Below are 57671 nucleotides of genomic sequence, written 5' to 3'. Positions count from 1 at the left end.
CTCTGTCCTTCGTTGATGGACGATGAAGCCGGGTCTTCGAACGTGATGGGCACACGGTTGATGCCCTTGCTCCTGGCCGATGCCGCGACCGGTGTCGAGGATCGCGGCGATCTAGGGCCGCCGTCGGTCGACGGCGGTGGCGAAAGTGCGGACTTCGGGGATGCCTGTGTCCGCACGCCAAGTCAGGAACTTCCATCGGGCGTGGCCTGTTCGAAGACCCAGGAACCCTCAGCTGGTCACCTTTACGTCCACCGTCCTGCCGCGGTACTTCCCGTCGTCCGTCAGCGGCAGCGTTGGTCAGCCAGACGAGAAGGTAGCGGGTCTTGAGTGATTTGCCGGGCTTGAGAGTCACGTTTGTACCAGAGTCCTCGGCGACCTTGGTGTAACCGGTGAAGGACTGAGGCTCTGAACCCGCACCACCTGAGGGGGCGCGAAGCTCCACGGAGGTGTCCCCCACGAAGGAGACGGACACTTTCCCCACCTGCTGGACCTTGCCGAGATCGAGGATGACTCCAAGGCCCTGTTTCAGTCGCCCGAAGTCGGCGCTCTCGTAGAAGTCTGTCTGCCAGTACGTGCCGGCAGTCCTGTCGTAGACCTTGTCCACGTCCGACGGCTTCTCGGATCCGTCCCCAAAGGGGTCGAAATCACGGGCACTGCTGATGGCGACCGGCTTGCCGGTCGCCTTCTTGGAGCTCTTGTCGTTCCCGTCCGTCGGCTGCGTCTGGTTCGTGTCGTCGGACTTGCCGCCACGCTCTATGAGCGCGTCGGCCAACTGCCAGCTGCCGAGTCCGAGCGCGGCGATCAGAAGGGCGGACACCGCCCACTTGAGTGCCTTGCCGGTACGGGTCTGCAGCGGAGGCAGGGGAGTCGGTACTGGTTGGGTGGCCCCCGGGTGGGACGAGGGGCGGCCGTAGTTGCCCTGCTGGTACGTCGTGCGCTGGTAGTCCGGCGGCGCCGTGAACGCGGGCTCCGGCGGCCGGATGCGAGGCATCTCGCCGACCGCCTTCACCAGCTCCTCCGGCGTGGTGCACGGAGGCTCCTGGCGGGAAGCGGTCGCGCCGTCGTTGACGAGCGCGCGCATCGCGAGCTCCGAAAGGCCCCGGTGCACACCTGCGCGTACCTGGTCGGGGGCGATGAGGCCCACGCCCTTGGGCAGTCCGGAGAGGCCGTAGGCGTCGTCCTCGTACGGCCACCGCTGGGTGAGCGTGGCGTACAGCAGCGCGCCGATCGCCTCCGTGTCGGTGCGTTGGGGGGTGTCGGAGCTGATGCCGCGCAGCGCCGCGTTCACAGCGAGACCGCGAATGCGCCACTGCCCGGACGAGGTGCGCAGCACGGCGCCAGGGGTCAGCTTCAGATGCGCCAGCCCCTCACGGTGTGCGGCGGCCATCGCCTGGGACACCTGGCTGACCATCTGGTACGCCTCGTGCACCTCCAGGGGGCCGGCGGCCAGAAGAGCCGTCAGCTCCGTGGCATCCGGCAGCCACTCGTGCACCACATAGACGAGGTCGTTCTCCTCGACCGCGTCCAGGACCTGGACGAACCGGGGATCGCCCAGGAGAGCCGAGGAACGGGCCGCCGCCAGGACGGAGCGCGCTCGTGGATGGTCGGCGGGCAGCAAGTGCACACCGACGGCGCGGCGGAGTTTCTCGTCCACCGCACGCCAACTGCTGAAACCGTCCACACGGGTGACGCACTCTTCCAGACGGTAGCGTCTGGCGAGTTTGTGACCGCTGTGCAGCTCGGGCGGCGAGGTCCTGCCAGGGCTCTCGTTCCCCCCGCTCCCCTGTTCCTCTTCGCTCTCCGAGCTGTCCGTGTCCCGCTCCCGGTTCTGGGCCACCCCGTCGGCCGTGGACTGGTCCGCCTTCGCGGTCAGCGGCTCGTCGCCGCTGTTGTCTGCCACGTCGACGGCAGCCGTGCTCCGTTCCACCACCGTCGTTCCTGCCTCCCCATCCATTGCGCGCTGTCCGACGCCAAAGCCAATTGTGCCCACAGTCCGCCCCTATGCACGACACGCGGTCGCGCACGATGGTTGTGCGCCTATCCCCGTCTCAGCGCCCAAGGCGCCCGCGGACCATGCCGACCATTCCGTTCAGCTCCTCGATGCGCATCCGCCGCGCCGCGACGTAGAAGACACCGAGCAGTACGACACCACCGCCGAGCAGGGAGGCGAACGAGCCGCCGACGCCCTGTCCCAGTGTGTGGCCGATTCCGTAGCAGGCCGCACCGCTGAGCAGTGCGGCCGGCACCGACGCGATACCGAGCCGTGCGTATGTGCGCAGGACCCGGCCACCGTCCAGGTCGCCGCCCAGCCGCTTGCGCAGCCGGCTCCACGCGACTCCCACGCCGATCGCGTAGGCAAGACCGTACGACGCGGCCATGCCCGCCACCGCCCAGCGCGGGGGAAGCAGGAAGAAACAGAGCGCCGAGGCTCCGGCGTTGACGGCGGCCACGATGACCGTGTTGTAGAAGGGGGTCCGGGTGTCCTCGTACGCGTAGAAGGCGCGCAGCACGACGTACTGCACGGAGTACGGGATCAGGCCCAGGCCGAAGGCCATCAGCATGTAGCCCATGTTCGTCGCCTCGCTGGTCCCGGAGGAGCCGAACATCAGCGTGCACATCGGGATGCCGAGCGCGACGAAGCCGAAGGAGATCGGCACGATGGCCACGGCGGTCGTACGCAGGCCCTGGGAGATGTCGTCGCGGACCGCACCGCTGTCGCCCTCATGGGCCGAACGCGAGAGCCGCGGCAGCAGGGCGGCCATCAGGGAGACCGTGATGATGGCCTGTGGGAGGCCCCAGATGAGCTGGGCGTTGGCGTAGGCCGCGAAGCCGGTGCCGTCGACCGGTGAGTCCTTGCCCGCCGCGGTGGACAGCTGGGTCACGACGATCGCGCCGGCCTGGTTGGCGAGGACGAAGAGCACGGTCCACTTGGCGAGCATCGCGGCCTTGCCGAGCCCGTGGCCCTTCCAGTCGAAGCGCAGCCGCAGCCGGAATCCCGTCTCCCGGAGGTACGGGATCATCGCGAGGGCCTGGACGACGAGACCGAGCAGGACGCCGATGCCGAGCAGCCGCTCGCCCTCAGGCGGAATCGTCGAGGCCTTCATGCCGGAGTTCTCCGCGGTGCCGTACACCCAGATGAACAGGCCGAGCGTCACGATGATGACGACGTTGTTGAGGACCGGCGTCCACATCATCGCGCCGAACTTTCCGCGCGCGTTCAGGATCTGGCCCATCACCACGTGGATGCCCATGAAGAAGATGGTGGGCAGGAAGTAGCGGGCGAAGGTGACAGCCGACGTCGTTGGCGGCCGCGTCTCTGGCGACCGGCGTCGACAGCACGCGGACCAGGAACGGTGCGGCGAGCACCGCGAGCGCGGTGAGCGTGCCGAGAACCACGACGACGAGGGTCAGCAGCCGGTTGGCGAATGCCTCACCCCCGTCCTCGTCGTCCTTCATGGCACGCACCAGCTGCGGTACGAAGACGGAGTTGAGGCCGCCGCCGACGGTCAGGATGTAGATCATCGTCGGCAGCTGGTAGGCGACCTGGAAGGTGTCGCCGAGGAGGCCGACGCCCAGCGCCGCGACGATCAGCGCGGAGCGGATGAAGCCGGTGAGGCGGGACACCATGGTGCCCGCCGCCATGACCGCACTGGACTTCAGCAGACCGGACGCACGGCCACCGGACTTCTTCCCGGCCGCCGGCGCGGGTGCGGGCGGGGGCGTCGAAGGCGGCTCGGCAGCCGGAGCCGGTTCCGGAGTCGGAGAGGGCACGCTGGGCGGGCCACCCGCGGGCGGGGTATGCGCCGCCCTGCTGCTGGTCCCGGAAGAGATGAGCGAAGGCGTCCGGCTCGTGGCGCTGCTCGCCGGCCTGGGTCACCAGGTCGTCGACACCCACGAACTGGGTCGTACGGGGGTCGTCGCCGTACGGCAGGTACTGGGTGGGACCCTCCGGCTCGGGGGCAGGAGTCTGGGCCCACACGCGCGGGTCGGGGGCGTACGGGGACTGGGGCGGCTGAGCGTAGAGCGGGGGCTGCGGCTGGTAGGTGCCGGGCGGCGGCGGGGGACGCGCGGCGCGGTCGTAGAGGGCCTCGGTGACAGGGTCCTGGGCGGCGAGATCCTGCGCCCGGTAGGGATCCTGGGCGTAGGCATCCTGGAGGTACACGTCAGGTGCGGGCTGCGGAGGCACCTCGCCGGGCTCCGGCGGGCCCTGCGGCGGGTCGTCGGGGTGGCCGGAGCCGCCCGCGCCCTGACCGCGGTCACCGTCGTACGGCGCGTTCATGGTTACCCCACCTCATCGTCCCCGGGCCCACCGGCCGCGACATCGCTCAACGGTCCACTCTCTCACCAGTGCCGGACGGGTCCGTGATTTCCGATGCGGTGTCCGGTGAACGGTCACTCGGGTGCTCCGGCTCGTGTGCCCCCGACTCGGCTTCGGATGCTTCGGGAGCGTCCTCGTCCTCGCCGTCCGCCTGGGCGTTCTTGGACTCCTGCGTGGCCTGGCGGGCGGCCGCGCGCTTGCGCTGCGTGTACATCCGGAACCCGGCGAGTACGAGCAGCAGGACACCACCGGCGATGACCAGCATCACCGTGGCGGTGATCTCGGTGACCTTCACGTCGAAGGGGACCTCGGGACCGTACGGCCGACCGTCCTCCGTGAACAGCTGGGCGACGACTCCCACACGGCCGTTGGCGTGGGCGTTGGTGGTGAACTTCACCGACTGGCTGTGCCCGCCCGAGACCGCGACCGGCTGTTCGTCGTAGGCGCCGTCGCCGATGCTGAGGCGGCTCGGCTGGGTCGAGGTCAGGCGCAGCGTCAGGTGGTCGACACCCTGGACGAGGTTGTTCTGCACCGTCACGGGGATCGTGGCGCTACGGCCCGACAGCTTCGCGTCGGACTTCTTGATCAGTGCGACGCTCTCGGTGAGTCGGGCGAGATACGCCTCCACCCCGTCGCGGTAGAGCGTCGCATCGGTGCTACGGCCGCGCCAGGACGTGGACATCGACCGGTCCATGGCCCGTCCGAAGGGGGTGACCACGCGGGACTTGTCCGCGAGGATCACCTGGAAGCTGTCGAGGTCGTCCTGCGTGCGCTCGATCTGATCGAAGGCCGTCTGCGGCAGCCCCTGCTCGCGCAGCGACGGGGGGTACGACTTCGCCGACGGGACCCGTGTGGTGGCGCCCGCATCCGGCTTGGCCTTGGTGGCCGCGGAGAGGTCCGCCGACTGCGACCAGTTTCCGTCCTGGAGCGCCGTCAGCGCCTGCGCCATCGTCTGGGCCTGACTGGCGGTCGGCATGCGCTGTGGTGCGACCACGACGCTGCGCTGCTTGGCCGGGACCTGGAGCGAGAACATCAGGCTCTGGGCGAGGAACTTCTGCACGGCGAGTGTGGAGTTGCCCGCCACCGTCATGTCGCCCTGGAACGCCGTCGACAGACGGGCGTCCGTGACCACCGCGGTGGTGCCGCCGCCGATCGGACGCGCCGCGGAAGGCGTGTACGGCAGGCTTCCGGCCTCCTTGAGGCTGTCGCTGCGGGCGATCACCGTGTCGGCCCCGGCGGAGGTGGCGACCTTGACGATCGAGGGGTCGATCGCGCCGTTCGCGGGCCAGGCGTACTCCGTGCTGGGCGTCACGTGGAGGATCGACTCCACGGTCGTCGCGGCCACGGTGGTGGCGTCCTTGAGATGGCTGAGCGACCCGGTGGCGGTCTTTCCGTTGTGGGCCAGCGACGCCAGATCCGGGTCGGCAAAGGGAAGAGCGACTACTTCCTCGTTCTCGACCGTGTTCTCCAGCTCGGAGAGCCACTGCTTGGCCACCGCCTGGTGCGTGCCCGGCGTGGTCGTCGTGCTGGAGCCGTTCACCTGGACGCGGTAGCTGCGGGTCATCGCGTCGACGGACGCCAGCAGATCCGGGTCGACGACCCATGTGACGTCGAGGTTCTTGCCGAGCGCGAGGAGCTGCTGCAGGCGCCCGCCTGGGGCGATCTCCGCGGCCAGGTCGTCGTCCTTGAAGACGGGGGTCTGCTGTTCGTTCGAACCCGTCTCGGCCGTCATGTGCGAGGTGGAGATGAGCGGCCAGAGGTATGTGGTCCGGGTCTTCGTGTCCGCCGCGTCGGGTTGCCACGGCAGGAAGGTCCGCTCGATGCCGAGGATCTGGTCGTACGCCGCGGCGGCGGTCCGGCCGGTGAGTGTGACACCGAGCTGGTAGACGCCGTCGGAGCTGAGGGGCAGCTTGTCGACGGGGACGGAGATGCTGAAGGTCTGCGGGACACCCGGCGCCAGCTTGGAGAACTTCGCGACGTACTTGCCGCCGACGTCCGTACCCGCGTACGGGTTGCTCCGTGAGGCGTCGTCGATCGCCGAGCGGCCGTTCATCGTCGGGCCCACCCGGAGGCCGACGTGCGCGTCAGTGATCGTCTGCTTGCCCTTGTTGACGATCCTGCCGGAGACGGTGAGCGTGTCCCCGTCGGAGGGCACGCGAGGGCTGAGCGTGTCCAGAGAGACATCGACCGTGCGGGAACCGGAGACCTCCGCTGCGGCGCTGCGCTCGGCTGCGTACGCGGACGGGGCTACGGGCAGCTGACAGAGTCCGGCCACCAGGGGAGCCGCGGCCAGCAGCGCCCCGGTGCGCCGCAGCCAGCGGCGGGCAGGTGAGGGACTCGTCCCCTGGAAGTCTGCCGCCTCGGCCACGCGCTCGCCCGTCCCTCGTCGTCGTCAGTGGTCGTCGGAATGTGCGTCCACGCATGGTAACGATGCGCGCTGAGGGTAAGTGCCGCGGTCCGGTCCACAAGATCGGAGACGAGACCACGCTGTCCCACTATGTCCGCCTATCAGTGGTGAGGTCTCCGCAGGGGCGGGGAAGCTGTCGGTGCACGTTTAATGGAGGCGCCCGCGGGGGTCCGGGCCACGTACCCTTTTCTGTTGTGCCGAACGCCAACGAAGACAATCCCAGTGCCCTGAATCAGGTGCAGAGCCGCGCGGTGAGCGAACTGCTGCGGGTGTCCCCCGTCGCCGATGAGCTCGCCCGCCGTTTCCAGGAGGCCGGGTTCTCCCTTGCCCTGGTCGGCGGCTCGGTCCGGGACGCCCTCCTCGGCCGGCTCGGCAACGACCTGGACTTCACGACCGACGCCCGGCCTGAGGACGTATTGAAGATCATGCGGCCCTGGGCGGACGCCGTGTGGGAGGTCGGGATCGCCTTCGGCACGGTCGGTGGGCAGAAGGACGCCCGCGTCGGAGACGTCAACCAGAGCTTTCAGATCGAGGTGACGACCTACCGTTCGGAGGCGTACGACCGGACCTCGCGCAAGCCCGAGGTCTCATACGGCGACTCCATCGAGGAAGACCTGGTGCGCCGTGACTTCACGGTGAACGCGATGGCCGTTGCGCTCCCCGAGAAGGAGTTCATCGATCCGCACGGTGGGCTGGACGATCTTGCCGCGCACGTTCTGCGGACTCCGAGCACACCCGAGGCCTCCTTCTCCGACGACCCGCTGCGGATGATGCGGGCCGCGCGGTTCGCGGCGCAGCTCGACTTCGAGGTGGCGCCGGACGTCGTCGCGGCGATGAAAGCCATGGCCGAGCGAATTGAGATCGTCTCCGCCGAGCGCGTACGTGACGAGCTGAACAAGCTGGTCCTGTCCGCCCACCCGCGGAAGGGACTGACGCTGCTCGTCGACACCGGGCTCGCCGACCGGGTGCTGCCCGAGCTGCCCGCTCTGCGCCTGGAGCGGGATGAGCACCATCGGCACAAGGACGTCTACGACCACACGCTGATCGTTCTGGAGCAGGCGATGGCGCTGGAGGAGAACGGTCCCGACCTCACCCTGCGCCTGGCCGCCCTGCTGCATGACATCGGCAAGCCGCGGACGCGTCGCTTCGAGACGGACGGGCGGGTCTCCTTCCACCACCACGAGGTGGTGGGCGCCAAGATGACCAAGAAGCGGATGACCGAGCTCAAGTACTCCAATGAACTCGTGAAGGACGTCTCGCGTCTGGTCGAGCTGCACCTGCGCTTCCACGGCTACGGGACCGGGGAGTGGACGGACTCCGCGGTGCGCCGATACGTGCGTGATGCGGGCCCGCTCCTCGACCGTCTCCACAAGCTGACCCGCTCGGACTGCACGACGCGCAACAAGCGCAAGGCCGCTGCACTCTCTCGTGCGTACGACGGTCTGGAGGAGCGCATCGCCCAGCTTCAGGAGCAGGAGGAGCTGGACGCGATCCGGCCCGACCTCGACGGCAACCAGATCATGGAGGTCCTGGGTGTCGCGCCCGGCCCGGTCATCGGGCAGGCCTACAAGTTCCTGCTGGAACTGCGTCTGGAGAACGGGCCGATGGAGTACGACGCGGCGGTGTCGGCGCTCAAGGAGTGGTGGGCCGCACAGAACTGAGGACGTGCGGCGTCATGTTTCACGTGAAACATGACTCGCTCTCCTGGAGCCGGACATGCCGAGGGGCGTTGTTTCACGTGAAACACCGCCCCTCGCGTCCGCGCCGCTCCTACTTGTTGTCTGCCAGGCAGAGCACGAAGGAGTCGGACCCTTCCTTCCAGGAGAGAGCGGCGGTGGTGCCCTGGACGGACTGGCAAGCGAGCTGGGCCAGGCTGGAGCCGTCCTTCTTCGCCAGAACCTTGTGAGTGGCCTTCGAGTCGCCGCAGTCGAGCTTCTCGACCGTGGCGTTGGAGTCGGAGCCCGTGTTGCGCAGGCAGTCGCCGGCCTGGAGCTTCGTGGCGTCGTCGCCACCGAAGAAGTAGGTTCCGGCGGCTATGGACAGCACGGCCACGGGGATGATGAACCGCAGGTACTTCTTGAAGCCGCTACGCGCCGGAGCCGGCGGCGGAACCGGCGCACCCTGGTTGAAGTACGGGGACTGCTGGGGGTCTCCGGGCTGCGGCTGGCCGTACGGGTTTCCGCTCGGGGGCTGCCCGTAGGGGTTCTGGCCCTGGGGCGGCTGCCCCTGCGCGAACGGGTTCTGGCCTTGAGGCGGCGGAGTGGTCACTTTGGGGGTCCCCCTAGAGCGTAGGAGCGCGTGGCGCGAAATAAGACGCACGTAAGCTACCGGCCGCCACTGACAACTCTGTAGCCCACAGTGGCTCTGTGTCATTGATGTGACACTCACTGCCGTGCAAAGCGGGCCATAGCCACAGCAACTGCCCCGTAGATAACGGCCACCGTGATCACGAGCGCGACCGAGCGGCCGTCAGGGGGCAGCATCAGGGCGGCCACCGCGGCGGCGCCGACGAAGGCAACGTTGAACAGAACGTCGTAGACGGCGAAGATCCGGCCACGGAAGCCGTCGTCGACGGACGACTGGACCATGGTGTCCGTGGCGATCTTCGCGCCCTGGGTGGTCAGACCGAGGACGAAGGCCGCGACCAGTATGGGGACTTCGGCGAACGGCAGCCCGAGCGCCGGCTCAAGTACCGCGGCGGATCCGGCACAGGCGATGATCCAGCCGCTGGGCCCGAGCCGTCCCACGGCCACCGGGGTCAGCACCGCCGCGGCGAAGAAGCCCGCTCCGGAGATCCCCACGGCCAGGCCCAGAAGGGCGAGCCCGTCGTCGTCCGAGCCCGACGACCAGGCATACCGGCAGAGCATCAGCACCATGACCGTCAGGGCGCCGTAGCAGAACCGCATCAGCGTCATCGCGGCCAGGGCCCGGGCGGCCTCCCGTCGTGCCGGCTCGGCCAGATGGCGTACGCCTGATGTAAGGCCGCGTGCCGTGCCGACCAGTGCCTCCTTCAACCGTGGATGCACCAACTCCCGGTCGGGGCCAAGAAGTTCCGGTGCCAGGCGCAGCGAGGCGAGCGCGGAACACACGTAGAGGGCTGCTCCGACGAGGACGACCGCCGCATCGGAGTCCGAGGCGACCAGCCGGACGACGAAGGCGAGACCTCCGCCGACGGTCGCGGCGAGCGTTCCTGCCGTGGGCGACAGGGAGTTGGCCATCACCAGGCGCTCGGAGTCGACAACGCGGGGCAGCGCGGCGGACAGGCCCGCCAGGACGAACCGGTTGACCGCGGTCACGCACAGAGCGGACACGTAGAAGAGCCAGTCCGGCACGCCGCTCAGCATGAGGACGCCCGTCAGGGCGGCCAGCGCCGCCCGCAGCAGGTTCCCGTACAGGAAGACCTGGCGGCGTCGCCAGCGGTCCAGCAGGACGCCGGCGAAGGGGCCCACGAGGGAGTACGGGAGCAGCAGGACCGCCATTGCCGAGGCGATCGCCGCCGCCGAGGTCTGCTTCTCAGGTGAGAAGACGACATACGTGGCGAGCGCGACCTGATAGACGCCGTCGGCACCCTGCGACAACAGCCGGACGGCGAGCAGACGCCGGAAGTTCCCGAAGCGCAGGAGGACGCGCAGGTCACGCACGACAGCCATGGGGCACAGCTTCACATACGAGGAGGGTCCCCGGGCTTGCGACCCGGGGACCCTCAACAGAGCGGCACATCAAGCGTTTTAGCGCTCGACCTCGCCCTTGATGAACTTCTCGACGTTGTCGTAGGCCTCGTCGTCGAAGTACTGGACCGGCGGCGACTTCATGAAGTAGCTCGACGCGGAGAGGATCGGGCCGCCGATGCCACGGTCCTTGGCGATCTTCGCGGCACGCAGGGCGTCGATGATGACACCCGCGGAGTTCGGGGAGTCCCAGACCTCGAGCTTGTACTCCAGGTTCAGCGGGACGTCACCGAAGGCACGGCCCTCGAGGCGGACGTACGCCCACTTGCGGTCGTCGAGCCAGGCCACGTAGTCCGAGGGACCGATGTGGACGTTCTTCGCGCCCATGTCGCGGTCGGGGATCTGCGAGGTGACGGCCTGCGTCTTCGAGATCTTCTTGGACTCGAGGCGGTCGCGCTCCAGCATGTTCTTGAAGTCCATGTTGCCGCCGACGTTGAGCTGCATCGTGCGCTCAAGGCGGACACCGCGGTCCTCGAACAGCTTCGCCATCACACGGTGCGTGATGGTGGCGCCGACCTGCGACTTGATGTCGTCGCCGACGATTGGGACGCCCGCCTCGATGAACTTGTCCGCCCACTCCTTGGTGCCGGCGATGAAGACCGGAAGGGCGTTGACGAAGGCGACCTTGGCGTCGATGGCGGCCTGGGCGTAGAACTTCGCCGCGTCCTCGGAACCGACGGGCAGGTAGCAGACGAGAACGTCGACCTGCTTGTCCTTGAGGATCTGGACGATGTCGACCGGGGCCTCTGCGGACTCCTCGATGGTCTCGCGGTAGTACTTGCCGAGACCGTCGTACGTGTGGCCGCGCTGGACCGTGACGCCCTTGTTCGGGACGTCGCAGATCTTGATGGTGTTGTTCTCGCTGGCGCCGATGGCGTCCGAGAGGTCGAGGCCGACCTTCTTCGCGTCGACGTCGAAGGCGGCGACGAACTCGACGTCACCCACGTGGTAGTCGCCGAACTGGACGTGCATCAGGCCGGGCACCTTGGACGCCGGATCGGCATCCTTGTAGTACTCGACGCCCTGTACCAGCGAGGCGGCGCAGTTGCCCACGCCGACGATGGCTACGCGAACCGAACCCATTCCGGTTGCTCCCTGTGTGTACTCGGTGAAGCCCTGAGGGGACTTCACGTGGCAGTGTCATCGGACGGATCCGGCCCGGGAGTGTCCCCGGGCCGGGGCAGGCCGCCCGACTCCCCAGATGTGCTGTCCTGCTGAGCGGAGCCGTCCGATCCGGGACGCTGCTGGTCCCGTCCGGCCCGCTCGCTCTCGATGAGCTCGTTCAGCCAGCGCACTTCGCGCTCCACGGACTCCATTCCGTGGCGCTGGAGCTCAAGGGTGTAGTCGTCGAGTCGCTCCCGGGTGCGCGCCAGAGAGGCACGCATCTTCTCCAGGCGCTCCTCGAGACGGCTGCGGCGGCCTTCGAGGACCCGCATCCGTACGTCCCGTGACGTCTGGCCGAAGAAGGCGAAGCGAGCGGCGAAGTGCTCGTCCTCGTACGCATCGGGACCCGTCTGTGAGAGCAGGTCCTCGAAATGCTCCTTACCTTCAGCCGTCAACCGATAGACGATCTTGGCGCGGCGCCCTGAGAGTGGCGCCGCGAGCGCGTCCTCGGGGGTGTTCCCCGGCTCCTCGATCAACCAGCCGCTGGCGACCAGCGTCTTGAGGCAGGGGTAGAGCGTCCCGTAGCTGAACGCACGGAACACACCCAGTGACGTATTGAGGCGTTTGCGCAGCTCATAGCCGTGCATCGGGGACTCGCGGAGCAGGCCGAGGACGGCGAACTCAAGGATCCCGGAACGCCGGCTCATCGTCGCCTCCTCTCTGCCGCGGTCTTGCCGTGACGGTCTTTATGCCGAGCTGATGTATCGACTCGATACATCAGAACGATAGATCGGTCTGCAACATGCGACAAGAGGGGACGTCGTGAACGGGGTCACATCACCGATTCGTAGGAAGCAAGTTGCCTGATTTGGGGTGAACTTCGGTGCTAGGCAGGTTTTGACGGTGCGTAGTCTGTGCGCCATGCAAACCACCGGGAACCGAGTGACGCATGGGGACGTCCTCGTCCTCGGTGCAGTACGGATGAATGTAAGAACGACCGCATCCGTACTTCGGGGGGACCGGAAACCAGCCGCCGTTTCCAGGCGCGCTCAGGTGCGCCTGCCCGAGGAGTAATCGTTCGATGAGCGAGCACCGTCGCAAACCGCCGCAGCCGCAAGGCGGCGGACGTGCCGCGGCCCGACGCGGCCAGACCGGGTCGTCCTCCGGCCGCCGTGCGGCGCCGCGGAGCGCCACCGGGTCTCCTTCCGACTCCTATGACTCGGGAGGTGAGGAGCGCCCGTTCGGTAGCCGTGCCGAGGCCCGACGGGCGGCACAGAGAAGCAGCACCAGCGGTGGCAGGCGCAGAGCCGCCGACGGTGCGGGGCACGGTGGCCACGGTGGTGGCGGCCGGCGTGGTGGTCCCGGCGGGCCGAACGGCCCTGGGCGGGGCAGAGGGCGCGGGCCCGATCCCTACAAGAAGCGGATCATCGACTATCCGCGCGCGGGCAAATACGGATGGGCACGTTGGGTGCCCTCGTGGAAGCTCGTGACGGGTACGTTCATCGGCTTCTGCGGCAGCCTGATGGCCGTGGCGGGCATCGCGTACGCCATGGTGGGCGTGCCGGACGTCGCAGCGGCCGCGAAGGCGCAGAACAACGTCTACTACTGGGCCAACAACAAGCCGATGGTGTCCACGGGCGGTGAGACCAACCGCCAGAACATCAAGTACGAGCAGATCCCCAAGGCGATGCGGTACGCCGTCATGTCGGCCGAGAACAAGAAGTTCGAGACCGACAAGGGCATCGACCCCGTGGGTATCGGCCGCGCGCTCTTCAACATGGCCAAGGGCGGCGAGACGCAGGGCGGCTCGACCATCACCCAGCAGTACGTGAAGAACGCGATGCTGAACGACCAGTCGCAGACGGTGTCCCGGAAGTTCAAGGAACTGCTCGTCTCCATCAAGGTGGGCCAGCGTGAGCCCAAGGAGAAGGTCATGGCGGGGTACCTGAACACCGCCTACTACGGCCGTACCTCCTATGGCCTCCAGGCGGCCGCTCGTTCGTACTTCGGCAAGGACGCGACAGAAATGGACGCCAGTGAGTGCGCCCTCCTTGCCGCTGTTCTGAAGGGCGCCACGTACTACGACCCCGCGGGAGCGACGGCGATCGACCCGGGGGCCACACAAGAGGCCAACACCAGGCGGGCCACGGAACGCTGGAGCTGGATCCTCGACGAGATGGTCAAGGACGGGCACCTGTCGGCCACGGAACGAGCCAAGTACACGGAGCTCCCCAAGCTCCAGAACCCGCGGTCCAGCTCCGAGCTGGGCGGTCAGATCGGCTATCTCGTCGATCTCGCCAAGGGCTACGTCATCAACAACACCGACATCACCGAGGAACAGCTCCGGCAGGGCGGCTACGAGATCCACACGACCTTCGACAAGAAGAAGGTCGACGATCTCGAGAAGGCCGTGAAGAAGGTCCGCAAGGAGAACCTCGACGTAAAGCGCCGCCCGAAGACCGACACGCACGTCCAGTTCGGCGGGGCTTCCGTGGATCCAAAGGATGGTGCCATCGTCGCCATCTACGGCGGTGAGTCCGCGACCAAGCACTTCACCAACAATGCCGACGAGACCGGTGCCGCGGTCGGTTCGACGTTCAAACCGTTCGTCCTGGCGGCCGCCATGCAGGACGGCAAGCGCGACCCGGAACTCGGGGAGTCCCAGGCACAGGACGAACGCACCAAGGTCTCGCCGGACAGCTTCTACAGCGGCAAGAACAAACTCAAGATCAAGACCTACGACGGCAGTATCTGGAAGAACGACAAGGGTAAGGAGTGGCTCCAGACCAACGACGACGACGCGTCGTACGGCGCTCCGCCGAACTACCGGATCGACCTGCGTGAAGCCATGCGGGTGTCGGCGAACTCCGCCTTCGTGCAGCTCGGTATGGATGTCGGTCTGGACAAGGTGAAGAAGGCGGCGGAAAACGCCGGCCTCAGGCCGAACAGCCTGACGGGTACCACCTTCCCGTCCTTCTCCATCGGCATCTCCGACCCCAGCGCGATCCGTATGGCCGGTTCGTACGCGACGTTCGCGACCAGCGGGAAGCAGAACGACCCGTTCTCGGTCAAGGAGGTCGAGTACGAAGGGGGCAGCGTGTGGAAGCACAAGTCCTTGGCCAAGGAGGCCTTCACCGAGCAGGTCGCCGACAACGTCACCGACGTTCTGAAGACCGTCGTCGAGGACGGAACCGGTACCTCGGCCCAGCTCGACGGCCGCGAGGTGGCCGGTAAGACCGGTACGACGGACGGCAACAAGTCCGCCTGGTTCGTCGGATACACGCCGCAGCTGTCGACCGCGGTCAGCATGTACCGCATGGACGACGACGAGACCAAGAAGAGTCGACCGTTCCTGGAGATGTACGGCACGGGTGGCCAGGAGACCATCCACGGTGCCTCGTTCCCGGCCGAGGTCTGGCACGACTACATGGAGCAGGCGCTCAAGGGCACGATGCCCGAGGACTTCCCGGAGGCCGAGCCCATCGGTGAGGTCGTCAACGACCTTCCGACCCCGAGCGTGACCCCCTCGCCCACCGAGTCCGAAGAGGAGCAGCCCGAGCCCAGTGCGGAGCCCAGCGAGACGGAAACCTCTCCTTCGCCCTCCACGAGTGAGACCTGTGGCCCCTTCGGTAACTTCCCGTGCGAGGACACCGGCGGAACAGAAACGGGCGGAAACGAGACTGGCGGTACGGACGGAGGAGTGTCGTCATCGCCCACGGAATCCGAGGATCCAGGCAACACCAGAGGCAATGGCAATGGCGGCATCTTCGGATGATCAACCGGATAGCTGCCTCCGCGGGGTGTTTCACGTGAAACATCCGTAGTGAGGTGTTTCACGTGAAACGAGGGCCGTCGCACCGACTCGGTGCGACGGCCCTCGGCGTATTCCTAGGCGCGTACGGCAGGATGTGCGGCATGCCCAGTGCAGAAACGACGCGCGCGAGCGTGCACGAGCCAGATCTGGTCCGGCCGACCAAGGAGGACCCGGTCGCCGCGACCGGCAGTGAACTCTTCGGTGGTCCTCTCGGGCGGCGCGCGCTGCTCGGGACGTCCTGGTGGACTCCCGTGCGGGTCATCGCGCTCGTCGCGATCGGCATGTTCGCCCTCGGCATGGTGCAGAAGCTGCCCTGCTACGACGGTGCCTGGTTCTTCGGGGCCAGTTCGCAGTACACGCATGCCTGCTACTCGGACATCCCGCACCTCTACCAGGGGCGGGGCTTCGCCGACGGGCTGGTGCCGTACTTCGACAAGCTCGAAGGCGACATGGAGTACCTCGAATACCCGGTGCTGACCGGAGTGTTCATGGAGGTCGCCTCGTGGCTGACGCCGGGCAGCGGCAGCATCCAGGACCAGGAGCAGGTCTACTGGATGGTCAACGCCGGGATGCTGATGGCGTGCACGGCCGTCATCGCCGTCTGCGTGACCCGCACCCACCGGCGGCGCCCCTGGGACGGCCTGCTGGTCGCTCTGGCGCCTGCTTTCGCGCTGACCGCCACCATCAACTGGGACCTGCTGGCCGTCGCTCTGACAGCCGCCGCGATGCTGATGTGGGCACGGAGCCGTCCCCTTGCCTTCGGAGTCCTGCTGGGGCTCGCCACGGCTGCCAAGCTCTATCCCGCGCTGCTGCTCGGGCCACTGCTCGTACTGTGCTGGCGCGCGGGCAGGTGGCGGGAGTTCGGTACGGCGCTGCTCGGTGCCGCCGGCTCCTGGCTGGTCGTGAACCTTCCGGTCATGCTGCTTGCCCCCGAGGGCTGGGCGAAGTTCTACACGTTCAGCCAGGAACGCGGCGTCGACTTCGGCTCCTTCTGGCTGATCCTGTCCCAGCGCATGGAGACCCCGCTCGACACCGACACGGTCAACACGTTCGCCACGGTGCTGATGCTGATCTCCTGCGTGGGCGTCGCGGCTCTCGCGCTGACCGCCCCGCGCCGGCCGCGCTTCGCCCAGCTGGCGTTCCTGATCGTCGCGGCCTTCATCCTCACCAACAAGGTCTACTCGCCGCAGTACGTGCTGTGGCTGGTGCCCCTCGCCGTGCTGGCCCGTCCGAAGTGGCGGGACTTCCTGATCTGGCAGACGTGCGAGGTGGCGTACTTCCTCGGCATCTGGATGTACCTCGCGTACACGACCAGCGGAGACGCCCACAAGGGACTGCCGCAGGAGGGGTACCAACTGGCCATCGCCGTACACCTGTTGGGGACGCTGTATCTGTGCGCGGTGATCGTGCGCGACATCTTCATGCCGGAGCGGGACGTGGTGCGCCGCTCCGGTGACGACGACCCGTCCGGTGGAGTGCTCGACGGCGCGCAGGACGTCTTCGTCCTCGGCGCTGCGGCCCACCCGCCGCGGCACGCGGCACACTTCGACGGGCCGTACGTGGAGTGGGGAGCCGACGACGAACCGGCGAAGCGACGTTCGCCCTGAGCGAACAAGGCGTGGGCGAGTCACGTAAAAGGCCGTACACGGGCTCCGTGTACGGCCTTTCGTCTGTGCGCGGGGCTTGGTGAGCCCCCGCTGTCAGCGTTCGACGATGCGGTCGAACTGCGTGGTGGTGTGCCGCAGATGGGCCACCAGCTCCTCGCCGACCTTCGGCTCCGGGGCGTCCGAGGGTACGAAGAGGATCGAGACCTGCATGTGCGGGGGCTCCGCGAACCAGCGCTGCTTGGCGCCCCAGACGAACGGTGAGAGGTTCCGGTTGACCGTGGCGAGGCCGGCCCTGGCGACGCCCTTGGCGCGCGGCATGACGCCGTGCAGGGCCTTCGGGGCCTCCAGGCCCACTCCGTGCGACGTACCGCCCGCCACGACCACCAGCCAGCCGTCCGAGGCGACCTTCTGCTGGCGGTAACCGAAACGGTCACCCTTGGAGACGGGCGTGACGTCCAGGACGGCTCCGCGGTACTCGGTGGCCTCGTGGTCCCCCAGCCACAGCCGCGTGCCGATGCGGGCGCGGAAGCGGGTCTGCGGGAACTGCTGCTGCAGCCGGGCGAGTTCCTCGGCCTTGAGGTGGCTGACGAACATGGTGTGCAGCGGCAGCCGGGCCGCGCGCAGCCGGTCCATCCAGCCGATGACCTCCTCGACGGCGTCCGAGCCGTCGGTGCGGTCCAGCGGCAGGTGGATCGCGAAGCCCTCGAGGCGCACGTTCTCTATGGCGGCGTGGAGCTGGGGCAGGTCCTGCTCGCTCACACCGTGCCGCTTCATGGAGGACATGACCTCGATGACGACACGGGCGCCCACGAGGCCGTAGACACCGTCGACCGACGACACGGAGCGGATGACCCGGTCGGGCAGCGGTACGGGCTCCTCGCCCCGTCTGAACGGCGTCAGGACGAGCAGGTCGCCGCCGAACCAGTCCTTGATCCGCGCGGCCTCGTACGTCGTGCCCACGGCCAGGACGTCGGAGCCCATACGAGTGGCCTCGTCCGCGAGCCGCTCGTGGCCGAAGCCGTAGCCGTTGCCCTTGCAGACCGGGACGAGCCCCGGGAACTGCTCGGACACGTGCTTGTGGTGCGCCCGCCAGCGTGCGGTGTCGACGTAGAGCGTGAGCGCCATGGCCGGACCTGGAACCTTTCTCGTGGCAGCGGTGTATCAGAGGTATGAAGGCGAATTCTGGTACGTCAGCGGCGCGACATGTAGATGTCGAGCGCCTTGTGGAGCAGTTTGTTGAGCGGGAAGTCCCACTCACCGAGGTATTCGGCGGCCTGCCCACCGGTGCCCACCTTGAACTGGATGAGGCCGAAGAGGTGATCGGTCTCGTCCAGCGAGTCGGAGATGCCGCGCAGGTCGTAGACGGTGGCGCCGAGCGCGTAGGCGTCGCGCAGCATCCGCCACTGCATCGCGTTCGAGGGCCGGACCTCCCGCCCGATGTTGTCGGAGGCCCCGTAGGAGTACCAGACGTGCCCGCCGACGACCAGCATCGTCGCCGCGGACAGGTTCACACCCTCGTGCCGGGCGAAGTACAGCCGCATGCGGTTGGGGTCTTCGGTGTTGAGAGCCGTCCACATGCGCTGGAAGTACGAGAGCGGTCGGGGCCGGAAGTGGTCGCGCAGGGCCGTGATCTCGTAGAGGCGCTGCCACTCCTCCAGGTCCTGATAACCGCCCTGGACGACCTCGACGTCGGCCTTCTCGGCCTTCTTGATGTTGCGCCGCCAGAGCTGGTTGAAGCCCTTGTGGACGTCTTCCAGCGACCGGTTGGCCAGCGGCACCTGGTAGACGTAGCGGGGTTGTACGTCGCCGAAGCCCGCCCCGCCGTCCTCGCCCTGCTGCCAGCCCATGCGCCGCAGCTTGTCGGCGACCTCGAAGGCGCGCGGCTCGATGAAGTCCGCCTCGATGTCGCGCAGGCGCTTCACGTCCGGGTCCTGGATGCCCTTCTTGATCGAAGCGGCCTCCCAGCGCCGGATGATCACCGGCGGGCCCATCTTCACGGAGAAGGCGCCCTGCTGCTTGAGGTGCGCGAGCATCGGATCCAGCCAGTCGGTCAGATTCGGCGCGAACCAGTTGATGACCGGACCCTCGGGCAGATAGGCGAGGTAGCGCTTGATCTTGGGCAGCTGGCGGTACAGGACGAGACCCGCTCCGACCATCTCGCCGGACCTGTTGTCGAACCATCCGAGGCTCTCGGAGCGCCACTCGGCCTTGACGTCTGCCCAGGCCGGGACCTGCATGTGGCTAGCCGCGGGCAGACTCTGGATGTACGCCAGATGCTGCTCTCGGCTGATGGTCCTCAGGGTCAGGCTCATTCGGGGCGCTCCTCGGGCTGGTGTGTCCCCATGGGTACAAGGGCTCCGGCTCTCGCGCCGAAGCCTACTGCGCCCTGCGAGCGCCTCGTCTGGCCGTATGGAACCTGTGCCCCGACCCATACATGGCCGGGGCACCCGGAGGTGTTGTCCGGCCGTGGGGCCGGAGGTTGGGAAGACCGCGGGCCGGCGGCTCCCGGGGAACGGGGCGCCGGTCAGCCGATGACGCCGCCGAAGAGGCCACCGTGCGCCATGCCGAGGAAGAAGCCGACGGCGGAGGCACCGAGACCCAGGATCAGCCCGAAGCGCTCCCGGGTCGTCTCGGAGACGAACTGTCCGGCCGCCCCGGTCAGGATGCCCACCAGTCCCGTCCACGAACTGAGCAGATGGAGGCTGTGGAACATCGCGGTGACGAAGGCCGTCACTCCGAGGACGAGCGTCACGGCGAGAAGGGTGTCCTGGAGCGGATGGGGCTTGTGGTCGGTGGCGAAGAGGGAACCGACGGTCTTGGAGTTGGGTCGCAATGCCTGTGCCATGTGGCACCTCCTGCGGAAGGCGGCGCATCGTAGCGCCATACACACCCGATGTGTACAGATTGACGGTCTCGGGCCCCGGATTTCAACCGCAAGCCGGTGTGCAGGTAGTCTGTAGCGTCTGCACCGGTGTCTGCCCAGGCCGTGACACGATCCCCCGCTCAGTTCGCTGATCGGTGGGCCCGATTGTCAGTGGTGGCCGATACCGTTGCGTACGCATCACAACCCTCCTGCCACGGAACGACCGTGGCCGTTGAGTCCAAAGGAGGTGGGTTCCACATGCGTCACTACGAAATGATGGTCATCCTCGACCCCGATCTCGAGGAGCGCGCTGTCGCCCCCCTGATCGAGAACTTCCTCTCCGTCGTCCGTGAGGGCAACGGAAAGGTCGAGAAGGTCGACACCTGGGGCCGTCGTCGTCTCTCGTACGAGATCAAGAAGAAGCCCGAGGGCATCTACTCGGTCATCGACCTGCAGGCCGAGCCTGCGGTCGTCAAGGAGCTCGACCGCCAGATGAACCTGAACGAGTCGGTCCTCCGGACCAAGGTCCTCCGTCCCGAGACCCACTGAGCTCTCCAGCTCAGCTGATCTCGGACAACGAGTAGCAGCACCAAAAGCAGCCAGCAGCAAACCCGCCGAGAGGTTCCCCCATGGCAGGCGAGACCGTCATCACGGTCGTCGGCAATCTTGTCGACGACCCCGAGCTGCGCTTCACCCCGTCCGGTGCGGCGGTCGCGAAGTTCCGTGTCGCGTCCACTCCCCGCACCTTCGACCGTCAGACCAATGAGTGGAAGGACGGCGAAAGCCTGTTCCTGACCTGCTCGGTCTGGCGTCAGGCGGCGGAGAACGTCGCCGAGTCGCTCCAGCGAGGCATGCGCGTCGTCGTGCAGGGCCGGCTGAAGCAGCGGTCCTACGAAGACCGTGAGGGCGTCAAGCGCACGGTCTACGAGCTGGACGTCGAGGAAGTCGGCGCCAGCCTGAAGAACGCCACGGCCAAGGTCACCAAGACCACCGGTCGAGGCGGCCAGGGCGGTTACAGCGGCGGCAGTGGTGGCGGTCAGCAGGGCGGTGGCTGGGGCGGAGGCTCCGGCGGCGGTCAGCCGCAGGGCAGCGGCGCTCCCGCCGACGACCCCTGGGCGACCAGCGCTCCTGCAGGCGGCGGCCAGCAGGGCGGCGGTGGCGGCGGCTGGGGCGGAAGCTCCGGTGGCGGCGCTGCCGGCGGCTCCGGCGGCGGCTACTCGGACGAGCCCCCCTTCTAGCCCCCGGGCTGAGGGTGGGCCGTACCCACACTTCTTGATCACACAGGAGAAACACACATGGCGAAGCCGCCTGTGCGCAAGCCTAAGAAGAAGGTCTGCGCATTCTGCAAGGACAAGGTCACGTACGTGGACTACAAGGACACGAACATGCTGCGGAAGTTCATTTCCGACCGCGGCAAGATCCGTGCCCGCCGCGTGACCGGCAACTGCACGCAGCACCAGCGTGACGTCGCCACGGCCGTGAAGAACAGCCGTGAGATGGCGCTGCTGCCCTACACCTCCACCGCGCGATAAGGGAAGGGTGACCGACTAATGAAGATCATCCTCACCCACGAGGTCTCCGGCCTCGGCGCTGCGGGCGACGTCGTCGACGTCAAGGACGGTTACGCTCGCAACTACCTGATCCCGCGGAACTTTGCGATCCGCTGGACCAAGGGTGGCGAGAAGGACGTCGAGCAGATTCGTCGCGCTCGCAAGATCCACGAGATCCAGACCATCGAGCAGGCCAACGAGATCAAGGCCCGCCTCGAAGGTGTGAAGGTCCGTCTGGCCGTCCGCTCCGGCGACGCCGGTCGTCTCTTCGGTTCCGTCACCCCGGCTGACGTCGCCTCGGCGATCAAGGCTTCCGGTGGCCCCGACGTCGACAAGCGCCGCATCGAGCTGGGCTCGCCGATCAAGACGCTGGGCGCTCACGAGACGTCCGTGCGTCTGCACCCCGAGGTTGCCGCCAAGGTCAACATCGAGGTCGTCGCCGCGTAAGCGGTGCGCTAGCAGTACCTGTGAGGGCCGCACCCCAAGGGTGCGGCCCTCACAGTTTGCCCGGGCCCCCGGGAAGGAGCGCCTTCCGTGGGACTCTCAGCCAATGGGTGTTTCACGTGAAACAAAGCGAATCGTCGTCGGGGAACGGTGCGGAATGCTCGTTGTTTCACGTGAAACCGAGCGACCTCACGGGCCTCCGTGACGCCGGAGCGGGTTTGCTCAGCGCGTGGCGCCTGTGACGATCCAGCGACCCGAGCGGGTGCGCAGCCACAGGGTCAGCATCCGTACGGTCATCATGAGGGTCATCGCTCCCCAGACCGCGGTCAGCCCGCCGCCGAAAACGGGGACGAGCAGTGCCACCGGAGCGAAGACCGCCAGGGTGAGGATCATGGCCCATGCGAGATACGGGCCGTCCCCCGCTCCCATCAGTACGCCGTCCAGGACGAAGACGATCCCGCAGATCGGCTGCGAGAGCGCCACCATGAGCAGGGCGGGCAGCGCGGTGTCGTGGACGACCGAGTCGCTGGTGAACAGTGGCAGGAACAGCGGCCGGCTGACGATCACCAGCCCGCCGAGCACAACGCCGACGGCGATGCCCCACTCCACCATGCGGCGGCAGGCCTCGCGGGCTCCCTGGGCATCTCCCGCACCGAGATAGCGGCCGATGATGGCCTGACCCGCGATGGCGATGGCGTCGAGGGCGAAGGCGAGCAGGCTCCACAGCGACAGGATGATCTGGTGCGCGGCGACATCGGCGTCTCCGAGCCGGGCAGCGACCGCAGTGGCGATCATCAGGATCGCGCGCAGCGAGAGAGTGCGGACCAGCAGCGGTGCGCCGGCCTGGGCGCAGGCACGTATCCCGGCGGCGTCGGGGCGTAGGGATGCCCCGTGCTTCCGTGCTCCGCGGACCACCACGACGAGGTACACAGCGGCCATGCCGTACTGGGCGATGACGGTTCCCCACGCGGAGCCGGCTATACCGAGGTCCGCGCCGTAGACGAGGCCCGCGTTGAGGGCACCGTTGGCGACGAAGCCCCCGATGGCGACGTAGAGGGGTGTCTTTGTGTCCTGTAGGCCACGGAGGACACCGGTGGCGGCGAGGACGACGAGCATCGCGGGGATGCCGAGGGCCGAGATGCGCAGATAGGTCGTGGCGTAGGGGGCGGCGGTGTCAGAAGCGCCGAAGAGTTCCACCAGGGCGGGCGCGGTGGGCAGGACGACGGCGATGACGGCGGCGCCGAGCAGCAGGGCCAGCCAGATGCCGTCCATGCCCTGGCGGATCGCGGCTTGGAGGTCGCCCGCCCCTACCCGTCGGGCGACGGCGGCCGTGGTGGCGTACGCGAGGAAGACGAAGATGCTCACGGCTGTGACGAGGAGAGCCGAGGCGATGCCGAGACCGGCGAGTTGCGCGGTGCCGAGATGGCCGACGATCGCGGTGTCGACCATGAGGAAGAGAGGCTCGGCTATGAGTGCGCCGAAGGCCGGAACGGCCAGCGCGACAATCTCTCGATCGTGCCGTCGCCGGGCGGCCTTGGGTGCCGCGGGAGCCTGTGTCATGCGCATCAATCTAATCTTCCACAGGTAAGAGATGCAAGTGTTTAATGACCCTTACCGTCGATCGCGTGGGACGCGCTGCCCGGTGCCATTCGCGTCGATCTTGATCCGACCGGGAAAGTTTTTCTTCTGCACAGCCAGTGGATGGGATATTCGCAGGTCAGGCTGGGTGCGGAAATGATGCTGAGTGCTTGTTCACAGGCCTGTCCACCGGGTCGTGCACAGGTTTTGCCAGGTTCTCCACAGCATCGGGGCCGTCGTCCACATGGCCTGTGGATAACCAGATTGGCTGACGGTGCCCGCGGGCCTACCGTGGTGCGGCACCCGCTCGCTTCTCCGTCCTCGGAAACCTCACAAAACCGACGCGTCAGAACCGGAGTTGGGCATCTCATTTGTCAGTGTCGTGCCGTAGGAATGAGGGGCACGGCGAGGTCCGCTCGGCGGACGGGAGGAGGTGGCCCGGTGAGTATTTCCGAGCCCTTGGACGATCCGTGGGCCGACAGCGGTCCCAGTGATCGTCTGCCCGCCTCCCGCCAGCGCCGCGACGGTGGCCGGGGCAGAGACGACCAGCACGACCGCGGTCCGGACAACGGAGCCTGGGACGGCGGAGGTTCGGCATTCGAGCGAGTGCCGCCGCAGGATCTGGACGCCGAACAGTCCGTTCTCGGCGGCATGCTGCTCTCGAAGGACGCCATCGCCGACGTCGTCGAAGTGCTCAAGGGCCACGACTTCTACCGTCCGGCGCACGAGACCATCTACGGCTCGATCCTCGACCTCTACGCGAAGGGCGAGCCGGCCGACCCGATCACGGTCGCCGCCGAGCTCACCAAGCGCGGCGAGATCACCAAGGTCGGCGGCGCCTCATATCTGCACACCCTGGTCCAGACGGTCCCGACGGCGGCGAACGCCGAGTACTACGCGGAGATCGTCCATGAGCGGGCCGTGCTGCGCCGCCTGGTCGAGGCCGGTACACGCATCACGCAGATGGGGTACGCGGCCGACGGTGACGTGGACGAGATCGTCAACAGCGCCCAGGCCGAGATCTACGCGGTCACCGAGCAGCGCACCACCGAGGACTATCTGCCGCTCGGCGACATCATGGAGGGCGCGCTCGACGAGATCGAGGCGATCGGTTCGCGGTCGGGGGAGATGACCGGTGTGCCGACGGGCTTCACCGACCTCGACCAGCTCACCAACGGTCTGCACCCGGGTCAGATGATCATCATTGCCGCCCGTCCTGCCATGGGTAAGTCGACGCTGGCGCTGGACTTCGCACGGGCCTGCTCGATCAAGCACAACATGCCGAGTGTGATCTTCTCGCTCGAAATGGGCCGCAACGAGATCGCGATGCGTCTGCTGTCCGCCGAGGCGCGGGTGGCCCTGCACCACATGCGTTCCGGGACGATGACCGACGAGGACTGGACCCGGCTCGCGCGCCGGATGCCGGACGTCTCGGCCGCTCCCCTCTACATCGACGACTCTCCGAACCTGTCGATGATGGAGATCCGCGCCAAGTGCCGTCGCCTCAAGCAGCGTGCCGATCTGAAGCTTGTGGTCATCGACTATCTGCAGCTGATGCAGTCGGGCGGCAAGCGGTCCGAGAGCCGACAGCAGGAGGTCTCCGACATGTCGCGAAACCTCAAGCTGCTCGCCAAGGAGCTTGAGCTGCCGGTGATCGCGCTGTCACAGCTGAACCGTGGTCCCGAGCAGCGCACGGACAAGAAGCCCATGGTCTCCGACCTGCGCGAATCCGGGTCGATCGAGCAGGACGCGGACATGGTGATCCTGCTGCACCGCGAGGACGCGTACGAGAAGGAGTCGCCGCGCGCCGGCGAGGCGGACATCATCGTGGGCAAGCACCGCAACGGCCCGACGGCCACGATCACGGTCGCCTTCCAGGGCCACTACTCCCGCTTCGTGGACATGGCACAGACCTGATCACCGTTGTTGGAGGGGCTCGCGGCTGATGTCGTAATCTCACGGGCCGTGTCGTACCGATGTCGCATACGACATCACCGTGTGACCAGCGCGTGGGTGCTGCTGCTCAGCGCCTCGTCTCGTACCTGGTCAGGATCACGCCGCCGGGAAACGTCCGCGTCTCCACCAGGTTCAGGTTCACCCAGTTGTCCAGCGCGGTGAAGAACGGCGTGCCGCCGCCCACCAGGACCGGCGCGGTGGCCAGCATGTACTCGTCGATCAGCCCGGCCCGCATGGCCGCCCCGGCGAGCGTCGCGCCGCCGATGGCCATCGGGCCGCCGTCCTCGGCCTTGAGCCGGGTGATCTCGGCGACCGCGTCGCCGGTGACCAGGCGGGTGTTCCAGTCGACCTTGTCGATCGTCGAGGAGAACACCACCTTCGACATGTCCCGCCAGCGGTGCGCGAACTCGATCTCCGCCGGGGTGGCGCCCGGCTGCTGGTCGCCGGTCGGCCAGTGGGAGCTCATCGTCTGCCACAGCTTGCGCCCGTACAGCGACAGGTCGGTCGCCTGCAACTGGTCGGACCAGAACTGGAACAGCTCGTCGCTCTGCACGCCCCAGCCGATGTCGTCGCCGGGCGCGGCGATGTAGCCGTCCAGGGACAGGTTCATGGCGTAGATCAGTTTCCGCATGGCTCAGCCTTCCGTTCGTGGGTGTCCGGCGTATGGACCAGCGCGGCGCGGGAAACTCATCGGTGCGCGATCTGGGCTCGCCGGTAGTCCTCGTGCTCGGGGCTCAGCGTGGTGTACTCGGCCGACTCGGACAAGCCGCCTGATCTCGACCCCGCCCTCGCGAGGAAATACCACGGATTTGAGACTGATCATGGCTGACAAGGCCGTGAGACAGCCAAGAACGCCCAGGTCACGCAGGATCGACACGTCACGAGCGGCGAGACCCTACACGTCCGTCCGGACAGCTGAGGAGAGCGCGGCGGTCAGCCGCGTCGGTAGCGGGCCCTGATGTGGAAGCGTTCGCCCTGGGGACCGAGGATGCTCAGGAACTCCACCGGCCGCTCGTCGGCGTTGCCGAACCAGTGCGGGAGGTGGGTGTCGAATTCGGCGACCTCGCCCGTGGTGAGGACAAGGTCCTGGTCGGCGAGCACGAGGCGCAGTCGTCCGTTCAGGACGTACAGCCAGTGGTATCCCTCGTGTGAGCGGAGATCCGGTTCACGGTCGGTGGGGCCGGCCGGGAGGATCTGCTTGAAGGCTTGCAGCCCGCCGGGTTTCCGGGTCAGCGGGATGACGGTCATGCCGTTCCGGGTGAACGGCTGCGGGTACACCCGGGGGTCGAGGCCGGGAGGGGAGCCGACGAGTTCGTCGAGCGGCATCCGATACGTCTTGGCCAGGGGCAACATCAGTTCCAGGCCCGGCTTGCGGTGTCCGGACTCCAGCCGGGACAGGGTGCTGACCGGAATGCCGGTGGTCTCCGACAGGGCGGTCAGGGTGGCCCCGCTGCGGCGCCGCAACTCGCGCAGCCGTGGCCCGACCGCGGCCAGCACGGTGTCGAACTCGTCGTTCATGCGATCACTGTGCCCACCGCTTTGCAGTTCTCGCAAAGAACTTTGTCGGTTCGTCATGGACGGGGACAGGTTTATGGCAGGCCATGGGCGACCGACGCCACGGCACCTGACCCACTGAGCGAGGCACGGACAATGAACGCGCAGGCGATGGACGCACAGTTCTGGGACGAGATGTACCGCAGCCGCGACCAGGTCTTCAGCGGCGACCCCAACGGAGTGCTCGTCACCGAGGTCACCGACCTGCCGCCGGGGCAGGCGCTCGACGTCGGATGCGGTGAAGGCGCCGACGCCTTCTGGCTGGCCCGGCGCGGCTGGCAGGTCACCGCGGTCGACATCTCGGTGACCGCCCTGCAGCGTGCGGCCACCGCTGCCGCGGACGTCGAGGGCCGTGTGGCCTGGACACGGGCGGACCTGAACATCACGCCACCCCCGGCGACGCGTTCGACCTGGTGTCCGTCCAGTACTTCCCGCTCTCAATCCAGCCGGATCACACCGCTCTGCGCGGCCTGCTGAACGCCGTCGCACCCGGCGGCATCCTGCTCTTCGCCAGCCACGACCTTGCCGACCTGTCCCCGCGCCCGGAGCAGGGCTTCGACCCCGGCGACTACTACCAGCCGGACGACATCGCCAAGCTCCTCGACCACGACTGGACCGTCCTGATCAACGAAACCCGCCCACGGACAGCTCCCGCACCCGCCGGCACCCACCACACCCACGACACCGTCCTGCGCGCGCAACGCTCGTTGTGATCCGTGATCCGTGATCCGTGATCCGTGATCCGTGATCAATGATCAGTGAGACGCGAGATCCCGCGGCGGGCACAAATGCACTCGACGCGGGCCGCCGGGGCAGGTGGACTTGGGCCATGACGACACCTGTGGAAGAACTGCTTCCCGCCACGCGCCGGGCCCTGCTGCACCGAATCGCCACCGCTCAGGCCGAAGGGCGGGCGCCGTCGCTGGTGGCGGCGGTCGTCAGGGGTGGAGAGACGGTGTGGCACGGTTCCCGCACCTCGGTGGACGGGCATGGGCCGGACGAGAACGTGCAGTACAGGATCGGTTCGATCACCAAGACGTTCACCGCCGTCCTGGTGCTGCGGCTGCGCGACGAAGGCGTCCTGGACCTGAGTGATCCGCTGGAGAAGCACCTTCCCGGCACCGGCGCGGGGGAGGCGACGATCGCCGAACTCCTCGCGCACACAAGCGGATTGGCAGCCGAATCGCCCGCCCCCTGGTGGGAGCGCACCCCCGGATCACTGCGTCCCGAGCTCGCCGACGTGCTGGGCGAACAGCCGCACCGGCATCCCGTCGGACGACGGTTCCACTACTCGAACCCCGGCTATACGTTGCTGGGCGCGCTGGTCGAGGAGCTGAGGGGCGTCCCGTGGGAGGAGGCCCTACGGAACGAGGTGCTCGAACCGCTGGGGCTGCGCCGCACGGGTGCGGAGCCTGAAGCACCGCACGCGGGCGGCTGGGCCGTGCACCCCTGGGCGGACGTGATGCTGCCGGAGCCGGTCGAGGACCTGGGCAGGATGGCACCGGCGGGCCAACTCTGGTCGACCACTGGTGACTTGGCTCGCTTCGCGGCCTTCCTGGCCAAGGGCGACGACCGGGTGCTGAGTGAGGCGTCCGTACGGGAGATGCGTACGCCCGCCGCGCCCGCCGAAGCCGAAGAGGTGGCGGCCGGCACCGCGTACGGCCTCGGTATGCAGGTCCAGTACCGGGACGGCCGGATGCTCGCGGGGCACTCCGGTTCTCTGCCCGGCTTTCTCGCCGGTCTCATGATCAGCGTCGAGGACGACCTGGCCGCCGTCGTGCTCGCCAACTGCACCTCAGGCCCGCCGGTGTTCACGGTCGCCGCCGATCTCGTACGCATCGTCGCCGAGGCTGAGCCCCGGATCCCCGAGCCGTGGCGGCCGCTGCCCGAGGTCGACTGTTCCGTACTGGAGTTGGCGGGACCCTGGTATTGGGGAACACACGCCTTCGCGCTGCGCCTCACGGCCGATGGGGGTGTCTCGCTCGGGCCACTGTCCGGCAACGGCAGGCGTTCGCGTTTCCGGGCCAACGGAGACGGGACCTGGACGGGACTCGACGGCTACTACGCGGGCGAGGCGCTGAGGGCCGTACAGAGCCCCGACGGAGCGATGGACCACCTGGACCTCGGGTCGTTCGTGTTCACGCGGCAGCCGTACGAGGAGGGGGCTTCCGTGCCGGGTGGTGTGGATCCTGAGGGGTGGCGCGGGATCCGTTAGCCGCACTGTGATGGGTGAGGGGCGTCATGTTTCACGTGAAACATGACGCCCCTCACCGCAACATGGACCCGCGCATCGACTCGGCGGCCGGGATTAGCCTCAGAGTTGCAGCTTGAACCCGACGTGGGATGCCGTGAAGCCGAGCCGTTCGTAAAACCGGCGGGCGTCGGTGCGGCTGACGTCGGAGGTCAGCTGCACCAACTGGCAGCCCTCGCTCCGGGAACGGTCGATCGCCCACTCGATGAAGCGGGTGCCCAGACCGCTGCCGCGCTCGTCGGCATGAATGCGTACGCCTTCGATGATCGAGCGGGTCGCGCCCTTGCGGGACAGCCCCGGAATGATCGTGAGTTGGAGCGTGCCGACGACACGGCCCTCGCGTACGGCGACGACCAGATGCTGATTCGGATCGTCACTCAGGCGCTCCAGGGCGGCCAGATAGGGGCTCAGGTCGTCCGGTGACTCGCGCTGCGCTCCCAGAGGGTCGTCGGCGAGCATCGCGACGATGGCAGGGACGTCGTCCGGGGCAGCCGGTCGTATCTCAAGATCTCCCATGGCAGCACCCTACGCAGACGTGCCCCTGGACAGACGTGCCCCCGCGTTGACGTGCCCCTACGTAGATGTGACCCGACGCCGGTGCATCACGCGCGCGCAGGGTGGCCGCGCTCGTTACGCGGGCGTCGGCGCGCTCGCCGACTCGACGACGCGCACCAGCGGCGCCAGCTCGGGATTCATGGCCGCTGCGTCGAGTGCCTCGCGCAGAGCGGAGTCATTGGTGGGCCGGGCTTCGTCGAGGAGCTTGAGGCCCGCCTCGCTGACGTTCGTGTAGATGCCGCGGCGATCGGTCGGGCACAGGTAACGCAAGAGCAGCCCGCGGTCCTCCAGGCGGGTCACCAGTCGCGTGGTGGCGCTCTGGCTGAGGACGACCGCGTCGGCGACCTGCTTCATCTGGAGGTGGCCGCCGTCGCCGTCGTGCTGACGGCTGAGAACGTCGAGCAGCGAGTACTCGCGCACGCTCAGGTCGTGCTTGGTCTGCAGGGCCCGTTCGATGTGAGCCTCGATCCTCCCGTGCAGCAGGGAGAGGGCGCACCAGCCCTGGGCGAGGGCGGTGAGCGCGGGGTCCGTCGCTGTCATGGCGTTCTCCTCCGTACCGGAGCGGCTGACACCAGGATAGAGCACTCCCGCAATAGTCCGCGCTTGCAACTAGTCGGCGTCTGCAAGTATTGTCAACGCACGTAAAGCGCTCCTGCAATCGTCTGGGAAGGTTCTCCCCCATGCCTCTCGCGCTTCTTGCCCTCGCGATCGGGGCCTTCGGAATCGGAACCACCGAGTTCGTGATCATGGGTTTGCTGCCCGAGGTCGCCGGTGACTTCGGTGTCTCGATCCCCACCGCGGGCTTCCTCGTGACCGGCTACGCGCTCGGCGTCATGTTCGGCGCGCCGCTCATGACGGTCCTCGGCACCAAGGTTTCCCGCAAGCGGATGCTGATGCTCCTGATGGGGCTCTTCATCGTCGGCAACCTGCTCTCCGCCGTCGCTCCCAACTTCACCGTGATGCTGATCGGCCGCGTGGTCGCCTCGCTCGCGCACGGTGCCTTCTTCGGCATCGGCTCGGTGGTGGCCGCGGACCTCGTCGCGCCGGACAAGAAGGCCGGCGCCATCTCGATGATGTTCACCGGCCTGACCGTCGCCAACGTCGTCGGCGTACCGCTGGGCACCCTCATCGGCCAGTCCGTCGGCTGGCGCGTGACGTTCACGATCGTCGCGGCCCTGGGCGTCCTCGGCCTGGCGGGCATCGCCAAGCTCGTCCCTGACATGGCCAAGCCGGAAGGCGTGCGCCTGCGTCACGAGCTGGCCGCGTTCAAGAACGTCCAGGTGCTGCTCGCGATGGCGATGACCGTCCTCGGCTTCGGCGGAGTCTTCGCGGCGATCACCTACATCGCGCCGATGATGACGCACGTGGGCGGCTTCGCCGACGGTTCCGTCACCTGGCTACTCGTTCTCTTCGGTATCGGCATGGTCGGCGGCAACCTCGTCGGCGGCAGGTTCGCCGACCGCGCCCTGATGCCGATGCTGTACGTCTCCCTGGGCGCCCTCGCCGTCGTACTCGCGCTCTTCACGCTCACCGCGCACAACAAGATCGCGGCGGCCGTGACCATCACGCTGATCGGTGCCCTCGGGTTCGCCACCGTGCCACCGCTCCAGAAGCGGGTGCTCGACCAGGCGCACGGCGCCCCGACGCTCGCCTCCGCCGTGAACATCGGCGCCTTCAACCTCGGCAACGCCCTCTCCGCCTGGCTCGGCGGCATCGTCATCGCGGCCGGCCTCGGCTACACCGCCCCCAACTGGGTCGGCGCGGTCCTCGCCGCGGCCGCCCTCGTGCTGGCCGTCCTCTCGGCCGCTCTGGAGCGCCGGGCCGACGCCGCCAACACGGCCGACGGCCTGATCGTCACCGGGGCAGCGTCGGCGGAGTCCGGGCAGCAGAAGGCGGCTGTGCACCACTGACCCGCTGCCTGGGCGGTCGCATCCGCCCTGGCGTGGCCGGCCGCAGGGCCAGGGCTGTCCGGCGGCCGACCGAAGCCCGAGCAAGCCTTCACCCGCATCTCAGCGGACCGCTGCCCCCACACGCCACGACCCGGCAAACCAGCACCCCCACACAGCACCACCCATCAAGGAGAAACAAGCTCATGAGCACCGCCACCGTCACCCCGCTGACCATCCAGGACGCCGAGGCTCTCGTCACGGCCGCCCGTCGCGCCGCGGAAGCCGCCGACGTGAAGGTCAGCGTCACCATCCTCGACGCGGGCGGCCACCTGCTTGCCTTCCGGCGCGACGACCGGGCCGTACTGATCTCCGGTGAGACCAGCACCCGCAAGGCCTACACGGCACTGCAGCTGGACACCCCCACCGCGGATCTCGTCGACGCCGTGCAGCCGGGTGGCCTCTTCCACACCCTGCCCACCGCCCTCGACCGCCCGCTGCTCTTCATCGCGGGCGGTGTCCCGGTCCACCGCGACGGCCGCCTCATCGGCGCGATCGGTGTCGGCGGCGGCGCGCCGGAGCAGGACCACTCCTTCGCCACGGCCGCGCTGAAGACGCTCGCCCAGGAGCGCTGGAAAGCGCCGTAGCGCCAGGAAATACCGAAACGCCTGCCCCCATCCGGGGCAGGCGTTTCGGTGTGCCGCCAGCTCTTGACCGCCGAGCTCAACCTCGGATTTCTCAGAGGCTCAGCTCTCAGACGCCGAGCTCTGCGACGTCGGCCGAACTCATCCTCTGCCCTTCAGCCCGCCGCCACCGTGAGGGGAGCGAACCGCCGCGTCCAGTCTCCCGGCAACTCCGCGATGCCGTACGTCATGACCGCGTTGAAACCCGTGGGAGCGAGCCCGCGTTTTTTCACCCACGCCAGCAACTCCTCGTGCCGTACGTCGATGTCGGTGCGCAAAGGCCCGTCGACGTGGGCGGCCAGCGAGGCGATGAGCGCCTTGGCCGTCTGCGTGTCGCGGGCGATCAGCGGGCCCACGACATGGTTGTCCAGGTTGGGCCAGGCGGCCGCGTAGCCGATGACCCGGCCGTCCTCCTCGGCGACACGCAACTGGTCGGCGAAGGCGGGCAGGCGCGTGATCATGTGCGTGCGGTCGGTACCGAAGACCTCTTCGTCGAGCCGGAGGATCGCGGTGAGGTCCTCGGCGGTGGCAGCACGCGTGGCGACCTCGGGCTCCGGTCCGCTTGGGGCGAAGTGGCCGCGGACCATCTCGGCTCGTCCGGTGGTCTTGAACCCCAGTTCCTCGTAGAGAGGGCGCCCGTACGGCGTCGCGTGCAGCGTCATCGGTGTGGTGCCCAGCTCGCCGACGACATGCCGCATCAGCCTGCGTCCGACGCCCTGGCGGGCGTGCCGCTCGGCGACCAGCACCATGCCGATCGCGGCCAGAGCGGGGCGGTCCTGGGGCCCGTACGAGGTCACGACGCAGGCGGTGACGAGGCCCCCGTCGGGGTCGTCGATGCCATAACCCGTGCCGGCCGTGAGGAGGAGGCCCCACTTGTGTTCCTCGCGGGGCCAGCCGCGGTTCTCGGAGAGATCGGCGCAGGCGGAGAGATCGCGTGGCGTCAGACGGCGGATGGGCTGGAAGGCGGGGGAAGGAGTCGACACGCAGGTCAGGCTGTCTGAGATGCCCGCTCGGCGTCCACCGGTTTCCGGGCAGCCGCACTGATCTTTTGCCCACGCGGCTTCTGCCCGGCCGACTTCTGCTCACGCAGCTTCCGTCCACGCCGGGTCAGTCCCCAGGGCTTGAGGACCGAGATCACCGTCATGAAGAGATAGGCGGACAGCGAGACGATCGGCCCGAACAGAACGTCACCGGCGTCAGGCAGCGGGCCACCTGCCGAAACGGCTGTGACAGCGGAACCTACTCCGGGACGCAGCGCGAAGACAGTGGCGGTGATCGTGGCGAGAGTCAGCCAGAACTTGATGTAGACCCAGCGGTGCCTCGCCAGCCCCCACGGCGTGCCCAGGGACAGCACCAGACCACTGACGAGCGTGAGAAACGCGAGGGGGAGCAGGAGCCAGTCGGCGAACAGCTTCATGGCGCGGACGGAGGCCTCAACGGTCACTGCGGACCCTGTGGTGGTCGCGGTGATCCCCAGAGCGAGCAGCCCGAGCGTGAGCCCGAGCCAGCCCGCGGAGGCGGCTACATGGACGACAAGGGTGGCCCGGCGTGCGGGGCGGCTTAGTTTCACGTGAAACACCGTGCCGGGCGGGAGCGGAAACTACGTCTGACGGCGGGAGTAACCCCACGTACTAGCCTCGGCGTACATGGCGAGACTTCATCTCTTCGATCTGGACGGGACCTTGCTGCACGGCACCTCGGCGCCCGTGGAGATCTCCCGACAGCTCGGCCTGGAAGCCGAGACCGTGGCGCTCGACGAGGCGATCGGTGCGGGTCTCATAGGCCCACCGGAGTATGCGACGCAGGTACACGCTCTCTGGAGGCATCTCACCGAGACGCATGTGGCGACCGCTTTCGCGAGTGCGCCGTGGCTGGAGGGCATCCGGGACGTCTGGGCGGACATCAGGGGGAGCGGCGACTACTGCGCTGTCGTCTCGCTCTCACCCTCCTTCTTCGTCGAGCGGCTGACGGGCTGGGGCGCGCACGCGGCGTACGGATCACGCTTCCCCGCGGTGCCGTTCACCGAGCCGGTGAACCCTGCCGGGATCCTGAGCGCGGCGGCCAAGGTGCGGATAGCGGACCGGCTCTGTGCGGAGTTCGGGGTGGCGAGGGCCGACTGCGTCGCGTACGGCGACTCGATGTCGGACAGGGACCTGTTCGGGGTGGTTCCGGTATCCGTCGCCGTCAATGCGGATCGGCATCTGGAAGGCCTCGCCACCCACTCCTACGTGGGGCGGGATCTGCGGGATGCCTATGAATTGGTGTGTCCTGCCCGGTAATTGAAGGAATCGACACTCCGGTCCCCCTTCAATTCCCGACGTGGGGAAGTGGAGACTTGTGTGCCGGACAGTGGCCGGTATGGTCGACTCCGGTTCGTGTCCGGTGTGATGTCCGCGCATCCCGCCAGGGCGAACAAAGGGCAATGCAGCCTAACGGGACAGAGAGATCGAAGACCCGCATTTCCGGTTACATGGCCGGGGTGTTGGCGCGGGGTGAGATGCTGCGATGGCGGTAGTGCGGCCAATGTCACACTCTCGGCTTACTTGTCCGTAGGGTGCGGGATTCCGAGGTTCAATGTGGCCGCCATGGGGCGACGGGGCGGAGCGGAACGGGGAAGCAAGCAGTCTGCGGGGGAAAGCAGGCATCTTCCGATCGAGGAAGTGCGCAGACCGACCGAAAGATGTTCGAGGCGAGGCACAACATGGACGCTCCGACCACCACGTCGGCCGACAACGGCACTTCAGGGGGTAGTGGCGGGGGCGGCTGGTTCACGCCGCACAAGCCGCCGGAGCCGCCCGCGGGCGGCGAGCAGGAGGCGCCCGAGGGCCATCGCCTGGCCGCGTTGCGCCCCGTCGGCAGGCCCGCGCCGGGTACCGACGCCACGACGCGGCAACGAATACCCCCGACCGACGAGGCCGTCTCCGGCACCGAACGAGCCGACACCGGAGCCACGGCCGCGCGCGGCCGCCACGCGGGCTCCCCTGACGGCAGCCACGCCCCCCACGGCGACCCCACCGACGCCAGGTCCGCGCCTGCCGACGCTTCCCGTGCCGACACCCCTCATGCCGACACCCCTCAAGCCTGGGCCGCTCATGCTGGAGCTGCTCCTGTCGGCCAGAGCGCGACGACGGCCATGACGCACGAGGCGACACCCTCCCCACAGGCCTACACCGGTCTCCCCGCCCCGCAGGCCCACGCCGGTCCTCCCGCCCCACCGGGGCCCGACCAGGCGCCCCGCGTCCCCGACCAGCGCTCCGCCCCTGCCCCCGCCGCCGTAGCCGTTCCTGCCCCCGCCCAGGCCGCCTCCCCGGACGCCGTCCTCATCCGTCGGACCATGGCCGAGGTGGGCCCCGTCGCCGACAAGGTCACCTCGTACTTCTACGCGCTGCTCTTCGTGCGGCACCCGGAGCTGCGCCAGCTCTTCCCCGCCGCGATGGACACTCAGCGGGACCGGCTCCTGCGGGCACTGCTGACCGCGGCCGAGCACATCGACAACACCGAGGTCCTGGTCGCGTATCTGAAGAACCTCGGTCGGGGCCACCGCAAGTACGGCACCCGCCCCGAGCACTACCCGGCCGTCGGCGAGTGCCTGATCGGCTCGCTCAGCCGGTTCGCCTCGTCGGTCTGGGACGGGGAGACCGAGGCCGCCTGGGTCCGGGCGTACACGACGATCTCGCAGGTCATGATCGACGCCGCGGCCGCGGACGAACTGAGGGCCCCGGCCTGGTGGCACGCCGAGGTGATCTCGCACGACCTCAGGACCGCGGACGTCGCCGTCATCACGGTCCGCCCCGACCAGCCGTACCCCTTCCTCGCCGGGCAGTACGCGAGCGTGGAGACCCCTTGGTGGCCGCGGATCTGGCGGCACTACTCGTTCGCCTCGGCGCCCCGCTCCGACGGACTGCTGTCCTTCCATGTGAAGGCGATTCCGGCGGGCTGGGTCTCCAACGCGCTCGTGCACCGTGCCCGCCCCGGCGACGTCATCCGGCTCGGCCCCGCCGGCCGGCTCGATGACCGTCGATCACACCACCGACAGCGGCCTGCTCTGCCTGGGCGGCGGTACCGGCATAGCGCCGATAAAGGCCCTCGTCGAGGACGTCGCAGAGCACGGCGAGCGGCGCCCGGTCGAGGTGTTCTACGGAGCCCGTACCGATCATGACCTGTACGACATCGACACGATGCTCCGGCTCCAGCAGAGCCACCCTTGGCTCGCGGTGCGCCCGATAGTCGACCAGCACGGGCATCTGCACCTCCCCGACGCCGTACGCGAGTACGGGCCGTGGAACGAGTACGACGCATACCTGTCGGGCCCTCCCGGCATGATCCGCAGCGGCGTCGACGCGCTCAGGGACATCGGCATCCCGTCGGAGAGGATCCGTCACGACGCGGTGGAAGAACTCGTCGTGACCGGATACTGACTCCGAGCCAAGAGCTACGCAGGCAGTGGACCGATCCGGCACGGGCAGGGACAGCCCAGGCCGGAACCGGAGCCCGGCCCGGAACCGAAGGAGCGGGCCGTCAGCCCAGATCGGGCGCGTGCATCGCCAGTACGCCCTCGATGTTCCCGTCGAGATAGTGCCGCAGCGACAGCGGTACGAGATGGACGGAAGCGATGCCCACGCGGGTGAAGGGGATCCGCACGATCTCGTACTCCCCGCAGGGCTCGTCGATCTCGGGGCCATGGCGCAGTGACGGGTCCATGGATTCCAGGCGGCAGACGAAGAAGTGCTGGACCTTCACGCCGGTCGTTCTGGCATTGTCGCCGATGTGTTCGACGGTGTCGACGAAGCAGGGCACCACATCGGTGATCTTGGCGCCGAGTTCCTCGTGCACCTCACGATGGAGTGCGTCGACGACGGTCGTGTCCTCCGGCTCGACCCCGCCGCCGGGCGTCAGCCAGTAGGGATCGACGCCGGGCTTGGTCCGCTTGATGAGGACCAGGTCATTGCCGTCCAGTAGGACGGCCCGGGCGGTGCGCTTGACCACGGGTCGGACGGTCATGGGAGAAATGTGGCCCAGTTGGTTCCACGTGAAACATCGCCCTCTTGACGAGGTGATGCATCTTGGTCATGACCAGTCTATGGCGGCGCGCATGAGCCACTCGTGCGCCCGCGCGATATGTGGCATGGCCAGTGTGCCGGTGCGCACCACCAGGAAGTACGTACGAAGCGGAGGCACCGCGGGTTCGGTCAGCGCGACCACGTCTCCCCGCTCCAGAGCGGGTGCGCACAGATAGCGCGGTAGCACCGCGAGCCCGGCACCGGTGATCGCACAGGCGAGGACAGCGCGCAGGTCGGGGACGATGACGGTGCCCGAGGCGGCCGGGCGGGAGTCGAAGACGGAGGCCCAGTAGCGGGCGACGAACGGCAGTGACTCGTGCACCTCCACCACGGGGAAGTTCTCCAGGGAGGGCTCGCCCTGGTGACGTAACGAGCCGGAGTCGAGGAGGTCGGCCCAGCGCGGGGCGGCGACCAGGACGTGCTCCTCGTCGCAGAGCGGAGTCGCGGTGAGCAGGGAACCGCGTGGGCGGGCCGTACTGATGGCCAGATCCTGATGCCCGGCGGCAAGCCCTTCCAGGGTCTCCTCCGCATTTCCGAAGGAGGCACGCAGCGCGAAGCCCTGGCCGTCGTCCCCGGTCAGCTCGGTGAGCGCGGGCAGGGCGCGCTCGGCGGTGAACTCCGGCGGACCGGCGAGGTGGAGCGTGCGTACGGAGGAGTCCTCGTCGAGGCCGGTCTCGGTGATCTCCACCAGGGCGTCGAGATGGGGCGCCGCCTTGTGGGCGAGTTCGTCGCCCATGGTCGTAGGGGTCACTCCACGGGCCTGACGCAGGAAGAGAGGACGTCCCAGCTGTCGTTCGAGGGTTCGGATCTGGGAGGTGACGGCAGGCTGCGAGAGGCCCAGCAGAGCGGCCGCGCGGGTGAAGGAGCCGGCCCGGTGCACGGTCACGAAGGTCCGCAGCAAGGCCAGATCCATGGCGTCCCTTCTCCCTCAGCTCCCCGGAAGCCCCCAACTATAAATATGTCGATAGGTCTCTGTCGCTACTGTGATTGGACACTGACACAGAGTCAACTAGCCTTGTTCGCGCGGTTCTTCGCGCGCAGAACCGGGACGGTCCGAGCCACGAGGGGGGAGGCTCGGACCGTCCGCCGTCCGTGCCCGCTACTGACGGATCACTCAGGAAGACGTCGGCCGCGAGGACTCGTCGAGCGCGCGCAGTACATCGGCCACGAGGTCCTGAGGATCCTCGGCACCGGCCGAGAAACGGATGAAGCCCTCCGGCACCGCGTCACCGCCCCAGCGGCCGCGCCTCTCGGCCGTCGACCGCACACCGCCGAAGCTGGTCGCGTCGTCCACCAGCCGCAGCGCGTCGAGAAAACGGTCGGCACGCGCGCGCGTGGGCAGCGTGAACGACACCACGCACCCGAAGCGCCGCATCTGCTGCGAGGCGATCTTGTGAGACGGGTCGCCGGACAGCCCCGGATAGCGGACCCCGAGATCCTCGTGCCGGTCGCGCAGAGCCTCGGCGATCACCAGTGCATTGGCGTTCTGCCGGTCCACACGCAGTTGGAGCGTCGCGATGGAGCGGTGCGCGAGCCATGCCTCCATGGGTCCCGGAATCGCCCCGACGATCTTGCGCCAGCGCCGTACCGAGGCCATCGCCGCGGCGTCGCCACCGGTGACGTACCCCAGAAGGATGTCGCCGTGTCCGGTGAGCTGCTTGGTGCCGCTGGCCACGGAGAAGTCGGCGCCCAGCTCCAGCGGGCGCTGCCCGAGCGGGGTCGCCAGGGTGTTGTCGACGGCGACCAGACAGCCGCGCGTGTGCGCCGCCTCGACGAGCCGCCGTACGTCGCAGACGTCGAGCCCCGGGTTCGACGGGGTCTCGATCCACAGCAGCTTCGCGCCGTCGAGGACATCGAGCTGGGCGTCGCCGCCGGTCGGGGCGGTGCGCACCTCGATTCCGTACGCCTCCAGCTGCGCGCGCACGAGCGGCAGCACCTGGTAGCCGTCGTCGGGCAGCACGACCGTGTCGCCGGCGCTCAGCTGGGAGAAGAGGACGGACGAAATGGCGGCCATGCCGGAGGCGAAGACGAGCGTTTCGACGTCGTCCCGCCCCGGCGCCTCCAGTTCGCCGATGGCGCGCTCCAGGTGGGTCCAGGTCGGGTTCTCGTCGCGGCCGTAGGTGTACGGGCCTGTGGGGTCGCCCGGCAGATGGAAGTGGGCGGCGAAGACCGGCCCCGGGAGGGTCGGCTCGTGCTTGACGGGCTCGGGCAGCCCAGCCCGCACCGCGCGTGTGCCGTCACCGGCGCCCGTAACGGAATCTGTCATGCCGCCTGTCCCTCCACTTGCTCCCGTACCGCGGCGAGCAGGCCGGGGCTCGCCGCCTCCACCATCTCAAGACACTCCTCGAAGCCGTCCAGGCCCCCGTAGTAGGGGTCCGGTACGTCGAGGTCGGCCCCCGAGGCCGATGCGACGGCAGGGTCGTACGAGCGCAGCAGCCGCACCTTCCCGGCGTCCGCCTCGGTGGGGGCGAGGCGGCGCAGGGCCCGCAGGTGGCCGGCGTCGAGGGCTATGACCAGGTCGAGCCGGGTGAACCAGTCGGCGTGGAACTGGCGGGCCGCATGGCCGCCTTCGTAGCCGGCTGCTTCGAGGACGGAGACGGTGCGCGGGTCGGCGCCGTCGCCCTCGTGCCAGCCGCCGGTGCCGGCGCTGTCCACCTCGACCAGGCCGTCGAGCCCGGCCTCCGCCACCCGCGCGCGGAAGACGGATTCGGCCATCGGGGAGCGGCAGATGTTGCCGGTGCAGACAAAGCACACGCGATAGGGCATCAGGTCGCTCAGTCCTTGTCGGGGAGGACGACGTTCAGCGCCCAGGAGACGACGGAGATGATCAGGCCGCCCAGAACGGCGGTCCAGAAGCCCTCGACGTGGAAGCTCAGGTCGAGCTTGTCCGCCAGCCACGAGGTCAGCAGCAGCATCAGGGCGTTGATCACCAGAGTGATCAGGCCGAGCGTCAGAATGAACAGCGGGAACGTGAGCACCTGCACGATCGGCTTGACCAGGAAGTTGACCAGGCCGAAGACCAGTGCGACGAGCAGCAGCGTGCCTATCTCCTTGCCCGTGCTGTCACCGGACAGGGTGATCTTGTCGAGCAGCCACACGGCGACGGCCAGGGCGCCGGCGTTGGCGATCGTCTTGACTACGAAATTCTTCATGTGTCTGATCGTGACAGACGAGATCGACTACGAGCAGCGGGGCAAGGGCGGACAAGGGCGATGAAGGCATTCCGGCTGGACGAACTGGAGGCGGAGCGCGCCGCCAACGACGGCGCGTACCTCCAGTTCCTGCGTGAGAAGAACATGTCGGTCGGCCTGTACGCGCTGGACGCGGGCACCCAGGACCCTCAGCAGCCCCACCGCCAGGACGAGGTGTACTTCGTCGTCAGCGGCCGCGCGGCGATCACGGTCGGCATGGAGACGACCCAGGTGGCACGCGGCAGCGTCGTCTACGTGCCCGCCGGGGTGGCTCACAAGTTCCACCACATCAGCGAGGATCTGCGGGTTGTGGTGGTCTTCTCTCCGCCCGAGAGCTGACCTCCGCCTCAGGGTTCCCTAGGGGAACGTTCAGGGGAGGACAAGGGGTGCGAGGCCCCCGTCGGCACCCCTGCCGCGCCTAGCATCGAGGGCAGGACATTCAAGACCCGTCATCCTTCGGGAGCGGGCTCGGACAGCACTCGGAAACGGGCAGAGAGACAAGGAACAAGGGCGATGCGAGAGATCTTCGCGGGTATGCCGTGGTGGATTAAGTGGGTCGCGGTGCCGGTCATCGCCCTGGTCGTGTTCGGCGGCCTGATAGCGAGCGTCGTCGGTTTCGTGATCGGCCTGCTCTTCAAGCTGCTGGTCTTCGTGGCGCTGGTCGGCGGACTGATCTACGTCGTACGGAAGTTCATGTCGAGCTCCTCGTCGAGGAGCGACTGGTAGGCAAGGGGAGACCCGCCGGTCGGCAACCGGCCGGCGGTAACAGGAACCGCCAGTTCCCTCGGGCGAGGGAAGTTTCGGCACAGGCCGTCTGCGAGCGGTGGCAGACGGTTAAAGTCCGGAATTCGACGCGGGGTTGATTCCCGCGAGCGGCGCTCTGATCCCTCCCGTGTTACCCCCGCACGGGCGGCCCCCCCTCGCGCTTCGGGAGTAACCCTTGGCCACGGTTGACACCGCACCCGCAGGACCACACGTCCCTTCCTCCGAACCGCATCCCACGACCCTCATCGGCTCCGTGCAGCGTGCGATGCGCCTCCTGGAGTCCGTCGCCCGCCATGACCACGGGGCGCCCGCGAAACAGCTCGCCCGTGAGGCCGGGCTCGCCCTGCCCACGGCGTACCACCTGCTGCGCACCCTGGCCCACGAGGGCTATCTGCGCAGGGAGAAGGGCCTGTTCTTTCTCGGCGAGGCGGTCGAGCGGTTGACCAACAGCGGTGCCCAGCAGAAACGTCGCAGCATGGTCGCCGACGCTCTCGCGCAGTGCCGTGACTCGATCGGCGCGCCCGTGTACTACGCGCTCTACCGCGACGGTGAGATCGAGGTCCAGTGCGTCGCCGACACCCCGGCCAATCCCGCCGTGGAGGAGTGGGCCGACTTCCGCGAGACGGGTCACGCGCATGCGATCGGCCAGTGTCTGCTGTCCCAGCTCGACGACGACGCCCGTCGGGACCACGTCGACCGTTACTCCGTCCGGTCCATCACGCCATATACGGTGCGTGACGATCGAACCCTGTTGCGACGCCTCGAATCGGCGCGACGCATGCAGCCCGTGATCGAGCGTCAGGAGTACGCGCTGGGTACGGTCTGCGCCGCGATTCCCATCACTGTGGGCAGTACTGCGGCCACGATCGCCATTTCCCTGCCGGCCCACCAGGCCGACCGACTGCTGCCGGCGGCACGCCGATTGCAGAGCGAGATCGGCAGGCTGCTGGGCACGCTCTCGCTCTCTATCAGCATCTGAAAACTCACTCCTTGTGATCTGGTGTGTACGTTCAGCAAGATGCCAGCAGTGTCAGGTGGATGATTCCCGGCCAGTCGAAGGCGAACGACGGGGTAGGCGATGCGCGAGTCGGTAGTACAGGCAGAGGTCATGATGAGCTTCGTCGTCTCGGAGGAGCTCTCCTTTCGCATCCCGGTGGAGCTGCGCTACGAGACCTGTGATCCCTATGCCGTGCGGCTGACCTTCCACCTGCCCGGTGATGCCCCGGTGACCTGGGCCTTCGGCCGGGAGCTGCTGATCGACGGGGTGGGCCGGGCATGCGGGGACGGTGATGTGCACATCGCTCCCGCCGACACCGAGGGGTTCGGCGATGTGCTGATCCGGCTTCAGGTGGGCGGCGACCACGCGTTGTTCCGCTGCGGGACGGCGCCGTTGCTGGCGTTCCTCGACCGTACGGACCGGCTGGTGCCGCTGGGCCAGGAGCGTTCCCTCGCGGACTTCGACACGCACCTCGACGAGGCGCTGAACCGCATCCTGGCGGAGGAACAGAGCGCCGGATGAAGCGATATGGGGCAGGCGCGACGCCGCCTCGCTGTACGTCGTCCCGTACGGGTGTGACGCGCGCTCATCCCACCAGGTGTCGGCCGTACGTCATACCGCTTGTTGCTTCACGGCTGTGCGGGCTGCCGTAACGCTTCTTCTCAACTCTCGGCAACCGGATCCGGCAGGCGGGCCGGTCTCAGTGCTTGCGGCGGCGGCCGCTCCCGCCACGCAGAGGAGCCCTGGCGCCCGACTGGGGCTGGGGCTGGGGCTGCGGCTGTTCCTGTTGTGCCGGGGTGGCGGGGCCCGGGCGGTCCGCCGAGACCACCAGGGCGGCGAGAACCGTGGTCACCGGCACGGAGGCGACCAGTCCGATCGAGCCGACGAGCGTGCGCACGATCTCCTCGGCGACCAACTCGCTGTTGGCCACCGTCCCCACGCTGCTCTGCGCGATGGAGAAGAGCAGCAGCAATGGCAGTGCGGCGCCCGCGTACGCGAGGACGAGCGTGTTGACGACCGACGCGATGTGGTCGCGGCCGATGCGGATACCCGCGCGGTACAGCCCGCGCCAGCCCATCGTCGGATTGGCCTCGTGCAGCTCCCAGACCGCCGACGTCTGCGTCACCGTCACGTCGTCGAGCACACCCAGCGAACCGATGATGATGCCCGCGAGCAGCAGGCCACTCATGTCGATGGACGGGTACAGCCCGTGGATCAGACCGGTGTTGTCGTCCGTGTTGCCGGTCAGCGAGGCCCAGTCGATGAACAGCGAGCCGAGCAGCCCGATCAGCAACAGGGAGAGCAGGGTGCCGAGCACCGCCACCGACGTGCGGGCCGACAGCCCATGGCACAGATAGAGCGCGATCAGCATGATGGCGCTCGCCCCGACCACCGCCACGACCAGGGGGTTCGAGCCCTGCAGGATCGCGGGGAGAATGAAGAACGTCAGGATGAGGAAGCTGGCGGCCAGTGCGACCAGTGCCATGACACCGCGCATCCGGCCCACCAGGACCACGGCGACGGCGAAGATGCCGGCGAGCACCGTCATCGGGAGCTTGCGGTTCACGTCGGTGACCGAGTACTGGAGCTCCTTGGGGGCGTCCGGCGCATACGCGACGATCACCTTCTGGCCCTGCTCCAGCTGCCGCGAGGAGTCCGGCTGGACGATCTCCGTGAACGTACGGCCCTTGTCCTTGCCGGTGTCGACCCGGACCGTTGCCTTCTTGCAGCTGCCGGACGCCTGTTGCTGTGCCGACGAGCCCTCGGCGGTCGACGTGTCGCCGGTCGGCGTCTCCCCCGAGGCATTCACCGACTTGCAGTCGACCTTGTCGACCTTGGTCACCGTTGCCTGCTGGGTCTGCCGGTCGAAGCCGACACCGGTGCGCTCGTGCCCCGGGGCGCCGCCGGGCCAGAGCACCACGAGACCGACGACGACCGCCGCCGCGAAGGGGATCAGCACGGCCGCGATGACCTTGCGCAGATGCATCGAGACAGGCGCCGCGGGTCCGTGACTGTGCGAGTGGCCGTGCCCGCCACCACCCGGACCGCCACCGTCACCACCGCCGGGCCGGTCTCCGCCGCCGCCCCCTCCGGGGCCGTGGGGTCCGTGCCCGGGTCCACCGCCGTGCCCATGGCCGTCGTGGCCGTGTCCGTGGGGCGGTTCGGACGGCGGGAGTGGGGGCTGCTGCATCGTGGTCACCGACCGATCATCGCAAGAACAGCCGGGGCCCACTGTTCACCGCGCCACATCTGACGCTAGCGTGGAGACACCTTTGCACACGCGGGAGCTCGGAGCACCGGGCTGAGAGGGCGCTGAACTCCGTAGACGCGATGTTTCACGTGGAACATCGCCGGACGGAAATCGCTGCGTCGACCGCCGAACCTGTTACCGGGTAATGCCGGCGTAGGGAGTAGGTCTCATGACCAACAAGGACGCACGCACGCCTGCCTCCAGCCTGACGGACGAGGCGTTCGCCTCGGCCGAGAGCGGTGGAGTGACTGCTTCGCCCGAGAACGGCGAGGCAGGGAAGTCCATCGGCTGGCACAAGGCGTATGTCGAGGGTTCGCGCCCCGACCTGCGGGTGCCTGTCCGCCAAGTGCACCTCACCAACGGGCAGTCGGTCACTCTGTACGACACCTCCGGCCCGTACACCGATCCGACCGTCGACACCGACGTACGCAGGGGCCTCGGAGCCCTCCGGGCCAACTGGATCATCGCCCGCGGTGACACCGAGGAGTACGCGGGCCGACCCGTCCGCCCCGAGGACGACGGGATCAAGCACACCTCGCCGCGCGGCGGACTGCGCAACCTCGACGCGGTCTTCCCGGGGCGTCCGCGCCAGCCCCGGCGCAGCCGTGACGGACAGGCGGTGACGCAACTCGCGTACGCCAGGCGGGGCGAGGTCACGCCGGAGATGGAGTACGTGGCCATCCGGGAGAACGTTTCTCCCGAGGTCGTCCGCGAGGAGATCGCGGCGGGCCGGGCCGTGCTGCCGGCCAACGTCAACCACCCGGAGATCGAGCCGATGATCATCGGCAAGCGGTTCCTGGTGAAGGTCAACGCCAACATCGGCAACTCCGCGGTCACCTCTTCCATCGAGGAGGAGGTCGAGAAGATGACCTGGGCGACCCGCTGGGGCGCCGACACGGTCATGGACCTGTCCACCGGCCGCAATATCCACACCACCCGCGAGTGGGTGCTGCGCAACTCCCCCGTCCCCATCGGTACGGTCCCGCTCTACCAGGCGCTGGAGAAGGTCGACGGGCGGGCCGAGGAGCTCACCTGGGAGATCTACAAGGACACGGTCGTCGAGCAGGCCGAGCAGGGCGTGGACTACATGACCGTCCACGCGGGCGTGCGGCTGCCGTTCGTCCCGCTGACCGCGAACCGCAAGACCGGCATCGTCTCGCGCGGCGGCTCGATCATGGCGGCCTGGTGCCTGGCGCACCACAAGGAGTCGTTCCTGTACGAGAACTTCGAGGAACTCTGCGAGATCCTCGCGGCGTACGACGTCACCTACTCGCTGGGCGACGGGCTGCGGCCAGGGTCGATCGCGGACGCCAACGACGCAGCACAGTTCGCGGAGTTGAGGACGCTCGGGGAACTCAACAGGGTCGCGAAGCGTTTCAACGTACAGACCATGATCGAGGGTCCGGGGCATGTCCCGATGCACAAGATCAAGGAGAACATCGACCTTCAGCAGGAGATCTGTGATGAAGCTCCGTTCTATACGCTCGGCCCGCTGACGACGGACGTCGCGCCGGCGTACGACCACATCACCTCCGGCATCGGTGCCGCGATGATCGCCTGGTGGGGCACGGCCATGCTCTGCTACGTCACGCCCAAGGAGCACTTGGGCCTGCCCAACCGTGACGACGTCAAGACGGGCGTCATCACCTACAAGATCGCGGCCCATGCGGCGGACCTCGCCAAGGGACATCCGGGCGCACAGGAGTGGGACGACGCGTTGTCGGACGCCCGCTTCGAGTTCCGCTGGGAGGACCAGTTCAACCTGGCCCTCGACCCCGACACGGCCCGGGAGTTCCACGACGAGACCCTCCCGGCCGAGCCCGCCAAGACGGCGCACTTCTGCTCCATGTGCGGGCCGAAGTTCTGCTCGATGAAGATCAGCCACAGCATCACCGAGCAGTTCGGTGGCACCGCGGCTGCCGGCGCGACGGCCGAAGAGGTCGCTGAGGGGATGCTCCAGAAGTCGAAGGAGTTCGCGGCGAGCGGGAACAGGGTGTACCTGCCCATGGCCGACTGACTCCGGCGTGCTGTCCGACCCCTTCTCCGAGGCCCCGGCCACCCAGGCCGGGGTTCTGCGGAGGAACGCGGCGCCTTGCTCCAAGTCGTAACGGTAGAGAGAAGATCGCGCATGACGTGATCAACTTCCCTACCCTGCCTGGCATGGGCGGGATCGATGTGGCCAACGGGGTTGTCGGCGCTGTGCTGGGGATGCTGTTCGCAGTGCTGTTCCAGCAACCCCTGCAGAACGGCTGGTACAGGCTGCGAACCCGCTCGACCCGTGCCGTACGCACCCTGCGGCAGCGGGAGGAGTCCAGTCCGGCGTGGAGAACCTTCTCGCTGGGGCCGCTCCACACCTCGGCCCTGATCGTCGAAGGGGACGGGGAGTCGTCCATATCCGCTGAATCCGTCTATATCCAGGTACTCGACGAGGAGATCGAGCTGCCTTCGGACATGGCCGGCTGGCGGGCCGAACTCGAGGAGGAGAACACGCGTGGGCGGACAGAGGGCCGTGCACCGATGTGGAACGGTCCTCGCTACGCGGTCGAATCGTTCGACGTGTCCCGAACCGCGCTCGACGAGCACCCCGAAGTCCATCTGCGGCTGCGTCCGACGGACTACTTCACCTTTCTGGCGGCTCAACAGCTCGACCGGCGTCTGCCCGACGGAACAAGCCCGCGGTCCCGCTATCTCGACCCGGACGATCCGCTGTCGGCACCCGCGTTCCTGCAGTGCAGCTTCGCCGTGAACATCGCGGTGGTGACCGCCGACGACATGGTGGTCGTGAGCCAGCGAAGCGACCGGGTGCGTATGGCGCCCGGTGTCTGGAACTCCTCCGTCAACGAGGGCATGTCACGGCACATCGACTCGTCCGGAAGGAGCGCCCCCGACCTGCACGCGGTGGCCCGGCGGGGCATGCGCGAGGAACTGTCCCTGGAACCTCACGAGTACTCACTGGAGCTGCTCGCCTTCGTCCTCGACACCGACAAGCGCCACTGGAGCGCCCACTTCTACGCAAGGCTGAAGGAGCTGACCCGGGAGGGCCTGCAAACGCGTATGAGCAGGGGAGTCGCGGACCGATGGGAGCACCAGACCATCGACTACGTGCCCTTCCGCCCCGCGACCGTGGTCAGGTACATGCTGCGTGCCGACCGCGTTCACCGGTGGGCCCCACTCGCACCGGCGCTCTTCCACCTCGCCCTGGTGCATGTCTACAACCGCACACCGGTCGAGCGAGCGACCGCGCAGATTGTTCGGCGCATGTAGAAACGGAATGCAGGCACGGCACGGAAGCATGGCATGAAGGCGTGCCACGAGGGCACGGCACGGAGGCCGCGCCTGCCGGAACGCGGCCGTCGCGGGCGCAGTGCCCGCGACGCTGCGGCCGGTCGGGCCCCACTCCACCTCGCCGCGCCCGGTTGCCCACCCCGCACGGGGCTGGGCCCGGGCGAGGGCGGGGCTACTCCGGCTGGTGCTCCGGCCCCCCGAAGTCGGGGCTGCTGAAGTCCGGGCTGGAGAAGCTGGGGCGGGGACCCGCTGTCGGGCCGCCGTCCGGGCTGCTGAAGCCTGGCCGGTTGTAGCCGAGCTGAGGCATCCGGCTGATCGGCGCCGACGGCTTCGTACGGCCGAGGGCGGCCGTGCCCGGGTCGGCGAGGGCCTCCCTGAGGAACGGCATGATGCCGCGCTCCAGGAGGGCGTCGTGCCAGGCCTCCCTGGCCCGGTTCACCTCTTCGCTGCGTTCGCCGTGCGCGTCGGCCTGGAGTGAACTGGCGCCGTTGCGCAGGGCGGCGAGCAGGAGACCGACCGCGGCCACCAGGATCGTGACGGCCGTGATGGCTCCGAAGACCCACCCGGTGGTGAGGAGGGTCTGGGCGATGCCCGGCTGGGGGTCGAGCATCTTCAGGATGTAGCCGACGAGCAGGAAGATCGCCGCGGCGGTGCCGGCGAGCACGGGGGCGAGCACGGCGACGACCGCCGCGGCACCTGCCCCGGCGGTCTCGGCGACCTCACCCATGGTCGTGGCGAGCCCGACCGCGCCCGTGGCCGGATCCGTGGTGCTGGTGGATCCTTCGCGGACCGGGGGGGTGGACGGCGCCGGCTGGCGCAGTTCCTCGCGGACCTTCACATAGTGCTGGTACTCGGTCGCCGCCGCCGCCGTGATGAGAGCGGTGGCGTTGAGCGCCATCGTGCGCAGTTGTTCGGGGTTGAGCCGCTGACCGACAGCGGCGAGTTCCGGACGGTGTGGGGCGGAGCGCAGCGCCTCATCGAGGATCCGCTCGTACTCTTGGCGGTCCTCGCTCAGCAGGTGCTGCGGAACGCTGTTCATGTGCATCCCCCGATGCTCCGTAGGGCTTGGGGCTCGGCATGCTGACGAGCCGTCGGGCAGAAACGGAGGGGAGCCTGCTACGGATAAGCCGATGGTAGAGCGGTGACGGCACACGGTGACAGGGGGTTTCCAGAATTTGCCCCTGTGTTGCGCTTGTCCTCCGTCGGGGGACGCCTTCCCGAGGAACGCTCAGCTATCCAGGGGAAGTTGCTGGACCAACAGCTTTCCGGCCATGGTCACTCCGCCGTCCATCGCGATGGCGAGCCCGTCCGCGTACACATGCGGCTTTTCGACGACGGGGTTCGGGGAATCCTCCCCCTCCTCCGAGCCGACCTCTCCCAGGAGATACGGAATGGGGCTGTGACCATGGACGATGCGTGAACCGCCGTACATGTCCAGCAGGGAACGCACCGCCTGCGCACCACCGTCGTCGCGGAACGCGAAGCGCTTGGTGAACTTGCGGAAGACGTCCCAGCACTCGTCCGCGTCATTGCGGGTGAGCGTTTCGCGGACGGTGTCGTTGACCGCTTCGATGGAGTCGCCGTAGTCGAGATAGGCGGTGGTGTCGGAGTGCACCAGAAGGTGCCCGTCCGCCATCTCCATGGCGTCGAGGCGGGCCATCCACTGCAGATGGTGGTCCTGGAGGCGCTCCATGTCGGTCTTCTGGCCGCCGTTCAGCAGCCATGCTGCCTGGAAGGTGGCCGTTCCCGCCCCGGAGTTGACGGGAGTGTCCCCGAACCGCTTGGCGCCCAGCAGCAGCAGCTCGTGGTTGCCCATCAGCGCCTTGCAGTAGCCCCCGGCCGCGGCCGCCTCCGCGGACAGCCGCATCACGAGATCGATGACGCCGATGCCGTCGGGCCCGCGGTCCGTGAAGTCACCGAGGAACCACAGCCGCGAGGTCCCCGCCGCCCAGCTGCCGTCGATGTCGATGAGGCCCTTCTCGCGCAGCGCGGCGACGAGCTCGTCGAGATAGCCGTGGACGTCACCGACGACGTACAGCGGTCCCGGCCCCTCGGCGGGCTGGACGACCGGTCCGGCCTCGGGCTCGACCGGCACCTGAAGGGTGTCACCGCGGTTGATGACGGGCAGATCGCGCTGCGTCGGTGTGTAGCCCTGCGGCTCGCCGGCCGGTCCGGCGCCCTCGCCCGGAGGCGTCTGCTGCGCATAGGGGCCGGGCTGCTCGTACTGGCCGGAGGCCCCGCCGTAGGGACCGGCGGGCTGGTCCCGGGCCTGGTCGTACGGCTCGGCGGCCTGGTCGTACACCTCGCCGGACTGCGGGTACGGGCCGGGGGACTGTGTGTACGGACCGGCCTCGTGGACGTACGCCGGCACGCGGAAGTCGCGCACCGTCGGCGTACGCATCTCGGGTCCCTGACCGGCCCCCTGAGTCATCGACCCCTCCACCACCATCGCGCCGCATCTGCACCGCGTCGGACTGCCTGGTCGCAGCGGCCCGCGGTGTCGTCCGCCCATCATAGGAATGCGGATCGCGCCATGTGATGACCCAGGGGTGGTGAATCGGAGCAGAACCCCAGTTCACCGTGGTTTTCTCCCGAATTGGGAGGGGCTTTCCGCGCCGGTTTTACCCGTAGGTCATCCGGAGGTCATCCCTCCTCCGGTGATCGGGGCGGGCTGACGGTCGTCCGGGGAGGCCGTCGCTGGGAGGACGTCCGCACGATCAGCTCGGTCGGTATCACCTGCTCGACCGGTTGGTCCGATTCGACCCCCTCGATCGCGTCGATGAGGAGCTGGACCACGGCCGTGCCGATTCGACGCGGTTTGAGCGAGAGTGTCGTGACGGGCGGCTCGGTGTTGGCGTACACGGTGGACTCGCTGCAGCACACGAGCAGCAGGTCCTCCGGTACGCGCAGTCCGTAGCGGCGGGCCGCCGCGAGGAGGTCGGTGCCGTTCGGGTCGAACAGCCCGTAGACGGCGTCCGGCCGGTCGGGCCGGGCGAGGAGCCGGTCGGCGGCGACGGCCCCCGCGCACGGATCGTGCGCGGGATAGGCCTCGTACACCGGATCCTGTCCCACACGCTCGCACCAACGCAGGTACGCGGTCGTGGACAGGTGTGTGTACGTGTCCGTGGTCGTCCCCGTGAGGAGGCCGATCCGGCGGGCGCCGGCGTCGGCCAGGTGGTCGAGGATGCCCAGGACCGCGGCCTCGTGGTCGTTGTCCACCCAGGCGGTCACCGGCAGCGAGCCGGCCGGGCGGCCGTCGGAGACCACCGGTAAGCCCTGGCGGACCAGTTCGCTGACGACCGGGTCCTGGTCGGAGGGGTCGATGACGACCGTCCCGTCCAGGGCCACGTTCGACCACACGTCGTGGCGCGAGGTCGCGGGGAGGATGACCAGGGCGTAGCCCCGGGCGAGCGCGGCCGAGGTGGCGGCTCTGGCCATCTCCGCGAAGTACGCGAACTCCGTGAAGGTGAAAGGTTCATCCCCGTAGGTCGTCACAGTCAGGCCGATGAGGCCGGACTTGCCGGTACGGAGGGTTCGGGCCGCGGCGGAGGGGCGATAGCCCAGCCGGTCGGCGACCTCGCGGACATGGCGTCGGGTGGCGTCCGGGAGCCGCCCCTTGCCGTTGAGCGCGTCGGACACGGTCGTGATGGACACTCCCGCGGCCGCGGCCACGTCTCTGATGCCCGCCCGGCCCGGCCGGCTTCCTCGGCGGGAGGTATCCGACCGGCTCACCTGGTGCTTCCCTGCTGCTGTCATGGCGAGCCGATAGTAGGGCTCATGAGGTGGGGTAGTGCGGACGCATATGCACGCGTTGACAGGCACGTTTCTGCATGGTCATCAGCAGACAAGTCCCTTGGAAGGGAAGGGAGTTGACCGATTCAATGGCAGGACGTCACTTGTCGGCGCGCATGGGCCTGCCAAATGGGCCATGTTTCGAAGAGGTCTCAACTCACCTTCACGAGGGATGCGCGCCACGGCGCGAGCCACCGGCGCGTGCTCCGGTGGGTGACGCGCCCCCCTCTTTCGTACGCCTTCGGGCGGTGATGCCCGGGAGTGTGTACGCGACTGCCGCGGGCCGCCGAGGCGGTGGGGCCCGGGCCATACGCAGCGGAGCCGAATCCTCTTAAGGTGAGGAGTATTGGTAGCCGGTGGTGGTCATGAGCCGGAGACGGTCACGAGGAGGAGTGCGGTGAGCGAGACGAGCCCGAAGCTGCGTGCCGAGCTGGAGGGTATCCCCACCTACAAGCCGGGGAAGGCTGCCGCGGCCGCCGACGGCCCGGTGGCGTACAAGCTGTCCTCCAACGAGAACCCCTACCCGCCGCTGCCGGGCGTTCTGGAGAGCGTGGCCTCGGCGGCCGGTGCCTTCAACCGCTACCCCGACATGGCGTGCACGGGGCTGATGAACGAGCTGTCCGACCGCTTCGGTGTGCCGCTCACGCATCTGGCCACGGGCACCGGTTCGGTCGGTGTCGCCCAACAGCTGCTGCAGGCGACCTCGGGTCCTGGCGACGAGGTGATCTACGCCTGGCGGTCCTTCGAGGCGTACCCGATCATCACCCAGATCAGCGGGGCGACGTCGGTGAAGGTGCCGCTGACGCCCGGGGACGTGCACGACCTCGACGCGATGGCGGACGCGATCACCGAGCGGACGCGGCTGATTTTCGTCTGCAACCCCAACAACCCCACGGGCACGGTGGTGCGCCGGGCCGAGCTGGAACGGTTCCTCGACCGGGTGCCGAGCGATGTCCTGGTGGTCCTCGACGAGGCGTACCGGGAGTTCATCCGCGATCCCGAGGTGCCGGACGGCGTCGAGCTCTACCGCGAGCGCCCGAACGTGTGCGTGCTGCGCACGTTCTCCAAGGCGTACGGGCTGGCCGGGCTGCGGGTCGGCTTCGCGATCGCCCATGAGCCGGTGGCGGCGGCGCTGCGCAAGACGGCCGTGCCCTTCGGTGTGAGCCAGCTCGCGCAGGACGCGGCGGTCGCCTCGCTGCGGGCCGAGGACGAGCTGCTCGGCCGGGTGGGTTCGCTGGTGTCCGAGCGCGCGCGTGTGGTCGAGATGCTGCGCGGGCAGGGCTGGACGGTGCCGGAGACCCAGGCGAACTTCGTGTGGCTGCGGCTCGGTGAGCGCACGCTCGACTTCGCGTCGGCCTGCGAGCAGGCCGGGGTCGTCGTGCGGCCGTTCGCCGGCGAAGGGGTCCGGGTCACGGTGGGCGAGACCGAGGCGAACGACATCTTCCTCAAGACGACCGAGGCGTTCCGCAAGGAGCTCTAGCCGGTTGGTGGGGTGCCGGAGCTGAGTTGGGGGGCCGGCCGGTGCCGGAGCTCGTTGGTGGGGGTGCCGTCGGCCGGTGTGACCGATCCGGCACCCCCCTCGTGTCAACCCTCGAACTGCCATGCGTCATAATTGCTTGTGAATGTGAACGCGTTCACAAGCGTGTCCCAGTTGATCCCGTGATGTCTGCGACAAGCGGGACGAACTGACGCCGATACCTCGGCGATGTAAGGAGATGACGACGTGGAAATGGCTTTGGCGCCGGAGACGCTGGCGCGATGGCAGTTCGGCATCACCACCGTCTACCACTTCCTCTTCGTGCCGCTCACGATCTCGCTCGCCGCGCTCACCGCCGGCCTGCAGACCGCCTGGGTGCGGACGGAGAACGAGAAGTACCTCAAGGCCACCAAGTTCTGGGGCAAGCTCTTCCTGATCAACATCGCGATGGGCGTCGTCACGGGCATCGTGCAGGAGTTCCAGTTCGGTATGAACTGGTCCGACTACTCGCGCTTCGTCGGTGACGTCTTCGGCGCCCCCCTCGCCTTCGAGGCGCTGATCGCCTTCTTCTTCGAGTCCACCTTCATCGGCCTGTGGATCTTCGGCTGGGACAAGCTGCCCAAGAAGATCCACCTCGCCTGCATCTGGATGGTCTCGATCGGCACGATCCTGTCGGCGTACTTCATCCTCGCGGCCAACTCGTGGATGCAGCACCCCGTCGGCTACCGGATCAACGAGCAGAAGGGCCGTGCCGAACTCACCGACTTCTGGCTGGTCCTGACCCAGAACACCGCGCTCGCCCAGGCCTTCCACACCCTCTCCGCGGCCTTCCTCACGGGCGGCGCCTTCATGGTCGGCATCGCCGCCTTCCACCTGGTCCGCAAGAAGCACATCCCCGTGATGAAGACCTCGCTGCGCCTCGGCCTGGTCACTGTCGTCGCCGGCGGCATGCTCACCGCGCTCAGCGGTGACACCCTCGGCAAGATCATGTACGAGCAGCAGCCGATGAAGATGGCCGCGGCCGAGGCGCTGTGGGACGGCGAGGCCCCCGCTCCCTTCTCCGTCTTCGCCTACGGGGACGTCGAGGCCGGCCACAACAAGGTCGCCATAGAGATCCCGGGACTGCTGTCCTTCCTGGCCAAGGACGACTTCACCTCGTACGTCCCCGGCATCAACGACGTCAACAAGTCCGAGCAGGAGCGGTTCGGGCCCGGCGACTACCGGCCCAACATCCCTGTCGCCTACTGGGGGTTCCGCTGGATGATCGGCTTCGGCATGACGTCCTTCGCCATCGGTCTGGTCGGACTCTGGCTGACCAGGAAGAAGTTCATGCTGGGGCGGCATCTGCGGGTCGGCGACGACGAAGTGCCGCATGTGGTGCTCTTCAAGAACAAGGCTCTCGGCCCGACGCTCACCAAGTGGTACTGGCGCATCGCGATCCTGACCCTGGGATTCCCGCTGATCGCCAACTCCTGGGGCTGGATCTTCACAGAGATGGGCCGTCAGCCGTGGGTCGTCTACGGCGTGCTCCAGACCCGCGACGCGGTCTCCCCCGGCGTTTCGCAGGGCGAGATCCTCACCTCGATGATCGTCTTCACCACGCTCTACGCGATCCTCGCCGTCATCGAGGTCAAGCTGCTCGTGAAGTACGTCAAGGCCGGTCCGCCCGAGCTCACGGAGGCCGACCTCAATCCACCCACGAAGATCGGCGGCGACCCCCGGGACGCCGACAAGCCGATGGCCTTCTCGTACTAGGCCCAGGGAGCTGCTGAGTCATGGAACTTCACGACGTCTGGTTCGTCCTCATCGCCGTCCTGTGGACCGGCTACTTCTTCCTGGAGGGCTTCGACTTCGGGATCGGCGTCCTCACCAAGCTGCTCGCCCGGAACCGGACCGAGAAGCGGGTGCTGATCAACACCATCGGGCCCGTCTGGGACGGCAACGAGGTGTGGCTGCTCTCGGCGGGCGGCGCGACCTTCGCCGCCTTCCCCGAGTGGTACGCCACACTCTTCTCCGGCTTCTACCTGCCGCTGCTGCTCATCCTGGTCTGCCTGATCGTGCGTGGCGTCGCCTTCGAGTACCGGGCGAAGCGGCCCGAGGAGCAGTGGCAGCGGAACTGGGAGAACGCGATCTTCTGGACCTCGCTGCTCCCGGCGTTCCTGTGGGGCGTGGCCTTCGGCAACATCGTCCGGGGTGTGAAGATCGACCAGGACTTCGAGTACGTGGGCAACCTCTGGGACCTGCTCAACCCGTACGCCATCCTGGGCGGCCTCGTGACGCTGTCGCTGTTCACCTTCCACGGGGCGGTGTTCGCGGCGCTCAAGACCCTGGGTGACATTCGCGAGCGGGCCAGGAAGCTGGCGCTCGGGCTCGGCCTGGTGACGGCCGTGCTGGCGCTGGCCTTCCTGCTCTGGACCCAGGCCGACAACGGTGACGGCAAGAGCCTGGTCGCGCTGGTTGTGGCCGTCGTCGCCCTGGTCGCGGCGATCGGGGCGAACCAGATGGGGCGCGAGGGCTGGGCGTTCGCGCTGTCGGGCCTCACCATCGTCGCCGCCGTGGCGATGCTCTTCCTGTCGCTCTTCCCGAACGTCATGCCGTCCTCGCTCAATGACGAGTGGAGCCTGACGGTCACCAACGCCTCGTCGAGCCCGTACACGCTGAAGATCATGACCTGGTGTGCGGTCATCGCGACGCCGGTGGTGATGCTCTACCAGGGCTGGACGTACTGGGTGTTCCGCAAGCGGATCGGTACGCAGCACATCGCCGAGGCCGCGCACTAGCACCGATGAATCCATGGGCCTGTTTCACGTGAAACAGGCCCAATGAGAAGAGGGTGTGTTTCACGTGAAACACACCTGCTTGACCCAAGGGTGTGTTTCACGTGAAACCGATCGACCCGCGACTGCTGCGATACGCCCGCGCCACCCGCCTGTTCCTGATCGCGGTTGTCGGGTTGGGGGTTGTGGGGGCAGGGCTGGTCATCGCCCAGGCAATGCTGATCGCCGAAGTGGTGGTCGGTGCCTTCCAGCACGAACTGTCGGCTGCCGAACTCCGCACGCCGCTCCTGCTGTTGGCGGCGGTCGCGGTCGGTAGGGCGTGTGTCTCCTGGCTCACCGAACTCGCCGCACACCGGGCGAGCGCGGCGGTCAAGTCGGAGCTGCGGAGGCGGCTGCTGGAACGCGCGGGTGCGCTCGGTCCGGGCTGGCTGAGCGGACAGCGGACCGGTTCACTGGTCGCGCTCGCCACCCGCGGGGTCGACGCGCTGGACGACTACTTCTCGCGCTATCTGCCGCAGTTGGGGCTCGCGGTGGTCGTGCCGGTGGCGGTACTCGCGCGGATCGTCACCGAGGACTGGGTGTCCGCGGCGATCATCGTCGGCACCCTGCCGCTCATCCCGGTCTTCATGATGCTCATCGGCTGGGTCACCCAGTCCCAGATGGACCGTCAGTGGCGGTTGCTGTCACGGCTCTCGGGCCACTTCCTGGACGTGGTCGCGGGACTGCCCACACTCAAGGTGTTCGGGCGGGCCAAGGCACAGGCCGACTCGATCCGCCGGATCACCGGGGACTACCGGCAGGCGACCATGCGCACCCTGCGGATCGCCTTCATCTCGTCCTTCGCGCTGGAACTGCTCGCCACGATCTCGGTCGCCCTGGTCGCGGTGACCATCGGCATGCGGCTCGTCCACGGCGAGATGGCGTTGTACGACGGTCTGGTCGTCCTCATTCTCGCGCCCGAGGCCTATCTGCCGCTGCGGCAGGTGGGGGCGCAGTATCACGCGGCGGCGGAAGGGTTGTCCGCCGCCGAGGAGATCTTCGAGGTCCTGGAGACACCGGAGCCGACGTCCGGGACCGGTGCGGTGCCGTCCTCCGGAGGGGTGCGCTTCGAAGGGGTGACGGTCCGGTACCCCGGGCGGTCCTCCGACGCGGTGTCGGACGTGTCGTTCGCGGTCGAGCCCGGGGAGACGGTGGCACTCGTCGGGCCCAGCGGAGTGGGCAAGTCGACGCTTCTGAACGTGCTGTTGGGATTCGTGGCACCCACCTCGGGGCGGGTGCGAGTCGGGGGAGCCGATCTCACCGAGACCTCCCTGGAGGAGTGGCGCTCACAGGTCGCCTGGGTGCCGCAGCGGCCCCATCTGTATGCAGGGTCCGTCGTCGAGAACATACGGCTGGCGCGGCCGGACGCCGACGACTCCGCGGTGCGGCGGGCGCTGTCCGATGCAGGGGCTCTCGAATTCGTGGACGCGCTGCCCGAGGGCGTACGGACGGAACTGGGCGAGGAAGGTGCCGGGCTCTCCGCCGGGCAGCGTCAACGTCTCGCCCTGGCACGGGCGTTCCTCGCGGACCGGCCGGTGCTGCTGCTCGACGAGCCGACGGCCTCGCTGGACGGGGCGACCGAGGCCGAGGTCGTGGAGGCGGTCAGGCGCCTGGCGGTGGGGCGGACCGTGCTGCTCGTCGTCCACCGGCCCGCGCTGCTGGACGTGGCGGACCGGGTCGTGCGACTGGAGCCGGAAGCGCCCGTCGCGGTGGACGGCTCCATGGGCTCCGGCGGCGAC

Annotated in this window: 49 protein-coding genes and 3 pseudogenes (2 of these 52 running past the window's edge); 26 read left to right on the top strand and 26 right to left on the bottom strand. The window is 68.2% G+C overall.

The genetic code is table 11. The features are described from left to right. A protein-coding gene (locus QF035_RS56285) for a hypothetical protein (RefSeq protein ID WP_307523077.1) crosses the window boundary here: on the top strand, window positions 1-16 show its 3' portion. It extends 782 nt beyond the left edge of the window; the window shows 16 of its 798 coding nt (coding positions 783-798); its start codon lies beyond the left edge, outside the window; the stop codon is at window positions 14-16. A 212-nt stretch (window positions 17-228) separates the two neighbouring features. Here QF035_RS56285 and QF035_RS26365 read toward each other — a convergent pair. From QF035_RS26365 to QF035_RS26355, 3 genes and pseudogenes are all read right to left on the bottom strand, one after another. Next, a pseudogene (locus QF035_RS26365) lies at window positions 229-1930 on the bottom strand (protein kinase family protein). A 118-nt stretch (window positions 1931-2048) separates the two neighbouring features. Continuing rightward, window positions 2049-4279: pseudogene (murJ, locus tag QF035_RS26360) on the bottom strand (murein biosynthesis integral membrane protein MurJ). A 46-nt stretch (window positions 4280-4325) separates the two neighbouring features. Beyond that, window positions 4326-6686 carry a DUF6049 family protein gene (locus QF035_RS26355; protein ID WP_307523076.1) on the bottom strand — a complete coding sequence of 787 codons (2361 nt, stop codon included), beginning with the start codon at window positions 6684-6686 and terminating at the stop codon, window positions 4326-4328. Window positions 6687-6919: 233 nt separating this feature from the next. Here QF035_RS26355 and QF035_RS26350 point away from each other — a divergent pair, with 233 nt between their 5' ends. Beyond that, a complete protein-coding gene (locus QF035_RS26350; RefSeq protein ID WP_307523074.1) occupies window positions 6920-8386 on the top strand; it encodes a CCA tRNA nucleotidyltransferase in 1467 nt (488 codons plus the stop codon). A gap of 109 nt (window positions 8387-8495) precedes the next feature. Here the strand turns inward: QF035_RS26350 and QF035_RS26345 are convergent, their stop codons facing one another. The 4 genes from QF035_RS26345 to QF035_RS26330 all read right to left on the bottom strand — a co-directional run bounded on the left by QF035_RS26345 (window position 8496) and on the right by QF035_RS26330 (window position 12264). Next, window positions 8496-8993 carry an LppU/SCO3897 family protein gene (locus QF035_RS26345; protein WP_307523073.1) on the bottom strand — a complete coding sequence of 166 codons (498 nt, stop codon included), beginning with the start codon at window positions 8991-8993 and terminating at the stop codon, window positions 8496-8498. A 116-nt stretch (window positions 8994-9109) separates the two neighbouring features. Beyond that, window positions 9110-10375 (bottom strand): MFS transporter, encoded by a 1266-nt coding sequence (locus QF035_RS26340; protein ID WP_307523071.1) that lies wholly within the window; start codon window positions 10373-10375, stop codon window positions 9110-9112. A 78-nt stretch (window positions 10376-10453) separates the two neighbouring features. Next, window positions 10454-11536, bottom strand: coding sequence for an inositol-3-phosphate synthase (locus QF035_RS26335; protein WP_307523070.1), 1083 nt, complete (start codon window positions 11534-11536; stop codon window positions 10454-10456). 44 nt (window positions 11537-11580) lie between these two features. Then, complete coding sequence (locus tag QF035_RS26330) at window positions 11581-12264, bottom strand: PadR family transcriptional regulator (protein ID WP_307523069.1); 684 nt, start codon at window positions 12262-12264, stop codon at window positions 11581-11583. A 374-nt stretch (window positions 12265-12638) separates the two neighbouring features. On the opposite strand from QF035_RS26330, the gene QF035_RS26325 reads away from it, so the two are divergent. After that, window positions 12639-15332, top strand: a complete 2694-nt coding sequence (locus QF035_RS26325) for a transglycosylase domain-containing protein (protein ID WP_307523068.1) — start codon at window positions 12639-12641, stop codon at window positions 15330-15332. Window positions 15333-15463: 131 nt separating this feature from the next. Continuing rightward, on the top strand, window positions 15464-16978 hold the full coding sequence (locus QF035_RS26320; RefSeq protein WP_307531428.1) for a glycosyltransferase family 87 protein: 1515 nt from the start codon (window positions 15464-15466) through the stop codon (window positions 16976-16978). Window positions 16979-17071: 93 nt separating this feature from the next. On the opposite strand, the gene QF035_RS26315 is transcribed toward QF035_RS26320, so the two are convergent. The 3 genes from QF035_RS26315 to QF035_RS26305 form a co-directional block, all read right to left on the bottom strand. Further along, entirely contained in the window at window positions 17072-18103 is a 1032-nt protein-coding gene (locus QF035_RS26315; protein WP_200397045.1) for an alanine racemase, read from the bottom strand. 65 nt (window positions 18104-18168) lie between these two features. Then, a complete protein-coding gene (femX, locus tag QF035_RS26310) occupies window positions 18169-19290 on the bottom strand; it encodes a peptidoglycan bridge formation glycyltransferase FemX (protein WP_307523067.1) in 1122 nt (373 codons plus the stop codon). Window positions 19291-19502: 212 nt separating this feature from the next. Further along, window positions 19503-19823, bottom strand: a complete 321-nt coding sequence (locus tag QF035_RS26305) for a hypothetical protein (RefSeq protein ID WP_307523065.1) — start codon at window positions 19821-19823, stop codon at window positions 19503-19505. Between the two features lie 276 nt (window positions 19824-20099). On the opposite strand from QF035_RS26305, the gene rpsF reads away from it, so the two are divergent. The 4 genes from rpsF (at window position 20100) to rplI (ending at window position 21838) form a co-directional block, all read left to right on the top strand. Beyond that, window positions 20100-20390, top strand: a complete 291-nt coding sequence (gene rpsF, locus QF035_RS26300) for a 30S ribosomal protein S6 (RefSeq protein WP_055610618.1) — start codon at window positions 20100-20102, stop codon at window positions 20388-20390. A gap of 80 nt (window positions 20391-20470) precedes the next feature. Further along, the gene (locus QF035_RS26295; protein ID WP_307523064.1) at window positions 20471-21079 is read left to right on the top strand and encodes a single-stranded DNA-binding protein; all 609 of its coding nucleotides are present in this window, start codon (window positions 20471-20473) and stop codon (window positions 21077-21079) included. 57 nt (window positions 21080-21136) lie between these two features. Then, a complete protein-coding gene (gene rpsR / locus QF035_RS26290) occupies window positions 21137-21373 on the top strand; it encodes a 30S ribosomal protein S18 (RefSeq protein ID WP_003949403.1) in 237 nt (78 codons plus the stop codon). Window positions 21374-21391: 18 nt separating this feature from the next. Next, window positions 21392-21838 (top strand): 50S ribosomal protein L9, encoded by a 447-nt coding sequence (gene rplI / locus QF035_RS26285; RefSeq protein WP_055610620.1) that lies wholly within the window; start codon window positions 21392-21394, stop codon window positions 21836-21838. Window positions 21839-22057: 219 nt separating this feature from the next. Here the strand turns inward: rplI and QF035_RS26280 are convergent, their stop codons facing one another. Then, complete coding sequence (locus tag QF035_RS26280) at window positions 22058-23395, bottom strand: MATE family efflux transporter (protein WP_307523062.1); 1338 nt, start codon at window positions 23393-23395, stop codon at window positions 22058-22060. Between the two features lie 459 nt (window positions 23396-23854). On the opposite strand from QF035_RS26280, the gene dnaB reads away from it, so the two are divergent. After that, window positions 23855-25330: a replicative DNA helicase gene (gene dnaB, locus QF035_RS26275; protein WP_269647072.1), complete on the top strand. Its 1476-nt coding sequence runs from the start codon at window positions 23855-23857 to the stop codon at window positions 25328-25330. 106 nt (window positions 25331-25436) lie between these two features. Here the strand turns inward: dnaB and QF035_RS26270 are convergent, their stop codons facing one another. After that, window positions 25437-26000, bottom strand: coding sequence for a dihydrofolate reductase family protein (locus QF035_RS26270; RefSeq protein ID WP_307523060.1), 564 nt, complete (start codon window positions 25998-26000; stop codon window positions 25437-25439). 302 nt (window positions 26001-26302) lie between these two features. Next, entirely contained in the window at window positions 26303-26887 is a 585-nt protein-coding gene (locus tag QF035_RS26265; RefSeq protein WP_307523059.1) for a helix-turn-helix domain-containing protein, read from the bottom strand. A 147-nt stretch (window positions 26888-27034) separates the two neighbouring features. Here QF035_RS26265 and QF035_RS55865 point away from each other — a divergent pair, with 147 nt between their 5' ends. The 3 genes from QF035_RS55865 to QF035_RS26255 all read left to right on the top strand — a co-directional run bounded on the left by QF035_RS55865 (window position 27035) and on the right by QF035_RS26255 (window position 29138). Continuing rightward, window positions 27035-27400 carry a class I SAM-dependent methyltransferase gene (locus QF035_RS55865; protein ID WP_373466723.1) on the top strand — a complete coding sequence of 122 codons (366 nt, stop codon included), beginning with the start codon at window positions 27035-27037 and terminating at the stop codon, window positions 27398-27400. Continuing rightward, on the top strand, window positions 27337-27636 hold the full coding sequence (locus QF035_RS55860; protein WP_373466722.1) for a hypothetical protein: 300 nt from the start codon (window positions 27337-27339) through the stop codon (window positions 27634-27636). Before QF035_RS55865 ends, QF035_RS55860 begins: the two co-directional genes overlap by 64 nt. A gap of 116 nt (window positions 27637-27752) precedes the next feature. Next, on the top strand, window positions 27753-29138 hold the full coding sequence (locus QF035_RS26255) for a serine hydrolase domain-containing protein (protein ID WP_307523057.1): 1386 nt from the start codon (window positions 27753-27755) through the stop codon (window positions 29136-29138). Window positions 29139-29237: 99 nt separating this feature from the next. Here QF035_RS26255 and QF035_RS26250 read toward each other — a convergent pair whose 3' ends face one another. After that, entirely contained in the window at window positions 29238-29690 is a 453-nt protein-coding gene (locus tag QF035_RS26250; RefSeq protein WP_307523056.1) for a GNAT family N-acetyltransferase, read from the bottom strand. A 114-nt stretch (window positions 29691-29804) separates the two neighbouring features. Then, window positions 29805-30269 carry a MarR family winged helix-turn-helix transcriptional regulator gene (locus tag QF035_RS26245; protein WP_307523055.1) on the bottom strand — a complete coding sequence of 155 codons (465 nt, stop codon included), beginning with the start codon at window positions 30267-30269 and terminating at the stop codon, window positions 29805-29807. Between the two features lie 140 nt (window positions 30270-30409). Between QF035_RS26245 and QF035_RS26240 the strand changes: the two genes are divergently transcribed. Beyond that, window positions 30410-31639, top strand: a complete 1230-nt coding sequence (locus tag QF035_RS26240) for an MFS transporter (protein WP_307523054.1) — start codon at window positions 30410-30412, stop codon at window positions 31637-31639. A gap of 182 nt (window positions 31640-31821) precedes the next feature. Next, complete coding sequence (locus QF035_RS26235; RefSeq protein WP_307523053.1) at window positions 31822-32262, top strand: GlcG/HbpS family heme-binding protein; 441 nt, start codon at window positions 31822-31824, stop codon at window positions 32260-32262. 152 nt (window positions 32263-32414) lie between these two features. Here the strand turns inward: QF035_RS26235 and QF035_RS26230 are convergent, their stop codons facing one another. Then, window positions 32415-33281 carry a GNAT family N-acetyltransferase gene (locus tag QF035_RS26230; protein WP_307523052.1) on the bottom strand — a complete coding sequence of 289 codons (867 nt, stop codon included), beginning with the start codon at window positions 33279-33281 and terminating at the stop codon, window positions 32415-32417. A gap of 5 nt (window positions 33282-33286) precedes the next feature. After that, the gene (locus tag QF035_RS26225) at window positions 33287-33868 is read right to left on the bottom strand and encodes a DUF2269 domain-containing protein (protein ID WP_307523051.1); all 582 of its coding nucleotides are present in this window, start codon (window positions 33866-33868) and stop codon (window positions 33287-33289) included. Between the two features lie 76 nt (window positions 33869-33944). Here QF035_RS26225 and QF035_RS26220 point away from each other — a divergent pair, with 76 nt between their 5' ends. After that, window positions 33945-34577, top strand: a complete 633-nt coding sequence (locus tag QF035_RS26220; RefSeq protein ID WP_307523050.1) for an HAD family hydrolase — start codon at window positions 33945-33947, stop codon at window positions 34575-34577. A gap of 422 nt (window positions 34578-34999) precedes the next feature. Then, window positions 35000-36716: pseudogene (locus QF035_RS55855) on the top strand (globin domain-containing protein). 100 nt (window positions 36717-36816) lie between these two features. Here the strand turns inward: QF035_RS55855 and QF035_RS26210 are convergent. The 5 genes from QF035_RS26210 to QF035_RS26190 form a co-directional block, all read right to left on the bottom strand. After that, a complete protein-coding gene (locus QF035_RS26210) occupies window positions 36817-37299 on the bottom strand; it encodes an NUDIX domain-containing protein (protein WP_189841553.1) in 483 nt (160 codons plus the stop codon). Window positions 37300-37365: 66 nt separating this feature from the next. Further along, window positions 37366-38271, bottom strand: a complete 906-nt coding sequence (locus tag QF035_RS26205) for a LysR family transcriptional regulator (protein ID WP_307523048.1) — start codon at window positions 38269-38271, stop codon at window positions 37366-37368. A 201-nt stretch (window positions 38272-38472) separates the two neighbouring features. Beyond that, window positions 38473-39624, bottom strand: coding sequence for a cystathionine gamma-lyase (locus tag QF035_RS26200; RefSeq protein ID WP_307523046.1), 1152 nt, complete (start codon window positions 39622-39624; stop codon window positions 38473-38475). Further along, window positions 39621-40124 (bottom strand): low molecular weight protein-tyrosine-phosphatase, encoded by a 504-nt coding sequence (locus QF035_RS26195; RefSeq protein WP_307523044.1) that lies wholly within the window; start codon window positions 40122-40124, stop codon window positions 39621-39623. The genes QF035_RS26200 and QF035_RS26195 overlap by 4 nt, the downstream gene beginning before the upstream one ends. A gap of 8 nt (window positions 40125-40132) precedes the next feature. After that, window positions 40133-40510, bottom strand: a complete 378-nt coding sequence (locus QF035_RS26190) for a phage holin family protein (protein WP_307523043.1) — start codon at window positions 40508-40510, stop codon at window positions 40133-40135. Between the two features lie 60 nt (window positions 40511-40570). Between QF035_RS26190 and QF035_RS26185 the strand changes: the two genes are divergently transcribed. From QF035_RS26185 to QF035_RS26170, 4 genes are all read left to right on the top strand, one after another. After that, complete coding sequence (locus QF035_RS26185) at window positions 40571-40888, top strand: cupin domain-containing protein (protein ID WP_055610299.1); 318 nt, start codon at window positions 40571-40573, stop codon at window positions 40886-40888. Window positions 40889-41062: 174 nt separating this feature from the next. Then, window positions 41063-41275 (top strand): DUF5326 family protein, encoded by a 213-nt coding sequence (locus tag QF035_RS26180; RefSeq protein WP_055610300.1) that lies wholly within the window; start codon window positions 41063-41065, stop codon window positions 41273-41275. Window positions 41276-41489: 214 nt separating this feature from the next. Further along, window positions 41490-42293, top strand: coding sequence for an IclR family transcriptional regulator (locus tag QF035_RS26175; RefSeq protein ID WP_307523042.1), 804 nt, complete (start codon window positions 41490-41492; stop codon window positions 42291-42293). Window positions 42294-42392: 99 nt separating this feature from the next. After that, on the top strand, window positions 42393-42833 hold the full coding sequence (locus QF035_RS26170) for an SsgA family sporulation/cell division regulator (RefSeq protein WP_055610301.1): 441 nt from the start codon (window positions 42393-42395) through the stop codon (window positions 42831-42833). A gap of 178 nt (window positions 42834-43011) precedes the next feature. On the opposite strand, the gene QF035_RS26165 is transcribed toward QF035_RS26170, so the two are convergent. After that, window positions 43012-44511, bottom strand: coding sequence for a YibE/F family protein (locus QF035_RS26165; RefSeq protein WP_307523039.1), 1500 nt, complete (start codon window positions 44509-44511; stop codon window positions 43012-43014). A 220-nt stretch (window positions 44512-44731) separates the two neighbouring features. Between QF035_RS26165 and thiC the strand changes: the two genes are divergently transcribed. Both thiC and QF035_RS26155 read left to right on the top strand, forming a co-directional pair. Continuing rightward, window positions 44732-46579 carry a phosphomethylpyrimidine synthase ThiC gene (gene thiC, locus QF035_RS26160; RefSeq protein ID WP_307523038.1) on the top strand — a complete coding sequence of 616 codons (1848 nt, stop codon included), beginning with the start codon at window positions 44732-44734 and terminating at the stop codon, window positions 46577-46579. 143 nt (window positions 46580-46722) lie between these two features. After that, window positions 46723-47826 (top strand): hypothetical protein, encoded by a 1104-nt coding sequence (locus QF035_RS26155; protein WP_307523037.1) that lies wholly within the window; start codon window positions 46723-46725, stop codon window positions 47824-47826. 193 nt (window positions 47827-48019) lie between these two features. Here the strand turns inward: QF035_RS26155 and QF035_RS26150 are convergent, their stop codons facing one another. The 3 genes from QF035_RS26150 to QF035_RS26140 all read right to left on the bottom strand — a co-directional run bounded on the left by QF035_RS26150 (window position 48020) and on the right by QF035_RS26140 (window position 51603). Then, window positions 48020-48892 carry a hypothetical protein gene (locus QF035_RS26150; protein WP_307523035.1) on the bottom strand — a complete coding sequence of 291 codons (873 nt, stop codon included), beginning with the start codon at window positions 48890-48892 and terminating at the stop codon, window positions 48020-48022. 183 nt (window positions 48893-49075) lie between these two features. Continuing rightward, the gene (locus QF035_RS26145) at window positions 49076-50293 is read right to left on the bottom strand and encodes a metallophosphoesterase (RefSeq protein ID WP_373466976.1); all 1218 of its coding nucleotides are present in this window, start codon (window positions 50291-50293) and stop codon (window positions 49076-49078) included. Window positions 50294-50490: 197 nt separating this feature from the next. Continuing rightward, window positions 50491-51603, bottom strand: coding sequence for a LacI family DNA-binding transcriptional regulator (locus tag QF035_RS26140; RefSeq protein ID WP_079052719.1), 1113 nt, complete (start codon window positions 51601-51603; stop codon window positions 50491-50493). A 433-nt stretch (window positions 51604-52036) separates the two neighbouring features. On the opposite strand from QF035_RS26140, the gene hisC reads away from it, so the two are divergent. The 4 genes from hisC to cydD form a co-directional block, all read left to right on the top strand. Next, complete coding sequence (gene hisC, locus QF035_RS26135; RefSeq protein ID WP_307523032.1) at window positions 52037-53119, top strand: histidinol-phosphate transaminase; 1083 nt, start codon at window positions 52037-52039, stop codon at window positions 53117-53119. A gap of 243 nt (window positions 53120-53362) precedes the next feature. Then, entirely contained in the window at window positions 53363-54871 is a 1509-nt protein-coding gene (locus tag QF035_RS26130; RefSeq protein ID WP_307523031.1) for a cytochrome ubiquinol oxidase subunit I, read from the top strand. Window positions 54872-54891: 20 nt separating this feature from the next. Next, window positions 54892-55896: a cytochrome d ubiquinol oxidase subunit II gene (cydB, locus tag QF035_RS26125; protein WP_307523030.1), complete on the top strand. Its 1005-nt coding sequence runs from the start codon at window positions 54892-54894 to the stop codon at window positions 55894-55896. A 101-nt stretch (window positions 55897-55997) separates the two neighbouring features. Next, window positions 55998-57671, top strand: the 5' portion of a protein-coding gene (gene cydD, locus QF035_RS26120) for a thiol reductant ABC exporter subunit CydD (protein WP_373466721.1). It continues 1314 nt past the right edge of the window; the window shows 1674 of its 2988 coding nt (coding positions 1-1674); the start codon lies at window positions 55998-56000; the stop codon falls past the right edge of the window.

The sequence above is a fragment of the Streptomyces umbrinus genome, from assembly GCF_030817415.1.
Classification (GTDB): Bacteria; Actinomycetota; Actinomycetes; order Streptomycetales; family Streptomycetaceae; genus Streptomyces; species Streptomyces umbrinus_A.
Note: the sequence above shows the minus strand (reverse complement) of the source record. Positions and strands in the feature narration are given on the sequence as shown.

Coding starts and splice junctions, on each gene's coding strand:
- QF035_RS26325 (WP_307523068.1), top strand. CDS start 12,639: ATGAGCGAGCACCGTCGCAAACCGCCGCAGCCGCAAGGCGGCGGACGT.
- QF035_RS26265 (WP_307523059.1), bottom strand. CDS start 26,887: ATGAACGACGAGTTCGACACCGTGCTGGCCGCGGTCGGGCCACGGCTG.
- QF035_RS26150 (WP_307523035.1), bottom strand. CDS start 48,892: ATGCACATGAACAGCGTTCCGCAGCACCTGCTGAGCGAGGACCGCCAA.
- rplI (WP_055610620.1), top strand. CDS start 21,392: ATGAAGATCATCCTCACCCACGAGGTCTCCGGCCTCGGCGCTGCGGGC.
- QF035_RS26170 (WP_055610301.1), top strand. CDS start 42,393: ATGCGCGAGTCGGTAGTACAGGCAGAGGTCATGATGAGCTTCGTCGTC.
- cydB (WP_307523030.1), top strand. CDS start 54,892: ATGGAACTTCACGACGTCTGGTTCGTCCTCATCGCCGTCCTGTGGACC.
- QF035_RS26155 (WP_307523037.1), top strand. CDS start 46,723: ATGGGCGGGATCGATGTGGCCAACGGGGTTGTCGGCGCTGTGCTGGGG.
- QF035_RS26205 (WP_307523048.1), bottom strand. CDS start 38,271: ATGGATCTGGCCTTGCTGCGGACCTTCGTGACCGTGCACCGGGCCGGC.
- QF035_RS26335 (WP_307523070.1), bottom strand. CDS start 11,536: ATGGGTTCGGTTCGCGTAGCCATCGTCGGCGTGGGCAACTGCGCCGCC.
- QF035_RS26305 (WP_307523065.1), bottom strand. CDS start 19,823: ATGGCACAGGCATTGCGACCCAACTCCAAGACCGTCGGTTCCCTCTTC.
- QF035_RS26245 (WP_307523055.1), bottom strand. CDS start 30,269: ATGACAGCGACGGACCCCGCGCTCACCGCCCTCGCCCAGGGCTGGTGC.
- QF035_RS26330 (WP_307523069.1), bottom strand. CDS start 12,264: ATGAGCCGGCGTTCCGGGATCCTTGAGTTCGCCGTCCTCGGCCTGCTC.
- rpsF (WP_055610618.1), top strand. CDS start 20,100: ATGCGTCACTACGAAATGATGGTCATCCTCGACCCCGATCTCGAGGAG.
- QF035_RS26240 (WP_307523054.1), top strand. CDS start 30,410: ATGCCTCTCGCGCTTCTTGCCCTCGCGATCGGGGCCTTCGGAATCGGA.
- thiC (WP_307523038.1), top strand. CDS start 44,732: ATGACCAACAAGGACGCACGCACGCCTGCCTCCAGCCTGACGGACGAG.
- QF035_RS26210 (WP_189841553.1), bottom strand. CDS start 37,299: ATGACCGTCCGACCCGTGGTCAAGCGCACCGCCCGGGCCGTCCTACTG.
- QF035_RS26320 (WP_307531428.1), top strand. CDS start 15,464: ATGTGCGGCATGCCCAGTGCAGAAACGACGCGCGCGAGCGTGCACGAG.
- QF035_RS26270 (WP_307523060.1), bottom strand. CDS start 26,000: ATGCGGAAACTGATCTACGCCATGAACCTGTCCCTGGACGGCTACATC.
- femX (WP_307523067.1), bottom strand. CDS start 19,290: ATGAGCCTGACCCTGAGGACCATCAGCCGAGAGCAGCATCTGGCGTAC.
- QF035_RS26340 (WP_307523071.1), bottom strand. CDS start 10,375: ATGGCTGTCGTGCGTGACCTGCGCGTCCTCCTGCGCTTCGGGAACTTC.
- QF035_RS26250 (WP_307523056.1), bottom strand. CDS start 29,690: ATGGGAGATCTTGAGATACGACCGGCTGCCCCGGACGACGTCCCTGCC.
- QF035_RS26280 (WP_307523062.1), bottom strand. CDS start 23,395: ATGACACAGGCTCCCGCGGCACCCAAGGCCGCCCGGCGACGGCACGAT.
- QF035_RS26180 (WP_055610300.1), top strand. CDS start 41,063: ATGCGAGAGATCTTCGCGGGTATGCCGTGGTGGATTAAGTGGGTCGCG.
- QF035_RS26140 (WP_079052719.1), bottom strand. CDS start 51,603: ATGACAGCAGCAGGGAAGCACCAGGTGAGCCGGTCGGATACCTCCCGC.
- rpsR (WP_003949403.1), top strand. CDS start 21,137: ATGGCGAAGCCGCCTGTGCGCAAGCCTAAGAAGAAGGTCTGCGCATTC.
- QF035_RS26190 (WP_307523043.1), bottom strand. CDS start 40,510: ATGAAGAATTTCGTAGTCAAGACGATCGCCAACGCCGGCGCCCTGGCC.
- QF035_RS55865 (WP_373466723.1), top strand. CDS start 27,035: ATGGACGCACAGTTCTGGGACGAGATGTACCGCAGCCGCGACCAGGTC.
- QF035_RS26315 (WP_200397045.1), bottom strand. CDS start 18,103: ATGGCGCTCACGCTCTACGTCGACACCGCACGCTGGCGGGCGCACCAC.
- QF035_RS26295 (WP_307523064.1), top strand. CDS start 20,471: ATGGCAGGCGAGACCGTCATCACGGTCGTCGGCAATCTTGTCGACGAC.
- QF035_RS26255 (WP_307523057.1), top strand. CDS start 27,753: ATGACGACACCTGTGGAAGAACTGCTTCCCGCCACGCGCCGGGCCCTG.
- QF035_RS26220 (WP_307523050.1), top strand. CDS start 33,945: ATGGCGAGACTTCATCTCTTCGATCTGGACGGGACCTTGCTGCACGGC.
- QF035_RS26200 (WP_307523046.1), bottom strand. CDS start 39,624: ATGACAGATTCCGTTACGGGCGCCGGTGACGGCACACGCGCGGTGCGG.
- QF035_RS26185 (WP_055610299.1), top strand. CDS start 40,571: ATGAAGGCATTCCGGCTGGACGAACTGGAGGCGGAGCGCGCCGCCAAC.
- QF035_RS26235 (WP_307523053.1), top strand. CDS start 31,822: ATGAGCACCGCCACCGTCACCCCGCTGACCATCCAGGACGCCGAGGCT.
- QF035_RS26195 (WP_307523044.1), bottom strand. CDS start 40,124: ATGCCCTATCGCGTGTGCTTTGTCTGCACCGGCAACATCTGCCGCTCC.